The 48,801-nt window shown below is 73.1% G+C and carries 50 protein-coding genes and 1 tRNA gene (1 of these 51 cut by a window edge); 23 read left to right on the top strand and 28 right to left on the bottom strand.

All coding sequences use genetic code 11. The features are described from left to right. Positions 1-1,159, top strand: the end of a protein-coding gene (locus ACWED2_RS35485; protein WP_449694891.1) for a family 78 glycoside hydrolase catalytic domain. 2,498 nt of this gene lie to the left of the window's left edge; 1,159 of the gene's 3,657 nt are visible here — the last part of the coding sequence; its start codon lies off the left edge, out of view; its stop codon occupies positions 1,157-1,159. Between the two features lie 39 nt (positions 1,160-1,198). Here the strand turns inward: ACWED2_RS35485 and ACWED2_RS35490 are convergent, their stop codons facing one another. Both ACWED2_RS35490 and ACWED2_RS35495 read right to left on the bottom strand, forming a co-directional pair. Beyond that, positions 1,199-2,506 (bottom strand): cytochrome P450, encoded by a 1,308-nt coding sequence (locus ACWED2_RS35490; RefSeq protein WP_449694892.1) that lies wholly within the window; start codon positions 2,504-2,506, stop codon positions 1,199-1,201. 37 nt (positions 2,507-2,543) lie between these two features. After that, positions 2,544-2,954 carry a hypothetical protein gene (locus ACWED2_RS35495; protein WP_449694893.1) on the bottom strand — a complete coding sequence of 137 codons (411 nt, stop codon included), beginning with the start codon at positions 2,952-2,954 and terminating at the stop codon, positions 2,544-2,546. A 64-nt stretch (positions 2,955-3,018) separates the two neighbouring features. Here ACWED2_RS35495 and ACWED2_RS35500 point away from each other — a divergent pair, with 64 nt between their 5' ends. The 3 genes from ACWED2_RS35500 to ACWED2_RS35510 all read left to right on the top strand — a co-directional run bounded on the left by ACWED2_RS35500 (position 3,019) and on the right by ACWED2_RS35510 (position 5,499). Next, entirely contained in the window at positions 3,019-4,284 is a 1,266-nt protein-coding gene (locus ACWED2_RS35500) for a cation:proton antiporter domain-containing protein (protein WP_449694894.1), read from the top strand. An 87-nt stretch (positions 4,285-4,371) separates the two neighbouring features. Next, positions 4,372-4,554: a CsbD family protein gene (locus ACWED2_RS35505; RefSeq protein WP_176169298.1), complete on the top strand. Its 183-nt coding sequence runs from the start codon at positions 4,372-4,374 to the stop codon at positions 4,552-4,554. 66 nt (positions 4,555-4,620) lie between these two features. Beyond that, the gene (locus ACWED2_RS35510) at positions 4,621-5,499 is read left to right on the top strand and encodes an alpha/beta fold hydrolase (protein ID WP_449694895.1); all 879 of its coding nucleotides are present in this window, start codon (positions 4,621-4,623) and stop codon (positions 5,497-5,499) included. Here ACWED2_RS35510 and ACWED2_RS35515 read toward each other — a convergent pair. Further along, positions 5,490-6,263: an SDR family NAD(P)-dependent oxidoreductase gene (locus ACWED2_RS35515; protein ID WP_449694896.1), complete on the bottom strand. Its 774-nt coding sequence runs from the start codon at positions 6,261-6,263 to the stop codon at positions 5,490-5,492. The two genes, ACWED2_RS35510 and ACWED2_RS35515, sit on opposite strands and share 10 nt — an antisense overlap. A 129-nt stretch (positions 6,264-6,392) precedes the next feature. Between ACWED2_RS35515 and ACWED2_RS35520 the strand changes: the two genes are divergently transcribed. Beyond that, entirely contained in the window at positions 6,393-7,232 is an 840-nt protein-coding gene (locus ACWED2_RS35520) for a helix-turn-helix transcriptional regulator (protein WP_449694897.1), read from the top strand. Positions 7,233-7,373: 141 nt separating this feature from the next. Here ACWED2_RS35520 and ACWED2_RS35525 read toward each other — a convergent pair whose 3' ends face one another. Then, positions 7,374-7,889 (bottom strand): hypothetical protein, encoded by a 516-nt coding sequence (locus ACWED2_RS35525; protein ID WP_449694898.1) that lies wholly within the window; start codon positions 7,887-7,889, stop codon positions 7,374-7,376. 87 nt (positions 7,890-7,976) lie between these two features. Continuing rightward, positions 7,977-8,324 (bottom strand): hypothetical protein, encoded by a 348-nt coding sequence (locus ACWED2_RS35530; RefSeq protein ID WP_449694899.1) that lies wholly within the window; start codon positions 8,322-8,324, stop codon positions 7,977-7,979. 173 nt (positions 8,325-8,497) lie between these two features. Between ACWED2_RS35530 and ACWED2_RS35535 the strand changes: the two genes are divergently transcribed. Further along, positions 8,498-11,344: an nSTAND1 domain-containing NTPase gene (locus ACWED2_RS35535; protein WP_449694900.1), complete on the top strand. Its 2,847-nt coding sequence runs from the start codon at positions 8,498-8,500 to the stop codon at positions 11,342-11,344. A gap of 30 nt (positions 11,345-11,374) precedes the next feature. Here ACWED2_RS35535 and selB read toward each other — a convergent pair whose 3' ends face one another. From selB to ACWED2_RS35550, 3 genes are all read right to left on the bottom strand, one after another. Next, entirely contained in the window at positions 11,375-13,102 is a 1,728-nt protein-coding gene (gene selB / locus ACWED2_RS35540; protein ID WP_449694901.1) for a selenocysteine-specific translation elongation factor, read from the bottom strand. After that, positions 13,093-14,376 (bottom strand): L-seryl-tRNA(Sec) selenium transferase, encoded by a 1,284-nt coding sequence (selA, locus tag ACWED2_RS35545; RefSeq protein WP_449694902.1) that lies wholly within the window; start codon positions 14,374-14,376, stop codon positions 13,093-13,095. The genes selB and selA overlap by 10 nt, the downstream gene beginning before the upstream one ends. Beyond that, positions 14,376-14,470, bottom strand: a tRNA-Sec gene (locus ACWED2_RS35550). The genes selA and ACWED2_RS35550 overlap by 1 nt, the downstream gene beginning before the upstream one ends. Before the next feature lie 54 nt (positions 14,471-14,524). Here ACWED2_RS35550 and selD point away from each other — a divergent pair. The 3 genes from selD to ACWED2_RS35565 are packed head-to-tail and all read left to right on the top strand — an operon-like array spanning position 14,525 to position 16,387. Beyond that, entirely contained in the window at positions 14,525-15,517 is a 993-nt protein-coding gene (gene selD, locus ACWED2_RS35555) for a selenide, water dikinase SelD (RefSeq protein ID WP_449694903.1), read from the top strand. Positions 15,518-15,568: 51 nt separating this feature from the next. Further along, positions 15,569-15,781 (top strand): DUF2795 domain-containing protein, encoded by a 213-nt coding sequence (locus ACWED2_RS35560; RefSeq protein ID WP_449664122.1) that lies wholly within the window; start codon positions 15,569-15,571, stop codon positions 15,779-15,781. 39 nt (positions 15,782-15,820) lie between these two features. Further along, complete coding sequence (locus ACWED2_RS35565; protein WP_449694904.1) at positions 15,821-16,387, top strand: cysteine hydrolase family protein; 567 nt, start codon at positions 15,821-15,823, stop codon at positions 16,385-16,387. Positions 16,388-16,542: 155 nt separating this feature from the next. Here the strand turns inward: ACWED2_RS35565 and ACWED2_RS35570 are convergent, their stop codons facing one another. After that, complete coding sequence (locus ACWED2_RS35570) at positions 16,543-17,442, bottom strand: serine hydrolase (RefSeq protein ID WP_449694905.1); 900 nt, start codon at positions 17,440-17,442, stop codon at positions 16,543-16,545. Beyond that, the gene (locus ACWED2_RS35575; RefSeq protein ID WP_449694906.1) at positions 17,439-18,308 is read right to left on the bottom strand and encodes a LysR family transcriptional regulator; all 870 of its coding nucleotides are present in this window, start codon (positions 18,306-18,308) and stop codon (positions 17,439-17,441) included. Before ACWED2_RS35575 ends, ACWED2_RS35570 begins: the two co-directional genes overlap by 4 nt. A 109-nt stretch (positions 18,309-18,417) precedes the next feature. On the opposite strand from ACWED2_RS35575, the gene bla reads away from it, so the two are divergent. Beyond that, on the top strand, positions 18,418-19,335 hold the full coding sequence (gene bla / locus ACWED2_RS35580; protein WP_449694907.1) for a class A beta-lactamase: 918 nt from the start codon (positions 18,418-18,420) through the stop codon (positions 19,333-19,335). Here the strand turns inward: bla and ACWED2_RS35585 are convergent. From ACWED2_RS35585 to ACWED2_RS35595, 3 genes are all read right to left on the bottom strand, one after another. After that, complete coding sequence (locus ACWED2_RS35585) at positions 19,332-19,946, bottom strand: NAD(P)H-dependent oxidoreductase (RefSeq protein WP_449694908.1); 615 nt, start codon at positions 19,944-19,946, stop codon at positions 19,332-19,334. The genes bla and ACWED2_RS35585 overlap by 4 nt on opposite strands. A gap of 134 nt (positions 19,947-20,080) precedes the next feature. Further along, on the bottom strand, positions 20,081-20,329 hold the full coding sequence (locus ACWED2_RS35590) for a hypothetical protein (protein WP_449694909.1): 249 nt from the start codon (positions 20,327-20,329) through the stop codon (positions 20,081-20,083). An 85-nt stretch (positions 20,330-20,414) separates the two neighbouring features. Further along, on the bottom strand, positions 20,415-21,680 hold the full coding sequence (locus tag ACWED2_RS35595) for a PucR family transcriptional regulator (protein WP_449694910.1): 1,266 nt from the start codon (positions 21,678-21,680) through the stop codon (positions 20,415-20,417). 707 nt (positions 21,681-22,387) lie between these two features. On the opposite strand from ACWED2_RS35595, the gene ACWED2_RS35600 reads away from it, so the two are divergent. After that, positions 22,388-22,813: a DoxX family protein gene (locus ACWED2_RS35600; RefSeq protein WP_449694911.1), complete on the top strand. Its 426-nt coding sequence runs from the start codon at positions 22,388-22,390 to the stop codon at positions 22,811-22,813. 2 nt (positions 22,814-22,815) lie between these two features. Here ACWED2_RS35600 and ACWED2_RS35605 read toward each other — a convergent pair whose 3' ends face one another. Both ACWED2_RS35605 and ACWED2_RS35610 read right to left on the bottom strand, forming a co-directional pair. Continuing rightward, a complete protein-coding gene (locus tag ACWED2_RS35605) occupies positions 22,816-23,325 on the bottom strand; it encodes a VOC family protein (RefSeq protein ID WP_449694912.1) in 510 nt (169 codons plus the stop codon). A 68-nt stretch (positions 23,326-23,393) separates the two neighbouring features. After that, complete coding sequence (locus ACWED2_RS35610; RefSeq protein WP_449694913.1) at positions 23,394-24,029, bottom strand: helix-turn-helix domain-containing protein; 636 nt, start codon at positions 24,027-24,029, stop codon at positions 23,394-23,396. Positions 24,030-24,079: 50 nt separating this feature from the next. On the opposite strand from ACWED2_RS35610, the gene ACWED2_RS35615 reads away from it, so the two are divergent. The 3 genes from ACWED2_RS35615 (at position 24,080) to ACWED2_RS35625 (ending at position 26,255) form a co-directional block, all read left to right on the top strand. Then, positions 24,080-24,526, top strand: coding sequence for a YybH family protein (locus ACWED2_RS35615; RefSeq protein WP_449694914.1), 447 nt, complete (start codon positions 24,080-24,082; stop codon positions 24,524-24,526). Between the two features lie 264 nt (positions 24,527-24,790). After that, positions 24,791-25,660 (top strand): alpha/beta fold hydrolase, encoded by an 870-nt coding sequence (locus ACWED2_RS35620; RefSeq protein ID WP_449694915.1) that lies wholly within the window; start codon positions 24,791-24,793, stop codon positions 25,658-25,660. Positions 25,661-25,664: 4 nt separating this feature from the next. After that, positions 25,665-26,255, top strand: a complete 591-nt coding sequence (locus ACWED2_RS35625) for a TetR/AcrR family transcriptional regulator (RefSeq protein ID WP_449694916.1) — start codon at positions 25,665-25,667, stop codon at positions 26,253-26,255. Here ACWED2_RS35625 and ACWED2_RS35630 read toward each other — a convergent pair. The 4 genes from ACWED2_RS35630 to ACWED2_RS35645 form a co-directional block, all read right to left on the bottom strand. Beyond that, positions 26,252-26,794, bottom strand: coding sequence for a dihydrofolate reductase family protein (locus ACWED2_RS35630; RefSeq protein ID WP_449694917.1), 543 nt, complete (start codon positions 26,792-26,794; stop codon positions 26,252-26,254). The genes ACWED2_RS35625 and ACWED2_RS35630 overlap by 4 nt on opposite strands. Positions 26,795-26,895: 101 nt before the next feature. Further along, a complete protein-coding gene (locus ACWED2_RS35635; RefSeq protein WP_449694918.1) occupies positions 26,896-28,020 on the bottom strand; it encodes a S1 family peptidase in 1,125 nt (374 codons plus the stop codon). 406 nt (positions 28,021-28,426) lie between these two features. After that, a complete protein-coding gene (locus ACWED2_RS35640; RefSeq protein WP_449694919.1) occupies positions 28,427-28,756 on the bottom strand; it encodes a hypothetical protein in 330 nt (109 codons plus the stop codon). A gap of 252 nt (positions 28,757-29,008) precedes the next feature. Continuing rightward, positions 29,009-30,721, bottom strand: coding sequence for a sulfatase (locus ACWED2_RS35645; protein ID WP_449694920.1), 1,713 nt, complete (start codon positions 30,719-30,721; stop codon positions 29,009-29,011). A gap of 273 nt (positions 30,722-30,994) precedes the next feature. Between ACWED2_RS35645 and ACWED2_RS35650 the strand changes: the two genes are divergently transcribed. From ACWED2_RS35650 to ACWED2_RS35680, 7 genes are all read left to right on the top strand, one after another. Then, on the top strand, positions 30,995-31,189 hold the full coding sequence (locus tag ACWED2_RS35650; RefSeq protein ID WP_449694921.1) for an antitoxin: 195 nt from the start codon (positions 30,995-30,997) through the stop codon (positions 31,187-31,189). 74 nt (positions 31,190-31,263) lie between these two features. Continuing rightward, positions 31,264-32,430: a VanZ family protein gene (locus ACWED2_RS35655; RefSeq protein WP_449694922.1), complete on the top strand. Its 1,167-nt coding sequence runs from the start codon at positions 31,264-31,266 to the stop codon at positions 32,428-32,430. Positions 32,431-32,529: 99 nt separating this feature from the next. After that, complete coding sequence (locus ACWED2_RS35660; protein WP_449694923.1) at positions 32,530-32,913, top strand: STAS domain-containing protein; 384 nt, start codon at positions 32,530-32,532, stop codon at positions 32,911-32,913. Between the two features lie 92 nt (positions 32,914-33,005). After that, positions 33,006-33,392, top strand: coding sequence for an ATP-binding protein (locus ACWED2_RS35665; RefSeq protein WP_449694924.1), 387 nt, complete (start codon positions 33,006-33,008; stop codon positions 33,390-33,392). Beyond that, entirely contained in the window at positions 33,385-35,013 is a 1,629-nt protein-coding gene (locus ACWED2_RS35670; RefSeq protein ID WP_449694925.1) for a PP2C family protein-serine/threonine phosphatase, read from the top strand. The genes ACWED2_RS35665 and ACWED2_RS35670 overlap by 8 nt, the downstream gene beginning before the upstream one ends. Next, positions 35,010-36,080, top strand: coding sequence for a cobalamin B12-binding domain-containing protein (locus ACWED2_RS35675; protein WP_449694926.1), 1,071 nt, complete (start codon positions 35,010-35,012; stop codon positions 36,078-36,080). Before ACWED2_RS35670 ends, ACWED2_RS35675 begins: the two co-directional genes overlap by 4 nt. Continuing rightward, positions 36,077-36,427, top strand: coding sequence for an STAS domain-containing protein (locus tag ACWED2_RS35680; RefSeq protein ID WP_449694927.1), 351 nt, complete (start codon positions 36,077-36,079; stop codon positions 36,425-36,427). The genes ACWED2_RS35675 and ACWED2_RS35680 overlap by 4 nt, the downstream gene beginning before the upstream one ends. On the opposite strand, the gene ACWED2_RS35685 is transcribed toward ACWED2_RS35680, so the two are convergent. Next, positions 36,384-37,211 carry an MBL fold metallo-hydrolase gene (locus ACWED2_RS35685; RefSeq protein ID WP_449694928.1) on the bottom strand — a complete coding sequence of 276 codons (828 nt, stop codon included), beginning with the start codon at positions 37,209-37,211 and terminating at the stop codon, positions 36,384-36,386. The genes ACWED2_RS35680 and ACWED2_RS35685 overlap by 44 nt on opposite strands. A gap of 47 nt (positions 37,212-37,258) precedes the next feature. Here ACWED2_RS35685 and ACWED2_RS35690 point away from each other — a divergent pair, with 47 nt between their 5' ends. Then, a complete protein-coding gene (locus tag ACWED2_RS35690; protein ID WP_449694929.1) occupies positions 37,259-37,636 on the top strand; it encodes a MerR family transcriptional regulator in 378 nt (125 codons plus the stop codon). Here the strand turns inward: ACWED2_RS35690 and ACWED2_RS35695 are convergent. Both ACWED2_RS35695 and ACWED2_RS35700 read right to left on the bottom strand, forming a co-directional pair. Continuing rightward, positions 37,633-39,126, bottom strand: a complete 1,494-nt coding sequence (locus ACWED2_RS35695) for an alpha/beta hydrolase (RefSeq protein WP_449694930.1) — start codon at positions 39,124-39,126, stop codon at positions 37,633-37,635. The genes ACWED2_RS35690 and ACWED2_RS35695 overlap by 4 nt on opposite strands. 100 nt (positions 39,127-39,226) lie before the next feature. Continuing rightward, positions 39,227-41,290: an MMPL family transporter gene (locus tag ACWED2_RS35700; RefSeq protein ID WP_449694931.1), complete on the bottom strand. Its 2,064-nt coding sequence runs from the start codon at positions 41,288-41,290 to the stop codon at positions 39,227-39,229. A gap of 74 nt (positions 41,291-41,364) precedes the next feature. Between ACWED2_RS35700 and ACWED2_RS35705 the strand changes: the two genes are divergently transcribed. After that, the gene (locus ACWED2_RS35705) at positions 41,365-41,799 is read left to right on the top strand and encodes a MarR family winged helix-turn-helix transcriptional regulator (RefSeq protein ID WP_449694932.1); all 435 of its coding nucleotides are present in this window, start codon (positions 41,365-41,367) and stop codon (positions 41,797-41,799) included. A 266-nt stretch (positions 41,800-42,065) separates the two neighbouring features. Here ACWED2_RS35705 and ACWED2_RS35710 read toward each other — a convergent pair whose 3' ends face one another. The 6 genes from ACWED2_RS35710 to ACWED2_RS35735 all read right to left on the bottom strand — a co-directional run bounded on the left by ACWED2_RS35710 (position 42,066) and on the right by ACWED2_RS35735 (position 48,683). After that, positions 42,066-42,692 carry a DUF4360 domain-containing protein gene (locus ACWED2_RS35710; protein ID WP_449694939.1) on the bottom strand — a complete coding sequence of 209 codons (627 nt, stop codon included), beginning with the start codon at positions 42,690-42,692 and terminating at the stop codon, positions 42,066-42,068. A 184-nt stretch (positions 42,693-42,876) separates the two neighbouring features. Next, positions 42,877-43,749: a spermidine synthase gene (locus ACWED2_RS35715; protein ID WP_449694933.1), complete on the bottom strand. Its 873-nt coding sequence runs from the start codon at positions 43,747-43,749 to the stop codon at positions 42,877-42,879. After that, a complete protein-coding gene (speD, locus tag ACWED2_RS35720) occupies positions 43,749-44,108 on the bottom strand; it encodes an adenosylmethionine decarboxylase (RefSeq protein ID WP_449694934.1) in 360 nt (119 codons plus the stop codon). Before speD ends, ACWED2_RS35715 begins: the two co-directional genes overlap by 1 nt. Continuing rightward, the gene (locus tag ACWED2_RS35725) at positions 44,101-45,249 is read right to left on the bottom strand and encodes a type III PLP-dependent enzyme (protein WP_449694935.1); all 1,149 of its coding nucleotides are present in this window, start codon (positions 45,247-45,249) and stop codon (positions 44,101-44,103) included. Before ACWED2_RS35725 ends, speD begins: the two co-directional genes overlap by 8 nt. A gap of 24 nt (positions 45,250-45,273) precedes the next feature. Continuing rightward, positions 45,274-47,823: a glutaminase domain-containing protein gene (locus ACWED2_RS35730; protein WP_449694936.1), complete on the bottom strand. Its 2,550-nt coding sequence runs from the start codon at positions 47,821-47,823 to the stop codon at positions 45,274-45,276. A gap of 383 nt (positions 47,824-48,206) precedes the next feature. Beyond that, positions 48,207-48,683: an MSMEG_6728 family protein gene (locus ACWED2_RS35735; protein ID WP_449694940.1), complete on the bottom strand. Its 477-nt coding sequence runs from the start codon at positions 48,681-48,683 to the stop codon at positions 48,207-48,209. Positions 48,684-48,801: the final 118 nt, after the last annotated feature.

Raw genomic sequence — 48,801 nt, forward strand, 5'->3', positions numbered from 1 at the left:
CTTCGCCGGCACGTCGACGTTCAACCTCGACGTCGCGAACTTCCTCGGCAAGTTCAGCGACGACCTGGTCGACGCGCAGCACGACGACGGATCGTTCACCGACGTCGCGCCGGGCGTGCTGGGCGGCTCGGGCACGGCCGGGTGGGGCGACGCGGGCGTCATCGTGCCCTACACGCTGTGGCAGCGGTACGGCGACACCGGCGTCATCCAGGAGCACTTCGCCGCGATGGTGAAGTGGGTCGAATACCTGCGCTCGACGTCGGCCGCGGACCTGACCCGCGACCACCAGACCTACGGGGACTGGCTCAACGTCGACGACGGCACCGGGCAGGACCTGATCTCGACGGCGTTCTTCGCGTGGTCGTCCCGGCTGGTTTCGCGGATGGCGGCGGCCACCGGCCACACCGCCGAAGCGGCGCGGTACGGGACGCTCGCCGACCAGGTCGCGGCGGCGTTCACGCGGCGGTTCGCCGCGGCCGACGGCACGATCGGCTCGGGCTCGCAGACCGGGTACGTCCTGGCGCTGGCGTTCGGGCTGCTGCCGGCCTCGCTGGTCCAGCCGGCGGCGGACAAGCTGGCGGCCCGGGTCGCGGCGGCGGGCGGGCACCTGAGCGTCGGCTTCCTCGGCGTGGAGAACCTGCTGCCGGTCCTGGCCGCGCACGGGCACGCCGACGTCGCCTACCAGGTGCTGCTGCAGCCGGGCTTCCCCGGCTGGGGCTACATGATCGGCCGCGGCGCGACGACGATCTGGGAGCGCTGGGACGGCATCAAGCCGGACGGCTCGTTCAACGACCCGGGCATGAACTCGTTCAACCACTACGGGCTCGGCTCGGTGGGCGACTTCCTGTACCGCTCGGTGGGCGGGCTGGCGCCGGCGTCCCCCGGCTACGCGTCGCTGCGGATCGCGCCGCAGCCGGGCGGCGGCCTGACCTCGGCGAAGTCGGCGTATGAGACGCCCTACGGCGGCGCGGTCAGCGACTGGTCGGCCGCGAACGGACGGTTGACCCTGCGGGTGACGATCCCGGCGGGTTCGTCGGCGACGGTCGTGGTCCCGTCGTCCCGCCCGGGCGGGATCACCGCTCCGCCCGAGGCGGTGCCGTCCGCGCCGGGGACGTACTTCCTGCCCGCGGGCTCGTACGTCTTCACGGCGCCGGTGTGATCGGCTGAGCCGGCGCCGCCCTCGCGTGGCGGCGCCGGCTCACGCCACCTGCTTGAGCTTCAGGTGGAAGTTGTCCAGGGTCGCCGGGAGCGGGCGCTCGGGGGAAAGGACCGGCCCCGACGCCGGCTCGAACCGGTGGTCGCGCAGCAGGTTCGCCAGCATCGTGCTCGCGCAGAACTGGACCAGGTCACGCCCCGGGCAGATCGCCGGGCCCGCGCTGAACGGAACCAGGGCCGGGTTCTCCGCCGCCCGGCCGTCGAGCCAGAGGTCCGGGTCGAACCGGTCGGCGTAGGGCAGGTCCGGGTCGCGGTGGAAGAACGGCGTGAAGATCAGCACCGTCGTCCCCGCCGGGCCCCAGGACGTCTCTTCCGTGGTCTCGCGCAGGATCATCGGCGTCGTCGGCCACAGCCGGACCGCGTCCAGCACGCACGCGCGCAGGTAGCTCAGCTGGTGCGGCCGGGCGAGGTCGATCCCGTCGAGGTCCGCGCGGGCCCGGTCCAGGGCCGCCGGGTGGCTCGCCAGCAGCGCCAGCGTCCGGTACGTGGCCATCCCCGCCGCGTCGAAGGCGAACAGCCAGTGCGCCACCTGGTCGGGCGCGCTCTCTTCGCCGGTCTCCGCGATCACCGCGGCGAGGCTGCCGGGCTCGGCACGGCCCAAGTGGGCGGTGAGCCGCTGCCGGAACTGTTCGTGCAGCTCCTTGCGCTTCGGGTGCAGGTACGCCCAGTTCGCGTCGAGCCGCAGGCGTTCGAGCTGGTCGGTCAGCGTCGTGTCGTCACGGGCCCCCGCGCCGAGCACGATCCGCCGGACCAGGCGCCACCAGGTGACGTTGAAGCTGTCCCAGTCGAGCGTCGCCGGGTTCCGCAGGTCGGCGGCTTCCTCGGCGACGGCCCGGGCGAACGGCGTCGCCAGCTCGTGCAGCGGACGACCCGGTTCGAGCACGGCCTCGGTGAACCGGCGGCGGGCCGGGCGGTCGGCCGGGCCGGAGATCAGGACGCCGTGCGGCTGGAAGTGGTTCAGCGCGGCCCGTTTCTCCACTGTGGACGGACTGAACGGCGTGGGCGCGCCGGCCAGCACGCGCTTGACGTCCGCGCCGGAGAGGGCGAGTTCCACCGTCCGGCCGGGGACGCGCAACCGCAGCGGACGGCCGTAGTGGCGGTCGCGCAGCCGGCGCAGCAGCCGCACGGCCGGGCGGTCGAACTGCAGCTTCCCGGCCACCGCCATCGCCTTCGGACGGCGCTTGATGACGCCGCCGGCCAGCGTGGGCAGCGCCACCTCGAGCGCGACGCGCAGGGTTTCGGCGACCGAAGCGGTCTCCGGTCGCGTGCGGTGTTCCCGAGTGGACGTCATGGCGCCCGGCTACCCGCCGGGGCCGCTCCGGAAACGCTCAGCCGCGGAGGGCGACGTTCAGCGCGTCGCCGGCGTGGTCCAGGCAGTCCACGCAGATCACCGCGTCCCGCGCGGCGCAGTCCACGCGCAGCAGCGGGCGCCGGAGCCCGAGGAACGTCCGCCGCTCGCGGCGGCCGCAGAAGTCGCACACCGCGGCCAGCGGCGAGGTCACCGCCGCCAGCACGTCGCCCGCGCCGCTCTCCCGGTCCGCGCCGTCGCGCACCACCCGCAGGCCGGCACGGACGCAGTCGATGCAGATCGGCCCGTTGCGGCCGGGCACCCGTGGGTCGCGCCGCCTGCCGCAGAACCGGCACGGCCCGCCCGCCCCGTTCATCGCCGTCACCGCGGCCTCCTCGTCGGTTTCGCCGCTCGCACGCCGGGAATCCGGGCCGCGGCGCGCCTCTCCCACCACGCTACCCCGGCTCCCGGCCGGTCGCGGTGCGCCCCGGGGACCAGCGGGCAGGAGGAGATCGTTGTCGTCGTTGACCGTCTTGTTCGGGGTGGCCGGCCTGCTCGCGCTCGCCGCGGCGATCGTGCCCAAGCTGGTCGCCGACCGGCCGTTCTCGGTGCCGCTGGTGATGCTCGTCGCCGGGATCGTGCTCGGGCTCCTGCCGCTGCCCGCCCCCTACGGCAACGGCTGGAGCGACCCGGCCGCCCACCTGCACGGCGTGGAATCCTTCGCCCAGCTGGGCATTCTCGTCGCGCTCGCCGGGGCCGGGCTGTCCGTCGACCGCCCGTTCGGCCTGCGCCGGTGGGGCTCGACGTGGCGGCTGCTGGCCGTCACCATGCCGGTGTCGATCCTCGCGATCGCCCTGCTCGGGTACTGGTGGCTCGCGCTCGCCCCCGGCGTCGCGCTGCTGCTGGCCGCGGCGCTGGCGCCGACCGACCCGGTGCTGGCGGGCGACATCGGCGTGCCGCACCCGGACGTCGAACCGGAACTGGCCAGGGACAACGAAATCCGCTTCACGCTGACCACCGAGGCCGGGCTCAACGACGGCCTCACCATGCCGTTCGTCATCCTCGGCCTGGCCCTGGCGGGCGGGCAGCCGCGCATGGACCTGTCCTGGGTGCTGGTGGACCTGCTGCTGCCCCTGGCCGTCGGGGTCGTGGCCGGCCTGGTCTCCGGGCGGCTGCTCGGCTGGGCGATCTTCCGGACGTCGTCGGACCGGCTGCGGCTGGCCGAATACGCCGACGGGCTGGTCCTGCTCGCGCTGGCGTTCGTGCCCTACGCCCTGTCGGAAGTGGTCCACGGCAACGGGTTCGTCGCCGTGTTCACCGCGGCGGTCGCGGTGCGCACCCAGGAACGCGAACACGAGTACCACGGCGTCCTGCACGCCTTCGGGCGCCAGCTGGAGCGGCTGTTCGTCCCGCTCGCCCTGCTCGGGCTGGGCCTGGCCATCGGCGACGGCCTGCTGCGCGGGCTGCGGCCCCTCGAAGTCGTGATCGCCGTCATAGCGGTGCTGGTGGTTCGGCCGGTGGTGGGCTGGCTTTCCCTGCTCGGGGCACCATCACCCGGGCGGCCCGCGACCGCGGCGATCGCGTTCTTCGGCGTCCGCGGCATCGGCACGCTGTACTACCTGGCCTACGCGCTGAACCGGCTTCCCGTGCCCCAGCAGGACGTGCTGTGGCGGGTCGGCGCGCTCGCCGTCGCGGTCTCGGTGCTCGTGCACGGCATCCTCGCCGAGCCGGCGATCCAGCGGATCGAGCGGATGGGCGGGCACCTGCCGGCCGATGTGTAGCTTCCGGACCAGTGGGTAACCCGGAGCCAAGGCCCTTTTGGCGACTGGCCGATCCGGAAATGTCGCCGCGACGGAAGGTGCACCCTGATGAACGACAAGCTGGAAAACAAGGGCGAAGAGCTCAAGGGCCGGGCGAAGGAAGCCGTCGGCGACGCCACCGGCAACGAGCAGTGGCAGGCCGAAGGCAAGACCGACCAGGCCAAGGGCTCGCTCAAGCAGGCCGGCGAGAAGATCAAGGACGCCGTGAAGGGCGTCACGGACAAGAAGTGACCCGTTCTCCGCTGCCGCGCCCCGGACGCCGGGGTGCGGCAGCGGGCTCGTGCCTGGGGGGCGCCGGTGTTCGAGGGCTTCACGCTGGACCGCGTCGACGTCGGTGACGTGACACTGCGCGTGCGCCACGGCGGCTCCGGGCCGCCGATTCTGCTCGTGCACGGGCATCCGCGCACGCACACGACGTGGTACCGGGTCGCTCCGCGGCTCGCCGGGCGGTTCACCGTCGTGTGCCCGGACGTCCGCGGCTACGGCGAGTCCACCAAGCCGCCGACCGACGAAAACCACACGCCCTACAGCAAACGCGCCATGGCGGCGGACTGCGTGGCGCTGATGCGGCACCTCGGGCACGACGAGTTCTTCGTGGCGGGCCACGACCGCGGCGCCTACGTGGCCACGCGCCTGGCGCTCGACCACCCGGACGTGGTCCGCGGCGCGGCGATCCTCGACGCCGTCCCGATCGCCGAGGCCCTGGACCGCTGCGACGCCCGGTTCGCGCGCGAGTGGTACCACTGGTTCTTCTTCGCCCAGCCGGAAAAACCCGAACGGGTGATCACCGCCGACCCCGACGCCTGGTACGACGTCGGCACGCGGAACACCCCCGGCCGGCTCGGCGAGGAGAACTTCGCCGACTTCCACCGCGCGATCCACGACCCGGCGACGGTCACCGCGATGCTCGAGGACTACCGGGCGGGCCTGGGCGTCGACCGCGATCACGACGACGCCGACCGCGCCGCCGGGCGGCGGATCGGCTGCCCCACCCTGGTGCTCTGGTCGAGCGACGACGACATGGAAGACCTCTACGGCGACGTCCTGGCCGTCTGGCGGCCGTGGGCGACCGACCTGCGCGGGCACGCGATCGCGTCCGGGCACCACGTGGCCGAGGAGAACCCCGAGGCGCTGGCCGCCGCACTGGGCGAGTTCTTCGGCGGGATTCAGCGGTAGCGCGAGGCGAGTTCCGGGCTTTGCCCGCCGAAGGCCGCGAGGTCGGCCCGGAAGACGGCGTCGAGCAGGCCGGCGTCCTCGACACCCGGGGCGGTGACGACCTCGCCGAGCTCGAAGCCGCGCAGGGACGCGGTGACGACGTCGGCGGCGGTCATCCGGGGCACCGCGCTGAGGTCGAGGCCCTGCCGCTCGTGGAACTCGGTCGCGACGACACCCGGGCACAGCACCTGCACCCGGACTCCGGTGCCCTCGAGCTCGGCGTTCAGGGTCTGGGACAGGGCGACGAGATACGCCAGCGAACCGGCATACACGGCCCGGCGCGGCATGACGGACGAGTCGGCGGGACCGCTGAAGGCGATCATCCCGGCCACGTTGACGATCTTCCCCTCGCCGCGTTCCTGCATGCCCGCGACCGCGGCCCGGGTGAGCATGGTGGGCGCGGCGACCTTCACGTGGACGAGCTCGTGCGCCTTGTCGGCGGGCAACTGGGCCAGGGGCATGTAGTGGGCGACGCCGGCGTTGTTGACCAGCATGGTCAGCGGCTCGGCGGCGGCGAGGGCGGCGACGGTGCCGACGCCGTCGTCGGTGGACAGGTCGGCGGTCACCGTGCGCACCTTGACCTCCGGGTGCGCGGCGGCGAACTCGGCGAGGCGATCCTCGCGGCGGCCGGTGACGATGAGGTCGTGGCCGTCGGCGGCGAGGCGGTCGGCGAAGGCCCGGCCGATGCCGGAGGTGGCGCCGGTGACGAGGGCGAGCTGGTTCACGGGAGTCGGTCCTTTCGACGGGGTTTCCGCCACCACGATCGGCCGGAAGCGGACGGGCGGGAAGTGGTCCGGTTTTCCTGGGAGCGGCAGTACCAGGACAAGCGCCCGGCCGGCTTGCACAATCGAGGCATGGCGAACACCGGACTCGGCACGGCCCTGCGGCACTGGCGCGACCGCGTCTCACCCGAGGCGGCCGGCCTGCCCGCGGGCCGCCGCCGCCGGGCCGCCGGGTTGCGCCGCGAGGAACTGGCCCAGCTGGCCGGCATCTCCGCCGACTACGTCGTCCGGCTCGAACAGGGCCGCGCCACCAGCCCCTCGGCCCAGGTCGTCGAGGCGCTGGCCCGGGCCCTGCGCCTCACCCGCGACGAGCGGGCGCACCTGTTCCGCCTGGCCGGCCTCGCCCCGCCGGGCCCCGGCACGGTCCCGCGGCACATCACCCCCGGCGTCCACCGCATGCTGGACCGGCTCGCCGGGACGCCCGTCGCCGTCTTCGACGCGGCCTGGAACCAGCTCCTGGCCAACCCGCTCCACACGGCCCTCATGGGCGAATGGCACGGTGCCGACCTCAACGGCGTCCGGCGCAATTTCCTGAACCCGAACGCCCGGGTGCGCGACACGCCGGAGTCCCGGGACGCGCTGCAGGCGGCGCTGGTCGCCGACCTGCGCCGCACCGCGGGCACGTACCCCGGCGACGCCGACCTCCGGGCACTGGTCGCCGAGCTCCGGCAGCGCAGCCCGCGGTTCGCCGAGCTGTGGGAATCCGGCGCGGTCGGGCAGCACGAGTCCGCCCGCAAGACGATCGACCACCCGGACGTCGGAGCCCTGACGCTGGACTGCGACGTCCTGAGCGTCGCGGGCAGCGACCTGCGGCTCATGGTCTACTCGGCCGAGCCGGGCTCCGACGCCGCCGACCGCCTGGCGCTGCTGGGTGTGCTCGGGACGCAGTCGCTGGTCGAGGACCCGCGCTAGCCGCGCTGCGGCAGGTGGGTGAGGGGTGGCTGACTGGCGCTCCGAACGTTCTGGGCCCCCTCCGGCTGTGTTGCCGAAGGGGGCCCAGGGCGTTCAGAGCGCCGAGGCCGACGGCCTCGCGGAATCCACGATCAGTGTCGATCAAGCCTTGAACACCCAAAACGAGTCGAGTCGATCGTCGAAGAAGTCGGGCACATTCCGGCCGCTGAGGGCGGTTTCCTTGTCGAGCATCGACATTCCACCGTACTGCTCATCCACGTAGCCCCTGAGCCCGGAGCATGTTCCGAAAGTTCGGTACGACGAGATCGAGTCGTGCAGGCTGCCCACGTCAGGAACGCCGTATCCGGCCTCGTCGCACGGGCCGTCGCTGCCGCGGATCGTATCGCTGTCACCGGTGAACCAGTCGTCTTTCCAGTACTGCAGCAGAAGGACCGAACTGGCAGCTTCCGGGGCGTGCGCCGAGTCGGCGGAGCTGACCGAGTCGCAGTGACGTTCGACGATTCGCGAAACCTTCTCACCCGGAGCGAGCCGGGCGAGCACGGTGACGCACCGTTGCACTTTCGGCCGGCTGAAATCCGCCGCGGCCGCGGCGGTGGCAGATCCGATCAAGACCAGCAAAACAACACTGAAGATCGACCATGACTTGACCCTGAACATACACGATCACCCTTCTGTCGATATCGATGAAATCATCGATCATTGCGGACGAACGCCGTCCGCCCCGGCCGAGGCGCCGGGGGCCGGTCAGATCCCTCCCTCGGAAAGGACTCCGAACTCGAACGCGGTGACTTCGGAGCCTGGAAAGAGGAGAACATTCCTGCCCGTGCAGTTGTCGTTCTCCCAGAAACGCTGCGCGACGTACCTGTGGTGCTTCAGCGACAGATACGGGTGATAGAAACCCACGCAATCCCCGGAGTTGACAGTCCAATCCCAGTAGGTTTTCTGCCCGGCGTAGTTCACCGCAGGCCATGCGCAAATCACACCCGATTCACAACCACTGTCCTGCATGGAGGCATTTGCGGAAGTCGAGAAAGGTCCGTGCAGCAAGGCGATCGCCACACTGAATCCGATGATCGATAATTTACGGATCATATCCGTCTCCCGTCGTTGAGAAAATCTCGTCCACCCGATGTGCGCACCCTGCTCTGGATCATCGCGGGGTCGGCCACCAGGTCTACGGCATTCGGGTTGTCCGGTGCCGACGACGTGACTCCGGACAACCAAGCGCCGGACAATGGCGACCAGGGCCGGGGGGGAGAGTGCCGATGCCGCGACCGGAACGTCCGTTGCACGCCGGGGACGAACCATTGACCTTGTTCGCCCGTGAACTGCGCAAACTCCGCGAGTCCGCCGGTAATACGCCCTACCGGCGGCTGGCTCAGGACGCCCACTACTCGGCGACCACGCTGTCGGATGCGGCCGGGGGGAAGACGCTACCGAGCCTGGCGGTCACTCTCGCTTACGTGCGCGCCTGCGGTGGCGATCCGGCTGAATGGGAACAGCGCTGGCGCCAGACCAACGCGCTGATCACCCCGCCCGTGGTCACCGGAGGTACGGATTCCGCGGAACCCCGTCCGCCCTATCTCGGATTGTCGGCGTTCCAGACCACTGACGCCGAGCTGTTCTTCGGTCGCGGTGCTCTGCTGGCAACGCTGCTCGACCGGATCCGGCACCATCGCCTGGTTGCCGTGCTGGGCGCGTCCGGGTCAGGGAAATCGTCGTTGCTGCACGCCGGAATGGCCGGCACCGACCTCCGGCCGACCGTGACATTCACCCCCGGGTCGTCACCGCTCGAGGAATGCGCGTTGCACCTGGCCGCGTTCGCCGGCGAATCCGCTCCGGCGTTGCTTCGGGAATTCACCGGTGATCCCACGACCCTGCACCTGCGCATCCGGCAGGCACTCGCCGATCACCCCGGAGACACCGACCTGCTGCTGGTGGTGGACCAGTTCGAGGAACTGTTCACGTTGGGCGCCGGTGCAGCGGAACGGCAGGCGTTCATCACCGCCCTCGCGCACGCGGCGACCGCGCCGCGCAGCCGGGTCCGCGTCGTCCTGGGCGTGCGATCGGATTTCTTCGCCCACTGTGCTCGGCACCCCGAGCTTCAGCCCGCGCTGGGCGCCGGGCAGGTCCTGGTCGGCCCGATGAGCCCTGACGAGCTGCGGGAGGCCATCGTCAAGCCGGCCGCCGCGGCGCACTACACCGTCGAAAGTGCCTTGGTGGCTCGCCTGGTCGCGGAGTCGGCCAACCAGCCCGGCACGCTGCCGCTGGTCTCGCACGCGCTGCTGGAAACCTGGCGCCGCCGCAGCGGCATGACCCTGACCGTGGCCGGCTACGAACAGACCGGCGGCATCCGGGACGCCCTCGCCCTCACCGCCGAGAACGTCTACACCGGGTTCGACGAGGTCCAGCGGGCCGCGGCGCGGCAGATCCTGCTCCGGCTCGTCGCGCTGGGCGAAGGCACCGAAGACACCAAACGCCGCATCACCCGCACGGAGCTGGACGGCACACCGGCCGTGCGCGCCGTGCTGGCCGCGCTCACGGCCGCCCGCCTGGTCACCGTCGACCACGACAGCGTCGAGATCACGCACGAGGCCCTCATCACCCATTGGCCACGGCTGCGCGAGTGGCTGGCAGCCGACCGCGAGCTGCTGCGCATCCACCGGCAGCTCGCCGACGACGCCGCGGTGTGGGAGCGGTTGCAACGCGATCCGGACACCCTGTACCGCGGCATCCGCCTCGCCCGGACGCGTGAGCTCGCCGATACCGCGTTGACCGCGCGCGAACACGCCTTCCTCGACGCCGCCATGGCCGCCGAGACCGCGCGGCAGGACGCCACGCGGCGACGGACCTGGGTCCTGCGCGGGCTGGTCGTCGTCCTCGCCGCGCTCTTGGGCGTGACCACGATGGCGACGGCGGCCGCGCTGAAGGCCAACGACACCGTCACCGCGCAACGGGACACCGTGCTGGCCCGGCAGGCCGCCGACGAGGCCGTCACGCTGCGGGCGACCCGACCGGCGCTGGCCGCACAGGTTGCGTTGGCCGCCTACCGGCTCAGACCCACGCAACACGACCGGGACGCCCTGATCAGCGCGGTCGCCATCCCACTCGAGCACGTGCAGGAGATCGACGCGCTCGCTTTCCGCCCGGACGGGCGCCTGCTCGCCACCGCCGCCGCCGACCACCGCGTCCGGCTGTGGAACCTCGCCGACCCCGCCCACCCGGCGCTGCTGGTGGTGATCGCCGGACACGACGACGCCGTCCACGCGGTGGCCTTCGATCCCGGCGGCACGGTCCTCGCCACGGCCGGCCGCGATCGCACGGTCCGGTTGTGGGATCTGCGCGACGCCGCTCACCCTGTCCAGCTGGCCCTGCTCACGGGGCACCGGGACACGATCTATTCGCTGGCCTACGCGCCCGATGGCCGCACGCTCGCAACGGCCAGCTACGACCACACCGTGCGGCTGTGGGACGTGCGGGTCCCGGCCCGGCCGGTCGAGCTGCCGACCCTGACCACGCACGTGCGCAACGTCAAGGCCGTGGCGTTCAGCCCGGACAGCCGGCTGCTCGCCTCCGGCGGCGACGACCGCACAGTACGGCTGTGGGACGTCAGCGAACCCTCCCGGCCGGTGGAACGGTCCGTGCTCAACGGCCACAGCGACCTGGTCGTCACGGTCGCGTTCAGCCGCGACGGCCGGTTCGTCGCCTCCGGCGGCGACGACCACACGGTCCGGCTGTGGACCGTCACCGATCCGGCCCCTCCGGCGGTCCTCCCCGGGCACACCGACGTCGTCTCGTCGGTGGCGTTCAGCCCGGACCGGCGGCTGCTGGCCTCCGCCGGCTACGACCGCTCCGTGCGGCTGTGGGACATCGGCAAACCCGGCTCTGCGGTGTTGGCCACCCTCACCGGTCACACCGGCGCCGTCGAGGCGGTGTCCTTCAGCCCGGACGGGCACCTCCTGGCCACCGCCGGCGACGACCACACCGCACTGCTGTGGGAAATCGACCTCGACCGCGCCGCGGCCCGCGCCTGCGGAATCGCTCATCCGACCATCACCCGCCAGGAATGGGACACTTTCTTCCCGGGGGTCGGCTACCGGCCGCCCTGCTGACCGGCCGCCCGAGACCTGAGCCGGCTCCCCCTACTGGTCCGTCGTGCGGCGGGTGCCGTCACCGAGCGGCTCGGTCCGCCCGGCGGCGTCCAACCGCTCCAGCAGCGGGATCATCACCCGGCGCGTGCTGTCGAGGGCCTTGCGGGCCTCCGAAACCGTGAACGGCTGCCGCAGCCGGTGCAGTTCGCGCGCTGCTCGCGCTTCCGCGTCCGGGCCGAGCACGACCCCCTCGGCGATCGCGGTCAGCCTGCCGAGGCGGGCCGCCGCCGCCAGCTCGCGGCGGCCCAGGCCCAGCGCACGCAGCTCGTCCGCCTCCGGGGCGCGGAACGGGTGCTCGGCGAGGCGCTCCGCGACCACTTCCAGTGCCTTCTCGACCGCCGGGGCGAGCCCGGCGCCGGGACGGCGGACCAGGCCGCCCGTCACCTCGAAGCCGGTGCCCCGCAGCACCGCGACCACCAGTTCCGGAGCCGGCAGCCCGAGCCGCTGCCGCACCGCCTCCACCGGCACGCCCGCAGCCGTGCTGTCCCACGCGCCCACCACCGAGGCCGCCTGGGCGCGCGCCGCCGCCAGGCGCGCCTCGTCCGCACACCACTCGCCCAGCCGCTCGCCCGTCGGCAGCAGGCCCATCGCCGCGAAGTCCCCGGCACGCACGAAACCCTTGCGGCGCAGGTACGTCCGGGCGAGGTCGGGGTCGGTCAGCTCGCGGCCGCGGGCCCGCGCCGCGCCCCGGCGGGCCAACGCGGGCGGGTCGACGTCGAGGACGTCGAACCCGGCGGCGATCCGGTGCTCCCCCGGATCGCGCACCAGGCCGCGGTCCCCCGTGCGCAGCGGGAGCGCGGCCGCCGTGGTGAGCCGGGCGGTGTCCGTCCCGAGTGGACGGACGCGCACCGGGACCGCCGCCGTGCCCAGGTGCAGCACCAGCTCGCGGTGCAGGTCCGCCGCGGCCGCGCCGCGCAGCCGCACGTCGAACTCGGCCGTGGTGCGCCACCGGCCCGGGGTGAGCAGGACGTCGCCGCGGCGGACGTCGCCGCGGGCGGTGCCGCGCAGGTTCACCGCGACCCTGGCCACCGCGCCGACGCGATCGCGGGGTTCGCCGAGTGCCTGCAGGGCGCGGACTTTCACCCGCGCCGAGCCCAGCTGCAGTTCGTCACCCGTCGCGATCGTGCCCGCGGCCAAGGTGCCCGTGACGACCGTGCCGGCGCCGGAAACCGTGAACGCGCGGTCGATCCACAGCCGGACGTCGGCGTCCGGGTCGGGGACCGGGAGCCCGGCGGTGAGCTCGGCGATGGCCGCGCGCAGGCGGTCCAGGCCCGCGCCCGTGGTGCCGCTGACGGCGACGCTCGGAACAGCACCCAGCGACGTCGCGGCGATCTCCCGCAGCGCGAGCGCCGTCGCCGCGGCCGGGTCGGCGCGGTCGGCCTTGGTGACGACCAGCAGGCCGCGGCGGACGCCGAACGCGTCCAGCGCCGCGAGGTGCTCGGCCGACTGCGGCATCCAGCCCTCGTCCGCGGCGACGACGAACAGCACCGCCGGGGCCGGCCCGGCGCCGGCGAGCATGTTCGGCACGAACCGCTCGTGGCCCGGCACGTCCACGAACGCGACGTCCTCGGCGCCGATCCGGGTCCAGGCGAAACCGAGGTCGATGGTGAGGCCGCGGCGGCGTTCCTCGGCCCACCGGTCCGGCTCCATCCCGGTCAGCCGCCGCACGAGCGTGGACTTCCCGTGGTCGACGTGCCCGGCGGTGACGATCACCCGCATCGGCGGACGGCTTCCCGCAGCTTCGCGTCTTCTTCCGGCCGCACGGTCCGCAGGTCGAGCAGGCAGCGGTCCTTGACGACCCGGCCGGCCACCGCGGGTTCGCCGGTGCGCAGCGCCGCCGCGTACCGGGCGGGCAGGCTCACCGCGACGCTGGGCAGTTCGACGCCGGGCGCGCCTCCGCCGCCGACCGCCGCCACCGACGTCACCACCTGCGCGTCGACCGCCCCGAACGCCTCGACCAGCGCTTCGGCCCGTCCCCGCAGGCTCGCGACGGAGGCTTCGAGCGCGGCGCGCACCGGGGGTCGCGGCCCGCGCAGCGTCGCTTCGAGGGCGGCGAGGGTGAGTTTGTCGACGCGCAGGGCCCGCGCGGCCGGGTGCCGCCGCAGCCGTTCGACGACGCCGGTGTCGCCGAGCAGCAGGCCGGCCTGCGGGCCGCCGAGCAGCTTGTCCCCGCTGGCCGTGACGATCGTGGCGCCCGCCCGCAGCGCGCTCGCCGCGTCCGGCTCGCCGGGCAGCAGCGGGTGCGGGGCCAGCAGGCCGGAGCCGATGTCGGCGACCAGCGGCACGCCGAGCCCGGCCAGCTCGCCGAGCGCGGCTTCCGCGGTGAACCCGGTGACCCGGTAGTTCGACGGGTGGACCTTGAGCACGAAGCCGGTGTCCGGGCCGATCGCCGCGGCGTAGTCGCCGGCGGTCGTCCGGTTCGTGGTGCCGACCTCGCGCAGCCGCGCGCCGGTCGATTCGAGGAGGTCCGGGATGCGGAAGCCGTCGCCGATCTCGACCAGTTCGCCCCGGCTGACGACGATCTCGCGGCCCGGGGCGAGGGCGAGGGCGCAGAGCAGCAGGGCGGCCGCGTTGTTGTTGACCACGTGCACCGCACCGGCGTCCGGCACCGCCGCGTGCAGGGCCGCGAGGGCGCCGCGGCCGCGGCGGGCCCGGTCGCCGGTCGCGAGGTCGAATTCGACGTCGGTGGCGCCGCCGGCCGCGGCGAGGGCGTCGAGCGCGGCCGCCGAAAGCGGCGCCCGGCCGAGGTTGGTGTGCACGACGACGCCGGTCGCGTTGACCACCGGCCGCAGCGAGGACGCGCTTGCCGGCAGCCGCGCGAGCACGGCTTCGACGACGTCGCCCGGGGCGAGCTCGCCGGCCCGCGCGGCCCGCTGCACCTCGTTTACCGCCGCTTTCACCAGGTCCCGGCCGAGCGTCCCGGCGGCCTTGGCGATCCGGGGCTCGGCCAGGAGCGCGTCGGTCCGCGGGATCGCGCGCCGCGGGTCAGGCATGGCGGAGGCGGACGGGAATCGAACCCGCCAGCGGCAGAACCTGCCGTTCGACGGTTTTGAAGACCGCGCCGGTCACCAGGCCGGATACGCCTCCCTGCACCATGGCCGCCATCCTGCCAAGTCCGCGCCCGGCGGGCACGATGAACCGGTGGGTTACCGACTGACGCAGTACGCGCACGGCGGCGGCTGCGCGTGCAAGATCCCGCCCGGCGAACTGGAAGCGGCCGTGGCCGGCCTCACCGGCGCCTCGCCCGTATCGCCACCGGGTGAGCTGCTCGTGGGCCTCGACACCGGCGACGACGCGGCCGCGGTCCGGATCTCCGGCGGCACCGCGCTGATCGCCACCACGGACTTCTTCACCCCGGTCGTCGACGACGCCTACGACTGGGGCCGGATCGCCGCGGCCAACGCGCTCTCCGACGTCTACGCCATGGGCGGCACGCCGGTGGTGGCGGTCAACCTGCTGGGCTGGCCACGCGAGACGCTGCCGTTCGAACTGGCCGCCGAGGTCCTGCGCGGCGGCCTCGACGTCTGTGCCGAGGCGGGCTGCCACCTGGCGGGCGGGCACAGCATCGACGACCCGGAGCCGAAGTACGGGCTCGCGGTGACCGGCGTCGCGGATCCTTCGCGGCTGCTGCGCAACGACGCCGGCCGCGCGGGCGTGCCGCTGACGCTGACCAAGCCGCTCGGCATCGGCGTGCTCAACTCGCGGCACAAGGCCACCGGCGACCGGTTCGAGCAGGCGATCGACGCGATGACGACGTTGAACGCACCGGCGTCCCGGGCCGCGCTGGCCGCCGGGGTTTCCTGTGCCACCGACGTGACCGGGTTCGGGCTGCTGGGGCACCTGCACAAGCTGGCGCGGGCCAGCGGCGTCACGGCCCGGGTGGATCCGGCGGCGGTGCCGTACCTCGAGGGCGCGCGGGAGGCGCTGCGCGACGGGTACGTCAGCGGCGGCACCCGGCGCAACCTCGACTGGGTCCGCCCGCACGTGGACCTCTCCCGGATTCCGGAGGACGAGGCCCTGCTGCTGGCCGACGCGCAGACGTCCGGTGGCCTGCTGGTGGCCGGGGAGCTGCCGGGGCACCCGGTGATCGGGTCCTTGGAACCGCGCTCGGAGCACACGATCGTCGTCGGCTGAGTTTCCGTCCCGGTCTCGCCGGGTATGCGGGTGGCGATCAGGAGGTGTGTGATGCCCGCTCCGGACCGGACCAGCCTGGAACAGCACCTGTCCGAGACCGAGTACCCGTGCGGCCGCGAGGAACTTCTTCGCCGGGCCGCCGCGGCCGGTGGTGGCGACTCGGTGCTGGGCTCGCTCGGCGGCCTGCCGGACAGCGACCGGTACGAGAACTTCGACGCGGTGTGGGAGGCGGTGTCCGCCAAGCACATCGGCGGGGCGCCCTGACCGACGGAAATTGTCGGTGCCGGTGGTTAGGGTGGCGCCATGACGACACTGACCGACCGTCCGCGCACCGCCCTGCTCGTCGTCGACGTGCAGAACGGCGTGATGGAAACCGCCCACGAGCGCGCCTCCGTCCTCGCCAACCTCGTCACGCTGGTGGAGCGCGCCCGCGCCGCCGGCACCGAGGTGGTGTGGGTGCAGCACACCAGCGATGAGCTGCCGCGGGGCAGCCGGCCGTGGGAGTACGTGCCGGAGCTGGTGCGCGCGGAAGCCGAACCGCTGGTGCACAAGGAGTACGGCGACTCCTTCGAAGACACGGACCTGGAGGAGGTGCTGGCGGCCAGGGGCATCGGCTCCCTGGTGGTGGCCGGCGCCCAGACGGACGCCTGCATCCGGTCGACCCTGCACGGCGCGCTCGCCCGCGGGTACGACGTGACGCTGGTGGCGGACGCGCACACGACGGAGGACCTGACGGCTTATGGGGCGCCGCCGCCCGGGCAGGTCATCGCACACACCAATCTCTACTGGAAGTACCAGACCGCGCCGGGCCGCACGGCCGGGACGGTGGAGACGGCCGAGGTCGAGTTCGGGGTGAAGACACCGGCCTGAGCCGGTGTTTGCCAGGCCGCAGGAAAGCCGGGCCGGGGCAGAGGTGAGGGGTGCTGGGGGCCGGCGCCCGGACGGTGACGCCGGGCGGGATGTCGTGCCGGCGCGATGCGTCGGCCCGCGGAGCCGTGCGTCCTGCGGCTCCCGCCCCCGATCCCTCACCCTCCGCGGAGGTGGTCGCGCAACGTCCGGGCCACCCGGGCCATCAGGATCTCCGCCTCCGGCTGGATCGCCGCCGGGACGCTCGACTCCGTCAGCGCCACCACCGCGAACAGCCCGCCGTCCGCGTGCTCGACCACGCCCATCTCGTGGCGGAGGTTCAGCAACGTTCCCGTCTTCGACGACCACCGGGCCGCGTCGGACGCGAAGTCGGGGGTCAAGCGGTGGCGGATCATGTTGTTCGCCATCAGCTCGCGCACGCCGCCGGCCACCGACCGGTCGATCTTCGACGGTGTCCACAGCGCCTGCAGCAGGGCGAGCAGGGCCCTCGCCGACGCGGAGTTCGCGCGGGTGACGTCGAGCTGCGGGAGGCGGTGGCCCCGGCCGGCCGTCGACGCGCCGATCGCCAGGGCCTGGGCCAGGTCCGCCTCGCCCGCGCCGAACCGCTCGGCCGGGGTCTCGACCAGGTCGCGCATGAGGTGGCGCACCGCGATCCCGGGCAGGCCCCACTCCCCCAGCATCCGCGTGACCTCCGGCGGCGGGGTCAGTCCGAACAGGACGTCCGCGGCCGTCCCGTCGCTCAGTGACGTGCTCAGGTAAACCAGGTCGCCGAGCGCGACGCGAGCCGGGTGGCGGAAGCGGGTCAGGCCGATCGGGCCCGGGGTGGTGACGCCGCCGGGTGGCACCTCCAGCTGGGTCGCCGCGTCGAGCTCACCGCGGCGGACACGCTCCAGGGTCGCCGCCGCCAATGGGACCTTGACCAGGGACGCGATCGGGTACTCGCGGTCCGGGTCGAGGCCGATTTCGGCGCCCGAGCGCAGGTCGCGCACCAGGAACGAGCCGCGCAGGCCGCCGTCGTCCAGCGCCGCGCGCAGGTCGCGGACCAGCGAGGCGGTCATCGGACGGCGCCGAGGCACCGGCCGACGGGTGCGTGCAACGTCGCCCGCAACCGGTCCGCGTCCTCGGCCAGTGCCGCGGCGACGGCGAAGCCGCGCGCCAGGTCGAGCTCGCCGATCGGGCGCCAGGACAACCCCAGCTCTCCGGCTTGGGCGACCGAGCACAGCAGCAGGTCGGCGGAGGCGAACACCTCCGCGGCCGCCGACGTCAGCGAATCGGCCACCGCGACCTGGGCCGGCGGCAGGCCCACCGCGTCCCGCACCCGCAGCACCCGGTCGCGGACGTGCGGGACGTCGTCTTCCGGCTGGATCCAGACACGCCGCCGCGCGCCGGGCGAACGACCCGCCCGCAGCGTCTCCAGGTGCACGACCCGGCCCGGCAAGGGTGCTCCGCCGGCGACCCCCAGCGGCACCGACCACACGGCTTCCTCGGCCGGCACGGCGGTGAGGGCGGCCCGCACCTCGCCCGTGCGGACGAGCTCCGCCCGCTCGCCCGGCCCCGCCGGGCGGAATTCGAGGTGGACCTCCAGCGCCCGGGCTTCCGCCGCGAGCCCGGCGAGCTCACGCACCCCGCAGGTGGCCGGCACCGCCACCCGCACCGGCCGCAGCCGGGCGCGCTTCGCGTCGTGTTCCATCGCCTCGGCCAGCTGCACGAGCCGCCGCGCCGAAGGCAGCACGTCCCGGCCGAACGGCGTGAGCTTCACCCGGCGGGTCGAGCGGTCGAAGAGCCGCTCCCCGAAGTGCCGTTCGAGCGCGGCGATGCGCCGGCTGGCGACCGGCTGCGGGATCCGGGCGAGCGCCGCACCCGCCGTGAAGCTGCCCGTCTCGCTCACGCTCACGAACGCCCTGCAGCCGCCGACCAGGTCCACCACCTGATCTTATGCCCATTCGGCATCGAACTACACGTTTCCGTCTTGGACAGCATGAACGAACGCCGTGAGACTGCGAGGACGATCAAGAAACCGGAAGGAAGTCCCCGTGCCGTTCCTCCGAGCCCGGCGGGCCGCGCTCGCCGCGCTGCTCTTCGTCCCGCTGGCCGCCTGCACCGCCGAAGCGCCCCGGCCGACGCCCCCAGCACCGGTGTCGACGACGGCCTCGGCACCGGCCGCCGCACCGCAGCCGGATTTCGCCCCGCTGGAACGCGAATTCGACGCCCGCCTCGGCCTGTACGCCGTCGACACCGGCTCCGGCCGCGAGATCGCCCACCGCGCCGACGAGCGGTTCGGCTACGCCTCGGCCCACAAGGCGTTCTCCGCCGCCGCCGTGCTCCAGCGCACCAGCGTCGAAGACCTCGCGAAGGTGCTGACCTACCGGCGGGCCGACCTGCAGGAGAACTCCCCCGTCACCGAAAAGCACGTCGACACCGGCATTCCGCTGCGCGACGCGATCGACGCGGCGTTGCGCTACAGCGACAACACCGCCGCGAACCTGCTGTTCCAGCAGCTCGGCGGGCCGCCGGGACTCGCCGCCGCGCTGCGTGCGGTCGGTGACACGACCACCCACGTCGACCGGACCGAACCCGCGCTCAACGACCTCGCGCCGGGCGACATCCGCGACACGAGCACCCCGCGCGCGATGGCCGGCACGCTGCGCACCTTCGCCCTCGGCGACGCGCTGCCGCCGGAGAAACGGACCATCTACACGGACATGATGCGCGCCAACAAGACCGGCGCGACGGTGATCCGGGCGGGCACGCCGGCCGGCTGGGCCGTCGCCGACAAGACCGGCACCGGCGAATACGCCACGCGCAACGACATCGCGGTCGTCTGGCCGCCGGGGCGGGCCCCGATCGTCCTCGCGGTCATGTCCAGCCGCCAGGCCGAAGACGCCGAGCACGACGACCGGCTGATCGCGCAGGCGGCGAAGCTGGTCTTCGACGCCCTGAAGGCAAGCTAGCCGAAGAGCCGGTGCACTTCCGACGAGACGTCGTCGAGCCACGCGGCCCGCTGGGCCGCGCCGGCGTCGGCCACCACCCGCAGCACCAGCCGGCGCACCTCCGGCTCCCCCAGGTAGGGCGCGAGGCAGCGCCGCCAGATCGAGTCCAGGGGGTCGCCGAACAGCGTCCGCTCCCGCTCCTCGGTGGTGTCCGAAGTGTTCACGACCAGCAGCCGCCGCAGGGACAGCAGCGGCTCGGGCGCGCCACCGGCGTCGTCGAGGCGGTAGGCGACGCCGGGGACGAGGATCCGGTCGAGCCAGCCGCTGAGAATCGCGGGCGGCTTGCCCCACCAGTTCGGGTGGATCGCGACGAGGCCGCCGGCCTCGCGCAGTTCCGAGCGGTGCCGCCGCACCAGCGGGTCCGGTTGGGCGGCGAGGAACTCTTCCGCCCGGGTCCCGCTGGTGTAGGCCTCTTCGGCGGTCAGGACCGGGTCGAAGCCTTCGGCGTACAGGTCGTGGAACCGCACCGGTACCCCGGCCCGGTCCAGCGCGCCGACCACGCGCGCGGCGAGCGCGTGGTTGAAACTGCCGGGCCGCGGGTGCGCGAGCAGCACCACCACCGGTGCGGTCATCCCGTCATCGCCACCAGGATGCGCCGGTGCCACGGCTCGCGGCCGCGGGTCATCGGCACGTTGTCGATCACCATGATGGCGCCAGTCTGCCACGGGAACCGCCCGGGCCCGCCCGGCACCGGACCGCAGCGGCCTCAGCCCGCGTTGGCCAGGAAGCCCCGCTCCGGCGGCGCGCTGCGCACCAGGCACGCGTGGCACGGCATGCCACACAGGCCGTCCAGCACCTCGGCTTCACCCGGGAAGATCGACTCGCCGCACAAGGCCGTCAGGTACTCCGGCACCGGACCGGTGGGCACGGGGATCAGGTGGCAGACGCGTCTGCTCTCGCCGACGACGCCTCGGCGTAGCCGCACCAGTGCGAGCATCTCACCGTTCTCACCCATGCGAGCACGGTAAGCGAAGATCAGCGCCCCGGCTTCGTGCCGACGGCCCAACGATCTTGGGCACCGGTGGTCCCGGACACCAAAGTCACACCGGCGAGAGCACTGCCGAGCCCAGACGGCGGCAGAGGGCGAGCGCCAGCTCGACGTCCAACCGGCCCTCGCCGAGGCCGCGCGGCAGCAGCTCCTCCGCTTTGCGGACCCGGTACTGCACGGAGTTCTTGTGCATCGTCAGCTCGGCCGCCGCCGCGGTGTAGCTGCCCCCGGAGGACAGGAACACCCGCAGCGTCTCGCGCAGCCGGGCGCCGTTCTCGTCGTCGGCGGCCAGCGGCCCGAGCGTGCTCGCGACCCACAGCCGGGCCGCGTTCAGGTCGCTCGTCATCAGCGCCACCGTGCCGACCTCCCGGAAGGTCAGCACGCGGTCGCAGTGCTCGCCGGCGGCCAGCGCCAGCGCGTGCACCCGGCGGGCCTGCTGGTGGGTGTCGCGGAAGCCGGCGACCCCGGTGCCGGGGTCGCCGACGGTCACCCGCACGCCGGCTTCGGCTTCGGCGAGCGCCGCGTCGAGGTGCTCCCGGCCGATCGTCGCGCCGGGCGCGAGCGGGAGCCAGACCCAGGCGCTGGCCTCGTCCCGCGGCACGAACAGGGGACGGCCCTGCCCGCCGACGCGCTCGAACACCGCGCCCGCGACCGACTCCAGCAACGACAGCGCGTCGTCGACGAAGGCCTCGGAGGTGTGCCAGACGATCATCCCCACGTGCCTGCCGCGCAGGTGGTAGCCGATCACCGCCTCGGCCGCGTCGACGTCGGGCGGCCCGCCGTTCCCCTCGAGCAGGTCCACCACCTTCGCCGCCCGCGCGGCGCTGCGGTTGAGCAGCCAGCGGTCGCGTTCGTCCTGGTAGACGCCGACGAGCTGGCGGACGACCCGGGTGATGAACTCGTAGGCCACCCGCAGCAGCCGCCGCATCATGGCCCCGAGCAGCGCCGCGTCGTCGACCAGCCGGGTGCACTCCTGGAACCCGAAGTCGAGCATCGCGGCCTGGCCGAGGTCGTAGGCGCGGATCAGGTCGAACACCGGGGTGCCCCGCTGCGCGAGCCGCCGCGCGTACTCGATCGCCGCGGCCGGCGGCTCGACGCCGGCCGGGTCGATGCCGTGCCGGAAGATCTGCAGCGCGGTCTCGATGTTCTGGTACACGCTCGCCGACAGCAGGCTCACCATGCGCTCGTCGTCGTTGACCAGCTGCGGCAGGTCGGTGGCGTACAGCTGGACCAGCTCGCCGGTGAGTTCGCCCGCGCGGTCCGCGAGGGTGGCGGCGATCTGCCGGATGCGCTCCGAGACGACTTCTTCGTCCACCATGGAGCCACCTTAGGGGGTACTGCCTCAAGCCGGCCGAGGAACTCGCCATTCAAGTCGAACGTCCACTCCGGCGCAGTGCCCGCCCGGTACCCGGCGCCGGCCCACCGGGCGGCGACCCCTCGAACTCCGGGCCGGCTTCGCGGCGCGGGACGAGCCGGCCGGTGCGCCGCCCGCGGCCGGGCCGTTCGTCCACATCGGACAGCTGGGCTTCCGTGAAGGACCGTCCGCCGGGACGCGGCGCCGGCCGGACCTCCGGCCAGGCGTCGTCAGCGCCGGCCGGCCGCCGTGAGGCCGCTCCGGCCGCCGCCGGCGATCGTGCCGTGCGGGTCGGCGGGCCGGGCGCTCCCGGCGGTTCGACGCATCATTCGGGTGCGTCGAATACGACATTCGGATCCACCATTTGTTAAGTTGTCCGTTAAGCAGCCGGATCGAAAGACTCGAAAATAATCCCGAAAGAGCGGACCGGATTATCCGGTGGTCTGGACCATGTCGGGGAAGATCACCCGAACGGCGGCTTTGTCTTGCACCACAAGGCGGCTGCGCCACGACGACCAGCGAGTTAACGTTTTCGAAACCCGCTCACGCGACATTTGGCGCTTGTGGCAACCCTCCACGAACGGTATATCTGGGTGACTCGCAATTCGCGCACGGCCGGCCACACTGCCGGCCGGTTCGATGCCGCCCTCTCCCCGCTCACCGGAGGCACCATGCACCGCCTGGACTCGGCCCGCGAACAAGTCATCGGGCTCTACCGCATCGTCATCGGTTTCCTCTTCGCCTGCCACGGCCTCAAGACGCTCTTCGGCCTGTTCGGCGCGAAGTCGACCGCCGCCGTCGGGGCCTGGCCCGGCTGGTGGGCCGCGGTCATCCAGCTCGTTTGCGGCGTGCTCGTCTGCGTCGGCCTCGGCACCCGGGTCGCCGCCCTGCTCGGTTCCGGCTCGATGGCCTACGCGTACTTCGTCGTCCACCTGCCGACCGGGCTGTTCCCGATCCAGAACGGCGGCGAAGCGGCCGCGCTGTTCTGCTGGTCGCTGCTGCTCATCGCGTTCGTCGGCGCGGGCCGCTTCGCGCTGGGCAACCTGTCCGTCCGGCAGCGGTCTTCGGAGCCGACGCGGGCGGACGCCACGGTCTAGGCCTAGGAGGGACGGGAAATCCCGACGCCGCTGCGCGCGTCGGGACCGTACTTCGCCAGTTCCTTCGCGAGGTCGAGCCGCCCGGTCGACGCGCGGTCTTCGTCGGTCAGCAGGTCGCGGGGGATGATCCAGACGACCTCGAACTCGAGCCCGTTGGGATCCTTGGCGTACAACGACTTCGTGGTTCCGTGGTCGGACGAGCCGACCAGCGCGCCCGCTTCGGTGAGCCGGGCGGCGAGCCGTTCGAGATCCCCGAGGGTGTCGACCTCCCACGCGAGGTGGTAGAGGCCCACCGAAGTCCGCCCGGCCCCGGACTCGGCGGCGTCCGCGCCGATCTCGAAGAGGCCGAGGTCGTGGTCGTTGACCGACCCGGGCGCCCGCAGGAACGCCGCGCCCCGGTACGCGTCACCGCCGTCGATGTACCCGAAGCCGAGCACGTCCCGGTAGAACGCCACGCTTTCGGCCAGATCCCGGACGTAGAGCACGGCGTGGTTCAGGCGGAAGATCGACATCGGGACTCCGTGCTGCGCGCAGTTCGGTTGAAGTTTCAACTTCAGCGTAAGCGCGCGTTCAGCACCGGTCAACCCACGAGGGCCGAGGCCCACAGCCGGCCGAGCCAGGCCGCGTAGCGCTCGTCGGACCACCCGCGCCGCTCGACGAGCTGGTGCCACAGCGTGCCGTCCGTCGTGGACCACAGCACGTCCCGGCACTCGTCTTCGGGCACCGCCAGCCGCCCGGTGCGCGCGGCGGCCCTGGCGTGTTCGGCCATCGCCTCCAACCGCCGTCGGTCGATCTCGTCGAGCAGCGCCGCCGCCGCGGGCTCACTCGCCGCCGCGCCGCGCACGGCCAGGTGCAGCCGCGCGGTCCGCCGCATGACCGCGGTGTTGAAGACGGCGAACCGGGCCAAGCGGGCCCGCAGGTCGGGCTCGGCGAGCACGGCCCGCAGCTCGGGGCGCTCCAGCAGCGGCACGTCCAGCTCGTCCCCGCCCACGGCCACGTCCCACGCGCGGTGCAGCAGCGCGGTCTTGTTCTTGAACGCCGCGTAGACCGTCTCGGGCGCGACCCCGGCCTCGGCGGCGACGTCCGCGACGGTCGTCCGGCCGTAACCGCGCGTGACGAACAGGTCGTGCGCCGCGCTCAGGATCCGCCGCCGGTTCTCCTGCGCCTGCTCCCGGCGCCGGCTCGAGTCGTACCGGCGCTTGACGGGCCCGCTCATCGGATACATCCTCACTGTATTGAAAGCAGCTCGACTGTATTGGAGTCATCATGCCATCACCCACCGACGCTTTCCTGGCCGAGATGCTGCCGCGGCAGACCGCCGCCGAACGGGCCATCCACAACGGCGACCAGGAACCGCGCGCCGCCCTGTGGTCGCAGGCCGACCCGGTGAGCCTGTTCGGGGCCTGGCTGCCGATCCGCACCGGCTGGCCCGATGTCAGCGAAGCGTTCAAGCGGGTCGCGGCCCAGTTCTCCGATTCGCACGACTACCGCTTCGAAGTCGTCGCGGCCGGCGCGAGCGGCGACCTCGCGTACACCATCGGCTTCGAGCACAACACGGTGTCGGTCAACGGCAGGCCGACGACGTACACCCTGCGCGCCACCCACGTGTACCGCCGGGAAGACGGCGAGTGGAAGATCGTCCACCGCCACGCCGACCGGCCGCCGGACGAACCCGGGCCGGCGGACACCCTGACCGAGACCCACTCTCGGTAGGTCCGGAGACCGACCGGGCGACAAACCTTCGACACCGCATCGAGGCCCTGGTCAGCGCCCTCGGCGGTTCGTAGGGTGAGGGCACCGCAGGACACCGTGTCAGCTGTCCCGCGGGCGGTGGTGCCCCAGGATCCGACCTTTCCCCGAAGCCACGTCCCGGGGCACCACCGCATCATCCGGCCGACCGCGCCACTGTCCCCTGCCACGTCCTCGGCGCTTGTCGTCCGCATTTACATACATACATCACGTATGTAATCTGGCCACATGACGAACCGCAGCGAATCCCTGGGTCAGGAGCACCGCGTCCGGCTGCCCGCCGGCGAGGTGCGCTACTTCGAGCGGGGCACGGGCGCCCCCGTGGTGTTCGTGCACGGCGTGCTGACGAACGCCGAGCTGTGGCGGAAGGTCGTGCCCGACGTCGCCGGGAGCGGGTTCCGGTGCCTGGCCCCGGATCTGCCGCTCGGCGCGCACGACATCCCGATGCGGTCCGGCGCCGACCTCTCCCCCACCGGCAACGCCGACGTCATCGCCGACTTCCTCGACGCGCTGGACCTGCGGGACGTCACGCTCGTCGCGAACGACACCGGAGGCGCGCTGACGCAGATCCTGCTCGGCCGCCGTCCGGAGCGGGTCGGGCGGGTCGTGCTCACGCCGTCCGACTGCTTCGAGTACTTCTTCCCGCCGATCTTCAAGGCGCTGCCGCCGCTCGCCCGGATCCCCGGCTCGATGGCGGTCCTCGGGCAGCTGCTGCGGATCCGGGCGCTGTACCCGCTGCCGGTCCTCTTCGGCTGGGTGGTCAAACGCCCGCTGCCGGACGCCGTCGCGCAGGCCTACCTCGCCCCGCTGCGGAAGTCCGCCGGGGTGCGGCGCGACCTCCGGAAACTGCTGCGGGCCGTGCACCCGCGGTACACCCTGGCCGCCGCGGAGAAGCTGCGGACCTTCGACCGGCCGGTGCTGCTCGCGTGGGCGACCGAGGACAAGCTGTTCCCGATCCGGCTGGCCCACCGGCTCGCCGCGCTGCTGCCGGACGCGAAACTCGTGGAGGTGCCGGACTCCTACACCTTCCTGTCCGAAGACCAGCCCGCCGCGCTGGCCCGCCACGTCGTCGGGTTCGCGGGCGTCATGGCAGATTAGGCGGGTGCGACGTACCCAGCAGGACCGTTCCGCCGGCACGAAGGCCGCCCTGGTCGCGGCCGCGCGCGAACTGTTCGCCGCCCGCGGCTACCAGGCCGTGCCGGCCGACGAGATCACCCGCGCCGCCGGGGTGACCCGCGGCGCGCTGTACCACCACTACGCCGACAAGCAGGGCCTGTTCCGCGCCGTCGTCGAGGAGCTGGAACGCGAACTGACCGAAGAGGTCCGGGCCGCGTTCGCCGCCGGCGCCGACCCGCTCTCCGGCATGCTGGGCGGCCTCGGCGTCTTCCTCGACGCCTGCCTGCGCGAGGAGGTCCGGCGCATTTCGCTCACCGATGCCCCCGCCGTGCTCGGCTGGGACGTCTGGCGCGAAATCGAGGCGGAGTACGGCCTCGGCCTGCTCGTTTCGGTGCTGGAGCAGGCCAGGGCGGACGGGCTGATCGTCGAAACGCCCGTCCGCGCCCTGGCGCAGCTCGTGCTCAGCGCGGTGATGGAAGCGGCGCGGATGATCGCCGCGGCCGAGGACCCGGCGCGGACGCGCACCGACGTCCAGCAGGTCCTCGGCGGCTGGCTCGGAAGCCTCCTGCGGACCTAGCGCGTCCGGTAGGTGCTGAGGACCGCCGGCCCGGCCTGGGTGGTGGAGACCAGGTCGAAGTCCGCGGCGGCGGTGAAGAGCCGGCGGCCCGCCCCGGCGACGGCCGGGAAGACGAGCAGGCGGTACTCGTCGACGAGACCGCGGCGGGCCAGCTCCTGCGCGACCCCGACCGAGCCGATGACGACGACGTCCCGCTCCTCCCGCTCGACCGCCTCGGCGAGATCTCCTTGCAGCAGCGCGGAGTTCTGCCACGCGGACACGTCGTGGAGGGTCCGCGACGCGACCAGCTTCGCGGCGGCGTTGAGCCGGTCGGGGAACTCGCCCGAGCGGCCGGGCCAGAGCTTCGCGAACAGCTCCCAGGTGGTCCGGCCGAACAGCAGGACGCCGGTGTCCAGCAGGGACCCGAGCCGGAACTTGTCCCCGGCCACCGCCTCGGGCCCGTGGCGGAACGCCCAGCCACCGGCGGGGGTGCCGCCGGAGCCGTCCGGGTCCTCGACGACGCCGTCCAGGGTGGTGAACTCGACGACGATCACGCTCATGTCCGCTCCCGGTGCCTTCTCGCCGCACCCCGGTGGTGCGGCCGCACCGGTACCTACCGGCGGCGGCCGCCGGATTCATCGGCCGCCGCCGGAAGGTTTTCCTACGCCGTGACGAGCGACAGGCCGTAGGTCTGCAGGATCTCGTTCACCGGCTGGAACCACGTCTCGCCGCCGGAGCCGCAGTTGCCCCAGCCGCCGGAGGTGACGCCCTGTGCCTGGTCGCCGGTGATGAAGGAGCCGCCGGAGTCGCCCGGCTCGGCGCAGACGTTGGTGCGGGTCATCTGGTAGACCGCACCCTGGGCGTAGTTGACCGTCTCGTTCTGGCCCAGCACCGTGCCGCAGTGCCAGTGCGTGGTCGAGCCCGAGCGGCACACCGACGTGCCGACCGGCGCGACCCAGGACCCGCGGACGAGCGCGTCGCTCACCTGACCCCAGCCGAGCACCACCGGCGCGGTCCACCAGCCGCCGCCGATGCGGATGAACGAATAGTCGTTGCCGGGGAAGGAAGAACCGGCGAAAGTGCCCATCCACGAGCCGTCCCAGCCGACGACCGAGCTGCCCGTGCCCCCGCAGTGCCCGGCGCTGACGAACCCGCCCTGCACGGAAAACCCGATCGAGCAGCGGGTGTTGCCGTTGATGTAGTACGGGTCGCCACCGACGGTGCCGGCCGAGAACGGTTCGGCGGCCGGCGCGGTCGCCACCGTCACCGGCCCGGCCTTGGCCGCCCGGGCCAGGAAGGCGTCGACGTCGGCGCCGCGCGCGCCCGGCCGCACGGTGACCACGACGCTGCCGGCCCGCGGGTCGGCGCGCCAGCCGCTGACCGCGGCCGGGGCGGGCTCCGCCTTGGCCGACGCGTCGATCGCGGCCTTCGCGGCGTCGAGTTGCGCCGCGCTGGTCCGGGCCGCGACGGGTTCGGCCCCGGCCTGCCGGACGGCGGCGGCCGCGGCCGGGTCGGTCACCCCGACGACCAGCTTGCCCCGTCCGGGGTCGAACCACGCGCCGCCGAACGCGGTGCCTGCGGCCTGCTGCGCGCCGGGCAGCACCCGGGCGGCGGTCATCTCCTGGGTGAGCCGGGCCGACGCCTGGGCGGCGGTGAGCCCGAGATCCCGCTGCATGGCGGCGATCAGCCCGGGCGACGCCTGGGCGACGGCGGGGGTGAGAGCGGTCAGGGACGCGGTGAGCACAGCGGCGGCGCCGCCGAGAGCCAGGGCGATTCTTCGACGCATGGGAACTCCTCCAAGGCCGGGGGAAAGAAACACACCGTCCGCAGAGTGTGCGGGGCGACCCCGCACCGGGTCCAGATTTGTCCGGTCTTCTGTCCGGAACCGCCGTCTCCCCGTCTACTGTGGATATTCGAAAAGAACCACCGGGCAGGGGTTTTCGCGCGCACGACTGAGGCGCGGACCGGCCGTCGGGCCGCCCCGCGCCGTGTCGAACCCTTCGTTGCGGCGTTGGTCTGAACCAGTAGAACACGGTGCCGCGGGCGGTGGCCCGAACCGGAGTCTGCCGGGCACCGGACGTGCCCGGCCGTCCCTCGCCGTGCCACGCGGGCGCGAAAAAACAATCCCGGACGCGGGCACGCCGCCGCCCGGCCACCGGGAAAAACGGCGGCCGGGCGGTTCCGTGCGGAAATCAGATCTGGTGCACCTGGTAGGCGATCAGATGGGCGGGCACCAGCAGCGCACCGGAGCACTCCGCGACCGCCGGGCCGAATCCGTAGGGCACCGGAAGACCGGCGACCAGCCAGAACGCGCTGCCGTTGGAGCAGTGCGCGAGCACGCGGTATCCGTAGCCCTCACCGGAAAAGCAGCTGACCGACACACCCTGCCCGAACAGGGTCCCGTAGCGCTCGCCGAAGCAGCCGGGTGGCGCGAAATCACCGGTCGCCGCGGCCGCGGGCACGACCGACAGACCGAAGAGGGAAAACACCGCGATCACAAAAACCGCGCATTTCCTTACCATGACAACTCCCTAGCGCCGAGAACCCGACAACCCGAGCGTAGAAGTGCACGGGAATTACCGGCAATTCATCGGGCCAGTGAATCGGCACGCAGCGGAAAGTCACCCCGCTGCTCCATCCGGGCTAGCCCGCGCCCCTGGACGGATGGCGGGTTCCGCCCGCCGCACGCGAATCCGGAGCGGGCCCCGTGCGGACCACACCACCCGCACCACACCGCCCGGACCACACCGTCCGGATCGCTCCGAACAGGACGGTCAGCGGGCGAAGGCGTTGAGGAAGCGGTCGCGGAAGGAGTCCATCTTCCAGATCGGCGCCTGCGCGCCCGGGTGCAGGCCGTCCTGCCAGCCCCAGCCGGCGATCCGGTCGAGGACCTTCGGGTCCTTGGCCACGATGGTGATCGGCACGTCGTGGACCGCGCCCTGCGGGGTGACCACCGGCGGCTGGTGGTCACCGAGGAACACCAGCACCAGGTTGTCGTCGCCGTACTGCTTGACGAAGGAGACCACCGTCCTCAGCGAGTAGTCCGTCGCGTCGCGGTAGGCCTCGCGGATCTTCTCCGGGTCCTTCCAGACCGACTCCGGCGCTTCGCCCGCCGCGGGCTGCGGGTTGAAGACCGAGCCGTCGCCGACCTCGTTCCAGTCGACCAGCCACGGCCGCGGCGACCAGGGCGCGTGGCTGGAGACGAGGTCGACCTCCGCCATCACCGGGCGCTGCGGCGTCGCGTTCGCGAGTTCCTTGCGCTGCAGCATCGAGAGCGAGAACTGGTCGGGCATGGTGGCGTAGGCGTAGCCCGGCCCGTGGTACCCGATGGACCGGGCGTCGTAGTAGGCGTCCGGGTGGTAGAACTTCTGCCCCTCCGGCCAGTCCTTGGTGTGCGCGGGCACGTCCCAGACCGTCCGCCAGCCCGCCCGCTGGAACGCCCCGCCGAGGGTCAGCCGGTCGCTGGCCAGCAGGTCGTTGTACCGCTGCTGGTTGTCGGTCCACATCCCCGACTGCACGGTCGAGTGCGCCAGCCAGCTGCCGCCGCCGAACGTCGAGGAGGACAGGAACGCGCTCTTCGCGCCGATGCCCGCCGCGCGCAGCTCGGCGGTGCCCGCGTCGAGCGTCGGCCCGATCTTCGCCCCGATGACCGGGTCGTCGAGCGCGATCCGCCCGTAGCTCTCCACGAAGGTCAGCACGACGTTCTTGCCGCGCAATCCGTTCAGCAGCTGGGCGCCCGGGGTGGCCCGGAACGCGTCTTCGGCGGCCACCTCGCCGAACGGCCGCTGGTCCCGCAGGTCGGCGCCGACCTGGCGCAGGTCGCCGTAGGCCAGCGCGGCGGCGCTTTGGGCGGCGACCGGCTGCCCCGGCGCGAGCTCGACGCCGAACACCGAGGAGACGATCCAGACCACGGAGAGGACGGCCACGACCCGGGTCGCGGCGGTCCGCCGCCCGGCGGCGATCCGGCTCAGCCGCAGCATCGCCAGCACCATGAGCGCCACCACGGCCACGGCGAGCAGGCCGGCGCCGACCAGCGCGGCGATCGTGGCCGCGTTCCCGATCTGCCCGGCGAGGAACTCGACGCCGGCGTGGAAGAAGCTCCAGTCGTAGACCGGGTCGAACGGCTTCTCCAGCGTCGCGAGGAAGCCGGTGTCGAGGGCCTTCATCAGGGTGAGCAGCCCGAGCCCCAGCCCGACCAGCACGGCGGTGACGCGGCGCGCCGGTGGCGGCAGGACCAGCAGGAACGCCGCGACGACGAGCCCCTCGACCGGCACCCGCACGAGCGCCCCGACGGAGAACGAGCTGAGGTCGTCGGGGGCGAGGAGCCCGAACAGCACGAGCAGCGCGGCCAGCCCGGTCAGCACCCGGCTCGCGACGACGTGGCGCCGCAGTCCGGGCCGGGGCAGCCCGAAGTCGGGCAGCGCCGTGCCCGCGACCGGGGTGCGGCGGACGCGCCGCACCAGCGGCAGACCGGTGTTTCCAACCATGGCGAGCCTCACGTCGTGGTGCACGGTGGTGACCGCGGCCCGTGCGGCCGGGCGGCGGTCGTCACCGGATATACGGGCCACGGCGGCGCGAGGTTCAAGCACCCCCGGGAATCGCCGCTACCCGCCGCCGATCTTCCCAAACCCCCGCACACCGCCTTTCACCCGCCGGAACACCCGAAATCCCCGGCACAGGGGAAGGAGCGTTGCGGGCCCGCGCCGCCGGTGTTCTCCTCGGGGTGTCCGAAGATCGACTGTCCGAACGAAAGGGCCGCGATGAACCTGTTCGACAAGGCCAAGGAAGCGCTCGGGAAACACCCGGACCAGGCCGACCAGGGCGTCGACAAGGCAGCCGAGGCCGCCAAGCAGCGCTTCGGCCAGCACGCCGACAAGATCGACCAGGGCTCGGAGAAGGCCAAGGAGTTCCTGCGCAAGCAGGGCGGCGGCGGGCAGGACGCGCCGCCGCAGTGAGCCACCGCGGGTGATTCCCAGCCGTCCGGGGGAAGCACGCTTCGCCGCCCCCGCGGCTGGGTACCACCGGCTCCGTGGTCGCCACCTACCTGGTCCCCGTCCGGACCGCGCTGCTCCTGTTCCCGCTCGTCGCGCTGGCCGTGATGCTGCCGGCCGCCTTCGTCAGCTACCGCCGGCGCGGCCGCGCCGGCGGGTGGCCGACGTTCGTCTTCTACGCGTTCCTGTTCTACCTGCTGGCGATCGCCACGCAGACGGTGCTGCCGCTGCCGGCCGACCCGGCGTACTGCGCCGGCCACACCTACGCCAGTTCCCCGCAGCTGCGGCCGTTCTACTTCGTCGAAGTGGTTTCGCAACGGGCCCGCGGCCACTGGGGCCCCGGTGCGCTGCTGCACAACCCCGCGGTCTGGACCACCGCGCTCAACGTCGTGATGCTGGCCCCGCTGGGGTTCTACGTCCGCTACGCCCAGCGGATGCGGCTGCTGCCCGCCACGCTGATCGGCTTCGGCGTGTCGCTGTTCTTCGAGCTGACGCAGCTGACCGGCCTGTGGTTCGTCTACCCCTGCCCGTACCGGCTCTTCAGTGTCGACGACCTGATCCTCAACACCGCGGGCGTCGTCGCGGGCTGGCTGCTGGCCGGCCCGCTCGGCCGCCTCCTCCCCTCGCCGGAGCCCGAGCACGACCGGCGCCGCTACGCCGCGAAGGTCACCTTCACCCGGCGGCTGTTCGCGCTGGCCACCGACCTGCTCGGGTTCGCCGCCCTGCTCGGGTTCCTCTTCGGCCTGCTGACGCTCTTCGGCGAGGACCTGCGCCACCGCGGCACGCCGATCGTCATCCTCGCCCTCGTCTGGTTCGTGGTGCTGCCCGCCGTCACCGGGTCGACGCCCGGCAAGCGGGCGATGCTGCTTCGGGTGACCCGCCGCGGCGGACGGCGGGCCGGGCCGGTCGCGCTGCTGGTCCGCAACGGCGTCCTGCTCTCCCCGCTGTGGCTCGGCTGGCTGCTGCTGGACCTGGACCGCTGGGACCTGGGCCACCACCCCGAGCAGCTGCTCCTGCCGGTCGGGCTGGCCGCGTCGGTGTTCGTCGTCGGGGTCTGGACCCCGTTGGCGGTGCTGCTCGACGACGAGCACCGGGCGCCCTACGAACGGCTGACGCGCACCGTGAACACCGCGGTCGTGCCGCCGCCGGCCGGGGAGCCGGTGCCGGTGCCCGCCCCGCCGGAGAAGGTCCTTAAAGGACGGTGAGGGGCACCGCGCTGCCCCTGGTCGACAGCGCTGGTAGATTGCGTCCGGAACGGGTTGAGCCGCCAGCCCGGGTCCGCCCGTCCCCATCCTGGAGTTCCGATGACCACCGACGCAGTGCGGCCCCGGCAGCGGCACTCGGGTGACGGCTGGTCGCTCGAAGCGCACGATTCCGGCGACCTGGGCGTCTACACCCTGCGCGGTGAGTTCGACTTCGCGGCCTCGGCGAAGCTGGCGGAGCTGCTCCCCGCCGCGCCCGGCGCCGCGCGGATCGTCATGGACATGGCCGAGGTCGAGTACTGCGACTCCAGCTGCCTGCAGGTCCTGCTGCGGCTGGCCCGCGGGCTGCGCGCCGCGGGCGGCCGGTTCGCCGTGGTGTCGGCCGCCCCGGCCGTCACGCGGCCCATCGCCCTGCTCGGCCTCGGCGACGTCATGCCCGTGCACCCCGCTCGCGAAGCGGTCGAGGCCGCCTGGGGTGTGGCATGACGACCTCGGACACCCGTGTCGGCGGGCCCGGTTCCGGGCATGAAGAAGGGGAGGGCCTCACGACGGGGGCCGGCACGGCGAAGGAGGCGGACGTGAAACTCCGATCTGTCCGGCACGAACTCGGCATCTCCCCCGAGCTCTCCGAACTGGCGCGGGTCCGGACGGTCCTGCGCGGCTTCCCGGCGCACTTCGTCGGCACGGCGGTGATGGTGGTCGACGAGCTGACGTCGAACGCACTGCGCCACGGCCGCGCGCCCTACCACGTCCGCCTCCTGCCCGGCGCCGCCAGACTGCGGATCGAGGTCGACGACAGCGGGGGCGAGAACGCCCGCCGCCGGGCGCCGTCCGACCACGGCGGGCGCGGGCTCCTGCTGGTCGAACGCTGCGCGGCGGCCTGGGGCCAGCTGCGCCGGCCCAGCGGCAAGACCCTGTGGGCCGAGCTGGCCACCGACCCGGATCCGGCGGGCGCCCGTGGCTGATCCGGCGCACACCGCGCCCGCCGTCGCGATCGACGCCACCGCGGGCTGGGCTGCCGCACCGGCCGCGGCCGTGGTGATCGACGGTTCCGGGACGATCCGCGCGCTCAACGACGCCGCCCACCTGCTGTTCCCGGCCGCCGTCGCCGGCCGCGCGGCGGCCGGGGCGGTCCCGGACTGGCTCGCGGAGGCCCACGTACACGGCTCGGCCGAGGTCGTCCGCGGCGAGGTCGGAGCGCGCGCCTTCGCCGCGCACCCGGTCCCGCACGGCGAGGCCGTGACCTGGTGGCTGCTCGACGAGACCGACACCCGCTCGGCGCGCGAGGCACTGGAACGCGAGCAGGAGCGGACCACGTTCCTCAGCGACGCGTCCGCCGCGCTGCTCGGCTCGCTCAACCTGGACCGCTGCATGGAGGTGGCCGCCCGGCTGGCCGCGCAGCACCTCGCCGACGCCGCACTCGTCCTGGCCCCCACGGCCGGCACGAGCTTCCCGGCCGTCACCTGCGTGCGCGGTGGCGAACCGGCCCGGGCCCGGCTGGACATCGACCCGGACGAGCTGCCCGGGCTCGGCGAAGCGCTGCAGGGCTTCCCGCCGGTGCCCTCGCGCTGGCTCGACCCCGGCGCGGCGCCGTCCTGGGTGCTGCCGGCGGGGTTCGGGCCGGTCGGCTCGATCGTCGTGACGCCGCTGCCCGGCCACGGCGTCCCCGCCGGCGCCCTGGTTCTGCTGCGCCGCGGCGACCGGGCGTCGTTCACCGACTCCGAAGAGCTCTTCGCCCGGCTGTTCGCGGCGCGCGCGGGCGCGGCCATGTCCGCGGCCCGGGTGTTCGCGCTGCAGGCGTCGATCACCGACACGCTCATGCGCGAGCTGCTGCCGCCGACCCTCGAGCAGCTCGGCGGGGTCGAGTTCGCCGGCCGCTACCGCCCGGCCCGCGACGGCGAGCGGATCGGCGGCGACTTCTACGACGTCCACTCGACGACCACCGCCGAGGGCGACGAGTCCCTCGCGGTGCTCGGCGACGTCTGCGGCAAGGGCCTGGACGCGGCCGTGCTGACCGGCAAGATCCGCACCACGCTGCGGGCGCTGCTGCCGATGGCCGACGACCACCACCGGCTGCTCGACCTGCTGAACCGCACCCTCGGTGACAACGCCGACGCCCGGTACGTCACCCTCGTGCTGGCCTCCGCCCGGCGCGAAGGCGCCACGGTCCGGCTCCGCGTGACCTGCGCCGGCCATCCCCCGCCGCTGATCGTGCGGGCCGACGGCCGGGTCGAAGAGGCCGACAGCCGGGGCAGCCTGATCGGCGTGCTGCCCGAGATCACGTCGTCGAGCGCGGACATCACGCTGCACCCCGGCGAGACCTGCCTGCTCTACACCGACGGGATCGTCGAGGCGAAGGGCGGCCCGCTCGGGGACGCCATGTTCGGCGAAGAGCGGCTCAAGCAGGCCGTGGCCGAGTGCGCGAACATGCCGGCCGACGCCGTCGTCGAGCGCGTGCAGATGCTCGCCTCGCAGTGGATCGGGCGCGGCACCCACGACGACATGGCCGTGCTGGCGATCACCGCGCCGCGCGGGCAGCACCTGGCCGCGGTCGGCGGCCACGGACGTGGCCGGTACACCGCATGAGCACCGCCACCCACAGCACCGGGGTCACCGAACACGCCGAACGGCTCTGGGCCGCCGTCACGACCGGCGACGAGTACGCCGCGGGCGACGTCGTGATCCGGGCGCTCGGCGACGGCACCGACCCGGAAAGCGTGCTGCTCGACGTGATCGGCGCGGTGCAGCGGCGGGTCGGCCGCGAATGGGCGGCGAACCGCCTGACCGTCGCCCAGGAGCACGCGGCGACCGCGATCAACGACCGGGTCATCGCCGCCTTCGGCTACGTGCTGAAGCGGCCGGAGCCGCACCTCGGCCGGATCACCGTCGCCTGCGTCGACGGCGAGTGGCACGCGATGCCGGCCCGGCTGCTGTCGGAAGTCCTGCGGTTGCGCGGTTTCCACGTCGACTACCTCGGCGCCCAGGTGCCGGCCCCGCACCTGGTGGCCCACCTGCACCGGACCGGCCCGGACGCGGTGGCGCTGTCCGGCTCGCTGGCGGCCCGGCTGCCGACGGCGCACGCGACGATCACGGCGTGCCAGGCGGCGGCGACCCCGGTGATCGCGGGCGGTGCCGCCTTCGGGCCCGACGGCCGGTACGCCCGGCTGCTGGGCGCCGAAGCGTGGGCCCCGGACGCGCGGGCGGCGGCCGACCGGCTGGCCGTGCCGCTCCCCCGCCCGCAGACCGCCCACCAGCCGCTCGACGACCTGCCCCACCTGGCCGACCAGGAGTACACGCTGGTCACGCGCAGCTCGGGCCGGCTGGTGAAGACGGTGCTGGCGGGCCTGGAGGAGCGGATCCCGGCCATGCGGGCCTACACCGACCTGCAGCGCCAGTACACCGCCGAAGACCTCGCCCACATCGTCGAGTACCTGGCGACCGCCCTCTACGTCGGCGACGGCGAGCTGTTCACCGGGTTCCTGACCTGGACGGCCGGGATCCTGACCGCGCGGGGCGTCCCGGCGGCCTCGCTGGGGCCGGCGCTCGAACTGCTCGAGGGCGAACTGCGCGACTTCCCGCGGGCCACCGGCTTGCTCCGCACCGCACGAACGCACTTGGCGGAGCCGGCCGCCGGATCGGAGCGGCCGGCATGACCTCCGGGCTCACCTGCACCTGGACCGTGACGGACGGCGTCGCCCGGGTGACGATCGACGGCGACCTCGAGTTCGCGACCACCGGCACGCTGCTGCGGCTGGTCACCGAGCGGCTGGCCGGCCACGCGAGCGTCCACGAAGTGCGGCTGGACTGCGCCGAGATCGGCTTCTGCGACTCCTCCGGGCTGTCGGAGCTGATGAAGGTGCTCCGCGTGGCCGCCGACGCGGGCGCCCGGCTGCACCTGGACAACCGGCAGCCCGCCCTGGAGCGGCTGCTCACCCGCACCGGCACGGCCGCCTACCTCACCGGCGAAGCGGCGATTTCGCGGGCCCGGCGGGATTCCTGAGCCGGTCCAGCTCCCACGGGTCGTGGGCGCTGAAGAGCGTCACCGCGTCGCCGTGCCGCCGGACCAGTTCGCGCAGCCGTGCCTGCGTGCCGACGCGCAGGTCGTGGTGGATTTCCGAGCGTGTCTGGACGACGTCGAGGACCGGGTGCGGCTCCGGCTCGGCGGCGAGTTCCCGGTGGTAGTAGTAGGCGTCGCCGCAGTGCAGCAGCCAGCGGGTGCCGTCGGGCACGGCGACCCCGGCGTGGCCCGCGGTGTGGCCGCCGAGTGGCACGAGCCGGATGTCGGCGTCGAGGCCGGTCAGCGGGGCCGAGGCGAAGCCGAACCAGTCGTCACCGGACGGTTCGGCGTAGGTCTCCCACTTCGGGCCGTGCGCCCAGTGCGCGGGCCGGTACCGGAAGCTCGGCGCCTCGGCGAGGGCGGCGTCGAGTTCCGCGGCCAGGACGTGCACCCGGGCGTCCGGGAAGTCCGGCAGGCCGCCGCAGTGGTCGACGTCGAGGTGGGTGACGACGACGTGCCGCACGTCGTCCGGGGCGTAGCCCAGCCCGGCGACCTGCCGGACGGCCGTCTCGGCTTCGGCGAGCAGCGGCTGGGCCATGGCGACCCAGTCGCCGCCCAGGGTGGCCGCGGGATCGCGGACGTCGTCGAGGCCGAGGCCGGTTTCCACGAGCACGAGCCCGTCGTGCCCGGTTTCGATCAGCAGGCAGTGGTTGACGGCGTGCGCGGCCGGCAGCCCCGGGGCGTCGACCTGCCGGACGGAGCCGCAGTTGAGGTGGTGGATCTGCATGCCGCCATCGTCGGACTTGAACTACGCTTCAAGTCAAGGAGGCGTCCATGACCCTGCTCGACATCGCCGAAGTCGCCGAAAGGTCCGGCCTGGCCGCGTCGGCCCTGCGCTTCTACGAGAAGCGCGGCCTGATCGAACCGGCGGGCCGCAACGGCCTGCGCCGCACCTACGACCCGGACGTCCTGCGGCGGCTCGATCTGGTGGCGTGCGCCCGCGGGGCGGGCTTCACGATCGCCGAGATCGCCCGGTTCCTGGTGGCGACCCCGAGCGACGCGGCGTTGCGCGAGCGGATGGCGCAGAAGGCGGCGGAGCTCGAGGAGACGATCGACCGGCTCACGAGGATGCGCGACAGCCTGCGGCACGCGGCCACCTGCGACCACGTGCCGCTGGTGGACTGCCCGGACTTCAAGGCGACCATCGCCTAGGGAGTGGGGATGGCCGGGCACACGGTGCCCCTGGCGGGCAGCTCCAGGTCGTCGAGGTAGGCCTGGATCCGGCCGGCCGCGCACCGGGACGACAGGAACGCGATGTGCGCGTTGCCCGCGTACTTAAGGAGCACACCCCCCTGGATCTGCGCCGACACCCTGGCGACGTTCCCGTAGGGCGACCACGGGTTGCCCTCGGCGCCGACGATCAGGATCGGCGGCGCGCCCCGGACGATCGCCGGCCGGGGCGGGTTCGTGCCCGCCGTGCGCCGGCCGACGCAGCCGCTCAGCGCGTCCCAGGCCTGGGACGCGCCGCGGGTGTGCGGGGCCAGCGCGGCCACGATCGGCCGGGCCGCGAGCAGGTCGGCCGCCGACGCCGGGTAGTCCCCGCACATCCCGGCCCGCAGCGGGTTCCACAGGTCGCGGAAGCCCCACGAGTAGCGGTAGACGAAGGCGAACGCCGGGCTCGCGCCCCGGCTCGCCTGCTGGATGGCGGTCGCCAGGTCGGCCCAGCCCATGCCGCCGCCAGGGAGGGTCAGGTCGCCGATTTCCAGCAGCTGCTCGGTGAGGAACGCCAGGTCGTCGCCGCGCACCGCGACCGTCGTCTGCTGCGGTTCCGGGCGGCCCGGCTCGGGCGGCAGGTCGAGCCGGACCGGGTGCCGGTCGGCTTCGCGCAGCAGGGTGTCGTAGACCGCGGCCACGTCCTGGCCGTGGAGGGCACAGTTCGCCGATCCGTGGCACCACGCGACGAACCGGGCGAACTCACGCTCCACTGTGGACGCGTACTCCGCGGCCCGGACGACCACCGGGACACTGTGGTCGAGCGGGCTGTCCATCGCCATGGCCCGGACGCGGTGCGGGAACAGGTGCGCGTACGCCTGCCCCGGGCCGGTGTAGCCGTAGAAGAAGAAACTGGCCCGCTCTTCACCCAAGGCGGCCCGGACCGCGTCGAGGTCCTTGGCCTGGGTCACGGCGTCCAGGTGGCCGGGCAGCGGGCCGGCGCAACTCGCCTCGTACGCCCGGTTGTGCCGGATCAGCGCGTCGACCGCGGCCGCCGAGGCGTTCACGGCGGGGTCGTGCGCCGGCAGGCCGCAGTCGATCGCGTCGGACCGGAACGGCGCGGGTTGCCGGCCGTTGAACGGGTGCACCCCGCCGCCGCGCGGGTCCACGCCGATGAGGTCGAAGTCGCGCAGCAGGTCGGGGAACATCGCGAACACCCCGGCGCGGACGTCGGTCAGCAGGAAGTCGAACCCCACGCCCGGCGCCATGAACAGCACGCCCTTGCGGTGCACCGGGTCGGCCTGGTGCCGGTTGAACGCCAGCGTGATCTCCGGCCCGCCCGGCCGGTCCCAGTCCAGCGGGACGGCGATCTTCGTGCATTCCGCGCCCACCCCGCAGGGCACCCAGTCAAGGCGTTCCGGCGCGGCCGAGGCGGGCCGGGCGACGACGGCCAGGAGCAGGACGACGAGTGCCGCGATTCTCCCCCACACATTTCCCCCCGTGAGATGTTTGGTTACTAAGACTCTTATCACGGGGATGTGAGTGCTGTCGACCGCGCCGGTCGGCAGCGCACGGTGCGAGACCGCCGGCCTACGCCTCCTGGCGGGCCGGCTTCGACGGCCACCAGATGCGCCGCCCGACGTCGATGGTCAACGCCGGGACCAGCAACGACCGCACCAGCAGGGTGTCCAGGAGCACCCCGAACGCCACGATGAACGCGATCTGCGCCAGGAACAGGATCGGGATCACCGCCAGCGCCGAGAACGTCGCCGCCAGCACCACGCCGGCCGAGGTGATCACCCCGCCCGTCAGGGACAGCCCGCGCAACGTCCCGTCGCGGGTTCCCCGCGTCAGGGCCTCCTCCCGCACCCGGGTCATCAGGAAGATGTTGTAGTCGATCCCCAGTGCCACCAGGAACACGAACCCGAACAGCGGCACCACCGGGTCCGCGCCGGGGAAGCCGAAGACGTGGTTGAACACCAGCGCCGACACGCCCATCGTCGCGGCGAACGAAAGCACCACCGTCGCGATCAACAGCAGCGGTGCCAGCAGTGACCGCAGCAGCAACGCCAGCACCAGGAAGATCACCAGCAGCACGATCGGGATGATCAGCGCCCGGTCGCGCTTCGACGTCTGCTGCGTGTCCAGCTGGATCGCGGTCGGGCCGCCCACCTTGGCGTGCGCCTCCGGGACCGCGTGGACGGCGTCGCGCAGGCGGCCGACCGTCGCGACCGCCGCCTCCGAGTCCGCCGGGTCCGTCAGCACCGACAGGATCTGGACGCGGCCGCCGACCACCTTGGGGCGGCCGTCGGTGCCCGGCAACGGGAACGACTGCGCCACTCCGTCCATTGTGGACGCCGTCAGGACGGCGGGCAGCGCGCCGGCGTCGGCGATCGTGATCGCGGGTGCGCCGAGGCCGCCCGGGAAGTGCTTGCCCAGGATGTCCTGCCCGGTCCCGGATTCGACCTCGGTCAGGAACACGGCCGACTGGGCGGTGCCGGACGCCTTGAGCTGCGGCAGGAACGCGACGCCGATGCCGAGCACCAGCGCCGTCACCACCCAGACCGTGCGCGGGCGGCGGCCGACCAGGCGCGCGACGCGGCCCCAGATCCCCGACGTTTCCGGGTGGGCCGAACCGAGCGCGGGCTTGAACGGCCAGAACGCGCCGCGGCCGCACAGGGCCAGCGCGGCCGGCAGGAACGTGGTGGACGCCAGCAGGGCGGCGCCGATGCCGATCGCCGCCACCGGGCCGAGGCCCTTGTTCGAGTTGAGGTCGCTGAACAGCAGGCACAGCACGCCGAGCACGACGGTGCCCGCCGACGCCGCGATCGGTTCCAGCGTCGCGCGCCAGGCGAGTTTCAGCGCGTCGAACCGGCTCGGCGTGTCGCGCAGCTGCTCGCGGAACCGCGCGACCAGCAGGAGCGCGTAGTCGGTCGCCGCGCCGAACACGAGGATCGAGAGGATGCCCTGGCTCTGGCCGTTGAGCGCGAGGACGTCGTGCTTCGCCAGCAGGTAGACGACGAGACTGGCGAGCCCGAGCGCGAACACCGCCGACAGCAGCACCAGGAACGGCAGCAGCGGGCTGCGGTAGACGGCGACGAGGATCAGCGCGACCACGCCACCGGCGACGAGCAGCAGGATGCCGTCGATGCCGCCGAACGCCTTGACCAGGTCGGCGATCTGCCCGGCCGGCCCGGTGACGAGCACGGTGAGCCCGGCCGGGGCGCCGCCGAGGCGCGCCCGGACCTCCTTGACGACGTCGGCGGGGTTGCCGTCGGCGAGGATCGGCACGGCGAGCTGCGCGGCCTGGTCGTCGCGCGGCGCCTGCTCGGGCCGGCCGAGCGGGCCGGCCACCCCGGGCACGCGGCCCAGCTCCTGGGCCTTGGCGTCGAGGAACCGCCGGTCTTCCTCGGTCAGGCCGCTGGTGCGCTCGGCGACGACGGTGGCGGGCAGGACCTGGCGCGGGGTGAACGCCTTCTGCTCGTCGGCGACCTCGGTGGCTTCGGCCGAGCGCGGCAGGAAGGCGGCGTTGTCGTTCTTCGAGACCTCGCTGAGCTTGCCGGCGAACGGGCCGCCGAACCCGCCGAGGCCCAGCCAGGCGATCACCAGGAGGGCCGGGATCAGCCAGCGGAGGCGGCGCGGGGAGTCGTTCATGGTCGCTAAGGTCCTTTCGAGGGCGGACACGCCCAATTGTTCAGCAAGCTGAACAATTTGCACGACGACACGGAGTGACGGTGAGCACAACCCCCGAACCCGACCTGAGCACGTGGCCGACCGGACGGCTGCTGGCCGTGGCCGCGCGGCTGGTGGAGCAGCGCTGGGTCGCCGTGCTCGACGGCATGGGCCTCACCCACGCGGGCCTGATCGCGCTGCACACCCTGCGCGACGGGCCGCTCCCCCAGCGGACCCTGGCCCAGCGCTGCCAGGTGACCGACCAGACGATGAGCCGCACGCTCGACCGGCTGGCCAAGGCGGGGTTCGTCAGCCGGGCCGCGGACCCGGCCGACGGGCGCCGCCAGCTGACCCGGCTGACCACCCGCGGCCGGGAGGCACACGAGCAGGCGGTGCGCGCCGAACCCGCGCTGCTCGGCGGCCTGGGCGACGACGACGCCTTCCGCACCGGCCTGCTGCACCTCATCACCCGGCTGTCCACGGGCGATTGAGAGGGCGCGGCGGTGGGTAGATCCTGTTACATGTGGATCGCGGTGAGCACCCCAGTGGCCGTCCTGATCGCTACCGTCCTGATGGAGCGGTTCGAACGCCGGTGCCGTCTGGTGCCCAGCCCGGAAAGCGAACGCGGTCCGGCCCGGAGCTGACGCCGAACGATTGATCCGTGTTCAACGGATTCCCGGCCACCGCGGGCACGGCAAAACCCGCTCACCGGCGAGGGGTTCCGGTGAGCGGGCGCCGCGACAAAGACCGCCCGAATTCAGCAGGTCTGCCACGCGAAGTGGTAAATCGTGTCCACGCTCGCGTGTTCGGAATCCATTTCGATGAAACTGCCGCCCGACGAGGAACCCGCGTCCGCCCGCAGTTCCGCATTGATGTTCAGGTTGCGGCTCTCCCCGCACGGTGCGAACACCAGCTCGGCCACGTCGGTGGCGTCGGTGGCCCGCCACACGCCGTGGAAGGGGCCGGGGAACGTGTGCCGCACGCGAGCGGTCGGCGCCGTGCCGGTGAAGTAGTAGTTGGCCTGCTCGAGCGCGCTCGCGCCGCTCTCGATGTGCGCGAAGCCGCGGTACTCCGCCGCCGCGATCGCGTACGTGAACCCTTGCGGCACATGGACGAGCACGTTGATCTGGCAGTTCTTCCTGGCTTCGAGCGCGGACGCGCCGCCGCCCGCCTTCGCGGTGAAGTTCGTGTAGTGCACCGTGAACGAGGTGTTGTCGGAGGCGACGTCGGCCGACGCGGTGGCCGTGCCCGCCGGGCAGCCGGAGCCGTTGATCGTCTTGATGTCGAGCGTGATCCTTTCGCTCGGCGCCGACGCCGCCGCGGAATCGACGGGAGCGACGAGGGTGGACAGAATCATTGCGCCTACGACCGACATACCGAGCATGACGCTCCTCCAAATGGGCCACGGTGCCGAGGTGGTGATGATGATCGCGCGCGGGAAGGATCGTAGCGCGATCGCAACCTTTTCGACGGCCACTGAACGGAGTAACACGACAGGCGCGTTGCACGGGAAATCCATTTCCCGCTAATTCACCTTTCCCGGGGCTCGATATTCGCGGAATCGAAGGTCAAGACGCCTGGTTCAGACCACTGACGCGAAGGGACCGCGGCGGCGTGCAGCCGCCGAGCAGCGCTTCGGCGTCCAGCGTCGCCGCCCCGCTCCCCCGTTCCGCGAACCGCCGCGCCACCAGCGCGCCCGGCTCCTCGACCGGATCCACGCGGCCGGACAGGAACGCCCACTCGTGCTCGTCGGAGCCGAAGTACAGCACCCCGCCGAACACCTCGCGGAACCGCCGCCAGGCCGCCCGGAGCGTCTCGTTGCGCCACAGCGTCGGGCAGCCCGCCTGGCAGGTCACCACCCCGCCCGGCGCCAGCAGGCGCGCACAGCGGGCGAGGAAATCCGGGCCGTACAAGCGATTGTGCTGCGCGTCCGGGTCGGTGTTCTCGTCCGGCAGGTCGATCACGACCACGTCGTAGCGCTCGCCACGGCCTTCGGCGTCGGCGAGGAAGGCCCAGCCGTCCGCATAGGACACCCGGACCGGCCCGGCCCCGCGCTCGGCCCGGGCCAGGTCCGCCGGGGTGTAGCCGTAGGGCAGGTGCTCGGCGCAGGCGCGCACGGCCCGCTCGTCGATGTCGACGTGGTCGACCAGCGTGGCCCCCGCGGCGACCGCCAGCTCGCTCGCGACCCCCTCGCTCGACCCGATGACGAGCACCCGCCGCACCCGTTCGGCCAGCAGCAGGGCGGGCACCATCAGCGCTTCGTGGTACACCAGCTGGCTGGCTTCGGTGCTCTGGCGCTCGCCGTCGCAGAACAGCGAAACGCCCTGGGCCGTCGTCCCGATCAGCACCTCCTGGTACGGCGTGCGCTCGTGGAACCGCACGTCGGAGACCTCCCAGACGCGGGTGAGGCCGTCGCCGACCGGTTCGTGGATCAGCGGCATCAGCGTTCTCCCCGGTGAAGGACCGACAGGTGGACCGGCGCGGCGTCGAGGGCCTTGGCCAGCAGCCGCAGCGCGTGTTCGGGATCGGCGCGTTCCCCGCAGGTGAACACGTCGGCGAAGAGCGACCCGTGTTCCGGGTAGGTGTGCACCGACGCGTGCGACTCGGCCAGCAGCGCGATCACCGTGGCGCCCTGCGGCGCGAACCGCTGCGCCACGACGTCGAGCACCGTCGCGCCCGCCTCGGTCACCGCGGCCCGCAGCAGCTCACCGAGGCGCACCGGGTCGTCGAGCAGACCCGGGTCGACACCGTGCAGCTCGGCGAGCACGTGCCGCCCGGTGAACCGGCCGACCTCAGGCATCCCCCCACCTCCCGAGGCAGTAGGTGCGCAGCGGCTCGATCCCGTTGAACCCCACCGACGCGTAGCTCGCGGTGTAGGCGCCGGTGCCCGGCAGGTCGAGCCGGTCGCCGCCGCGCAGCGACACCGGCAGCCGGTACGGCGTCCGCTGGTAGAGCACGTCGTCGCCGTCGCAGGTCGGGCCGGCGAGCACCACCTGGCCGTCCGGGCCGTCGTGCGCGCCCACCGGCTCGAACCGGTAGGCGATCGCTTCGTTCTCGGCTTCGGCCAGCCCGTTGTAGCGGCCGATGTCGAGGTACACCCAGCGCCGGTCGTCCCGCTGCGCGACCAGGACGACCTCGGTCCGCAGCAGGCCGGCGTCCGCGACGAGCACCCGCCCGGGCTCGAGCAGCAGCTCCGGCCGGTCCTCGGGGAACGACGTGCCGAGAGCGGCCGCGATCGTCGTCGCGTACGTCGCCAAGGACGGCACGGCCGTGCGGTGCGCGGTCGCGAAGCCGCCCCCGAGGTTGAGCCGGGTCATCCCGACGCCGTGCGCCGCGGCCTCGGCGAACAGCTTCGCCGCCGTGGCGATGCCGATCTCCCAGGCGGAAAGGTCCGGCTGCTGCGAGCCGACGTGGAAGGCGAGGCCGGGCCGCAGGCCCAGCGCGGCCGCGTGGAGCACCAGGTCGAGCGCTTCGGCCGGGGCGCAGCCGAACTTCCGGCCGAACGGCGTCGCCGAGTCCGGCGCGTCGAGCACGACGCGGATCGACACCGCCGAACCCGGCGCGTACCGGCCCAGGTGCTCGACGTCGGCGGGGGCGTCCGAAGTGAACTCCCGGACGCCGCGCCCGAAGGCGAAGGCGATGTCCCGCGGTTTCTTGATCGGGTTGCCGTAGGCGATGTCCTCCGGGCGGGCGCCGCGGCCGAGGCACAGCCCGAGTTCGGCCGGCCCGGCGACGTCGAAGCCGATCCCGGCCGCCACCAGCGCGTCGAGCACCGGCGGCGCCGGGTTGGCCTTGACCGCGTACCGGATCAGCGCGCCGGGGAACGCCGCGCCGAACTCACGCGCCCGGGCAGCGACGACGTCGGTGTCGACGACCAGGCACGGCGTCGGCGGGTCGCGCTCCTCGAGGAAGCGGCGGATCCGGGTGTAGTCGGCGCGCACAGGCGCCAGTGTCGCAAACGGGGGTCAGGCGAACCGCCACAGGTGGTCCGGGGTGCCGTTGTCGTCCCACTGGGTCACCTGGGCACCGTCCGCCGTGGACTGCTGGTCGACCGCCATGACCTTGCCGCTGCGGACGTTGACCAGCTTCGACCAGCCACCCCCGGCGTCGACGATCCGCCAGTTGTGGTCCGGCGTGCCGTTGTCGCGGTACTGCTGGACGTGGGCACCGTTGTCGAGGCTCTGGTCGTGCACGGCGAGGACCTTGCCGCTGTTGCGGTTGACGATCCGGACCGTGCCGTCGCCGTTGTCCACGACGGCCCAGAGGTGGTCGGCGGTGCCGTTGTCCGACCACTGCGTCACCTCGGCCATGTCGGCCAGCGACATGTTCGAGACGGCCAGCACCTTGCCCGAACGCTGGTTCTGCAGCTTCCGCCAGACGGTCGCCGACGCGGCGGGGCGGGTCAGCAGCGCCAGGTAACCGCCGGCGACCGGCCGGGCCTGGAAGCCGCGCTGGGTGGCGTCGGCGACGACGTACCAGTCGCTGAACGGCACGCGCTGCGGCGTGGTGTTCGCGTAGCTGTAGACGCCTTCGACCAGGGTGGTGCGGATGTTCGGCTGGTCGGCGAGCCAGGCCGCGGTCCACAGCTCCCAGTCGGCCTTCGTGTAGTTGTTGCGCGGGTCGAGCAGGACGCCGTGGGCGCCGGCGCGGGCCTGGTACCAGGCCGCTTCCTGCGCCGCCACACCGAGCGGGACCAGGTCGAGGCCGAGCACTTTGTCGGCGAAGCCGTTGTACTTCAGGCTCCACGTGCCGGGCTGGTCGTAGGCGAGACGCAGGTGCTGGCCGTCTTCGGCGAGCGTCACCCACTGGCTGACGTAGCTGCGCGAGGTCGAGCGGTACCGCTGGGCGTCGGCCGTGTTGCCGGTCGCGGTGGCGATGATGCCCATCGCGCCGACGCCGATGATCCCCTTGAGGGCGAGGTTGGCGCTGTGGGCGATGAACCCGGTGAAGTCGTCGGTCTGATTCTGGAACCCGGGGTCGAGGGTGTTGGCGACCAGGTACTCCGCCCACTGCCGCAGGATCCGGTAGTGGGCGGTCGCGAAGGCGACGGCGTCGGTCTGCGGCAGCCGCTGCACCAGCGCGGCCGCCATGATCAGCAGGTTGGCCGACTCCTCGACCGGCATGCTTTCCTCGTTGCCGTCGTTGTGCCCGGTCGCGTCCGGGTAGTGGGTGCCGAGGTCGTGCTCGGCGAACGGCATCGGCCAGCCGCCGCGCTCGGCGTAGTCGAGCAGCGGCTCCACCAGCAGCCGCAGGTAAGCGGGAGAAAGGTAGAGGTAGGCCGGGAACGCCGGGTAGGTGACGTCCACTGTGGACATGTTGCCGTTGGAGGAGATCTCCTTGAGGAACGCCCAGGGCGCGCCGCCCCGGTCGACCAGCTCGGTGCCGCCGAACGCCTGGCGCAGCGCGAGCGCGCAGATCCCGGCGTAGTGCTCACCGGTGCTGCCGCCCCCGGCCGCGGCGACGGCGTCGTCGTGCAGGCGCTGGTCGATCGACGTGGCGGCGGCGAGTGCGGCGGCGTAGTCGTTCGCGAACCACACCGCCATGTCCGGCCAGCTGCTCCAGTAGTGCGTCCACCAGGGACGGAGCTCGGTGCCGAGGTAGCGGACCGCGGGGGTGCGGACGTGCCCGATGGCGAGGGTGAAGGGGGCCGCGCTGCCGCCGGCCGGGATCGTGCCGAGGTTCTTGTTGAAGGCCAGCACCGGCCAGCGGTCGTCGATGGCGCGGGGTTGCGCGGTGTCGCTGGTGTTGTTCAGGGTGCCCTGGTTCGCCGAGGCGGCGCGCACGACGGTGTCCTGCCCGATCTGCCAGGTGGTCCCCGACGCCGGCGCGGCCAGGACGAGCGAACCCCAGCTCGCCTGGTCGCCGTTCTCCTGCAGGACGCCGGGCGTGGCCGGGGTGCAGCTGAGCAGCGTGTAGCCGCCGGTTTGCTGCTGCGTCCAGGTGACCGGGGTGGCGGTGTTGCCGTGCACCCATTCCGCGGAGGTGTCGAAGTGCAGGTCGACGGCGTGCGCGCGGCCGTCGGCGCTGGCGGCCTGGATGGTGACGTACCCGAAGGGGACGCACTGGCGCTGCAGGTTCGCCGGGTCGACCGGTGAGAAGAAGGTGACGGTGAGGTTCACGCCGCCGCCGGTGAGGACGTAGGTCGAGCGGGTGCCGGTGACCTGCAGGCTGAGCTGCGTCATCGGGGTCGCCGCCGGGCTGCCGGGCGCGCCGGCGAAGAGGTACGCGGCGCCGTCGATGCGCGCGAGGCCGCAGAGGGCGGTGATGTGGCCGGTCCAGAAGCTCGACCAGGTGCCGGCCAGGTTGTCGGCGGGCTGCCAGGTGGAGAGGTAGGGCGAGCGGACGATCAGCGGCGTGGCGGGCGGCCGGATCGGGCTGAAGGTCCCGGCGGCGGCGGTCCCGGGCAGCCAGAGCGCAGCGGCGACGGCGGCGGCCGTCCCCCCGGCGAGGCGGAGCAGATCGCGGCGGGTGAGGTGCGCGGATTCTCGAGTGCGGCTGCGGTTTCCGGAGGACATCGGTGGCCCCTTTCCCCGGCGGACGGAGCCGGGCAGGGACTTTTTTACATCGTTGGTACAACGTTGTAAATCCGCCGATGGTTGGTGTGCGGCGTGGGTGCGGACCAGTGGAGCCGCAGGTCCGGTGCGGTTTTCGGGCGAGCGAGCCGCGGGCGGGCGGTCTGGCGGTCCTGGTCGGGCTGGTCCTGGTGGAGCGGTCCTGACCGGGTGGGCCGGTCGGCCGGGCCGGGCAGGTTGGTCCGGTCAGGGAGCCGGTCGGGCGGGTCCTGGCCGGGCGGTCCGGTCCCGCCGGTCCGGGGCGGCCGGGCCGGTCAGGCTCGTCCTGATCGGGCGGGCCGGCCCCCGCCGGTCCGGGTCGGCCGGGCCAGGCAGGCTGGTCCGGGTCAGGCGGTCCGGCCCGGCCGGTCCGAGGGCGGCCACACGTACGGCAGGTCCGGCGGCACCCCCGGGAACCGCGGGCCGTAGTGGTCCGGGTCCTTCCGCACCAGCGCCGACTGGTGGCTGCGGTGGAGCGCTTCGTCGCCCAGCCATGGCGGCACGTCACCCGCCGCGGTGAGGTCGGCCTGCGTCCGGACCTCGGCGCTGCTCACCGATCGGGTGAACTCCTCCCCCAGTTTCACCGCGCACGTGTCGGCCGCGCCGAGTTCGCACCACACCGCGCAGACCTCGAGGCCGTAGCGCGTCAACGCCTCCTCGTACCCCGTCCACATCTTGGCCGCCGGGTGGTGGCGCCAGCCGTAGCCGGGGACCACGAGCGCGCGCAGCACCTGGAGCGCCTCGACGCGCTGCTTGCCGAGGCGGCGGCGGTCGAGCGTGCGGGCGCTGGCGGTGAAGCCGGGACACGGCAGGAACGTCTGCATCCGGGCCGGGTACCCGGCATCCGGTCGCGTCTGCGCGTGGCGCTCGCCTACGAGTGCGCGGCGCACGGCTTCCCCATGCCCCGCCTGACGATCGAACCCGGCCGCGCGCTCGTCGGGC

The organism is Amycolatopsis sp. NPDC005003 (assembly GCF_053600695.1).

What these genes read in the sequence shown, in the direction of transcription:
- ACWED2_RS35490 (WP_449694892.1), bottom strand. Translation starts at nt 2,506, where the DNA reads ATGACGTCCACTCGGGAACACCGCACGCGACCGGAGACCGCTTCGGTC.
- ACWED2_RS35505 (WP_176169298.1), top strand. Translation starts at nt 4,372, where the DNA reads ATGAACGACAAGCTGGAAAACAAGGGCGAAGAGCTCAAGGGCCGGGCG.
- ACWED2_RS35520 (WP_449694897.1), top strand. Translation starts at nt 6,393, where the DNA reads ATGGCGAACACCGGACTCGGCACGGCCCTGCGGCACTGGCGCGACCGC.
- ACWED2_RS35525 (WP_449694898.1), bottom strand. Translation starts at nt 7,889, where the DNA reads ATGTTCAGGGTCAAGTCATGGTCGATCTTCAGTGTTGTTTTGCTGGTC.
- ACWED2_RS35530 (WP_449694899.1), bottom strand. Translation starts at nt 8,324, where the DNA reads ATGATCCGTAAATTATCGATCATCGGATTCAGTGTGGCGATCGCCTTG.
- ACWED2_RS35535 (WP_449694900.1), top strand. Translation starts at nt 8,498, where the DNA reads ATGCCGCGACCGGAACGTCCGTTGCACGCCGGGGACGAACCATTGACC.
- selB (WP_449694901.1), bottom strand. Translation starts at nt 13,102, where the DNA reads ATGCGGGTGATCGTCACCGCCGGGCACGTCGACCACGGGAAGTCCACG.
- selA (WP_449694902.1), bottom strand. Translation starts at nt 14,376, where the DNA reads ATGCCTGACCCGCGGCGCGCGATCCCGCGGACCGACGCGCTCCTGGCC.
- ACWED2_RS35560 (WP_449664122.1), top strand. Translation starts at nt 15,569, where the DNA reads ATGCCCGCTCCGGACCGGACCAGCCTGGAACAGCACCTGTCCGAGACC.
- ACWED2_RS35565 (WP_449694904.1), top strand. Translation starts at nt 15,821, where the DNA reads ATGACGACACTGACCGACCGTCCGCGCACCGCCCTGCTCGTCGTCGAC.
- ACWED2_RS35570 (WP_449694905.1), bottom strand. Translation starts at nt 17,442, where the DNA reads ATGACCGCCTCGCTGGTCCGCGACCTGCGCGCGGCGCTGGACGACGGC.
- ACWED2_RS35585 (WP_449694908.1), bottom strand. Translation starts at nt 19,946, where the DNA reads ATGACCGCACCGGTGGTGGTGCTGCTCGCGCACCCGCGGCCCGGCAGT.
- ACWED2_RS35590 (WP_449694909.1), bottom strand. Translation starts at nt 20,329, where the DNA reads ATGGGTGAGAACGGTGAGATGCTCGCACTGGTGCGGCTACGCCGAGGC.
- ACWED2_RS35595 (WP_449694910.1), bottom strand. Translation starts at nt 21,680, where the DNA reads ATGGTGGACGAAGAAGTCGTCTCGGAGCGCATCCGGCAGATCGCCGCC.
- ACWED2_RS35600 (WP_449694911.1), top strand. Translation starts at nt 22,388, where the DNA reads ATGCACCGCCTGGACTCGGCCCGCGAACAAGTCATCGGGCTCTACCGC.
- ACWED2_RS35605 (WP_449694912.1), bottom strand. Translation starts at nt 23,325, where the DNA reads ATGTCGATCTTCCGCCTGAACCACGCCGTGCTCTACGTCCGGGATCTG.
- ACWED2_RS35610 (WP_449694913.1), bottom strand. Translation starts at nt 24,029, where the DNA reads ATGAGCGGGCCCGTCAAGCGCCGGTACGACTCGAGCCGGCGCCGGGAG.
- ACWED2_RS35615 (WP_449694914.1), top strand. Translation starts at nt 24,080, where the DNA reads ATGCCATCACCCACCGACGCTTTCCTGGCCGAGATGCTGCCGCGGCAG.
- ACWED2_RS35620 (WP_449694915.1), top strand. Translation starts at nt 24,791, where the DNA reads ATGACGAACCGCAGCGAATCCCTGGGTCAGGAGCACCGCGTCCGGCTG.
- ACWED2_RS35630 (WP_449694917.1), bottom strand. Translation starts at nt 26,794, where the DNA reads ATGAGCGTGATCGTCGTCGAGTTCACCACCCTGGACGGCGTCGTCGAG.
- ACWED2_RS35635 (WP_449694918.1), bottom strand. Translation starts at nt 28,020, where the DNA reads ATGCGTCGAAGAATCGCCCTGGCTCTCGGCGGCGCCGCCGCTGTGCTC.
- ACWED2_RS35640 (WP_449694919.1), bottom strand. Translation starts at nt 28,756, where the DNA reads ATGGTAAGGAAATGCGCGGTTTTTGTGATCGCGGTGTTTTCCCTCTTC.
- ACWED2_RS35645 (WP_449694920.1), bottom strand. Translation starts at nt 30,721, where the DNA reads ATGGTTGGAAACACCGGTCTGCCGCTGGTGCGGCGCGTCCGCCGCACC.
- ACWED2_RS35650 (WP_449694921.1), top strand. Translation starts at nt 30,995, where the DNA reads ATGAACCTGTTCGACAAGGCCAAGGAAGCGCTCGGGAAACACCCGGAC.
- ACWED2_RS35660 (WP_449694923.1), top strand. Translation starts at nt 32,530, where the DNA reads ATGACCACCGACGCAGTGCGGCCCCGGCAGCGGCACTCGGGTGACGGC.
- ACWED2_RS35675 (WP_449694926.1), top strand. Translation starts at nt 35,010, where the DNA reads ATGAGCACCGCCACCCACAGCACCGGGGTCACCGAACACGCCGAACGG.
- ACWED2_RS35680 (WP_449694927.1), top strand. Translation starts at nt 36,077, where the DNA reads ATGACCTCCGGGCTCACCTGCACCTGGACCGTGACGGACGGCGTCGCC.
- ACWED2_RS35685 (WP_449694928.1), bottom strand. Translation starts at nt 37,211, where the DNA reads ATGCAGATCCACCACCTCAACTGCGGCTCCGTCCGGCAGGTCGACGCC.
- ACWED2_RS35690 (WP_449694929.1), top strand. Translation starts at nt 37,259, where the DNA reads ATGACCCTGCTCGACATCGCCGAAGTCGCCGAAAGGTCCGGCCTGGCC.
- ACWED2_RS35700 (WP_449694931.1), bottom strand. Translation starts at nt 41,290, where the DNA reads ATGAACGACTCCCCGCGCCGCCTCCGCTGGCTGATCCCGGCCCTCCTG.
- ACWED2_RS35710 (WP_449694939.1), bottom strand. Translation starts at nt 42,692, where the DNA reads ATGCTCGGTATGTCGGTCGTAGGCGCAATGATTCTGTCCACCCTCGTC.
- ACWED2_RS35715 (WP_449694933.1), bottom strand. Translation starts at nt 43,749, where the DNA reads ATGCCGCTGATCCACGAACCGGTCGGCGACGGCCTCACCCGCGTCTGG.
- speD (WP_449694934.1), bottom strand. Translation starts at nt 44,108, where the DNA reads ATGCCTGAGGTCGGCCGGTTCACCGGGCGGCACGTGCTCGCCGAGCTG.
- ACWED2_RS35730 (WP_449694936.1), bottom strand. Translation starts at nt 47,823, where the DNA reads ATGTCCTCCGGAAACCGCAGCCGCACTCGAGAATCCGCGCACCTCACC.
- ACWED2_RS35735 (WP_449694940.1), bottom strand. Translation starts at nt 48,683, where the DNA reads ATGCAGACGTTCCTGCCGTGTCCCGGCTTCACCGCCAGCGCCCGCACG.